At 51.9% G+C, this 56,411-nt stretch carries 57 protein-coding genes, 1 tRNA gene and 3 pseudogenes (2 of these 61 cut by a window edge); 30 read left to right on the top strand and 31 right to left on the bottom strand.

Annotation, left to right across the window (positions count from 1 at the left end; genetic code table 11):
• Together ACESTR_RS10765 and ACESTR_RS10760 are read right to left on the bottom strand one after the other, a co-directional pair.
• On the bottom strand, positions 1-280 hold the 5' end (the start) of the coding sequence (locus ACESTR_RS10765; RefSeq protein WP_195559583.1) for a histidine-type phosphatase. 998 nt of this gene lie to the left of the window's left edge; 280 of the gene's 1,278 nt are visible here — the first part of the coding sequence; the start codon lies at positions 278-280; the stop codon falls past the left edge of the window.
• Positions 281-291: 11 nt separating this feature from the next.
• Entirely contained in the window at positions 292-1,578 is a 1,287-nt protein-coding gene (locus ACESTR_RS10760) for a serine dehydratase subunit alpha family protein (RefSeq protein WP_009598814.1), read from the bottom strand.
• Between the two features lie 74 nt (positions 1,579-1,652).
• On the opposite strand from ACESTR_RS10760, the gene ACESTR_RS10755 reads away from it, so the two are divergent.
• Positions 1,653-2,210 carry an NUDIX hydrolase gene (locus ACESTR_RS10755; protein ID WP_022044195.1) on the top strand — a complete coding sequence of 186 codons (558 nt, stop codon included), beginning with the start codon at positions 1,653-1,655 and terminating at the stop codon, positions 2,208-2,210.
• Here ACESTR_RS10755 and ACESTR_RS10750 read toward each other — a convergent pair whose 3' ends face one another.
• The 3 genes from ACESTR_RS10750 to ACESTR_RS10740 form a co-directional block, all read right to left on the bottom strand.
• Complete coding sequence (locus tag ACESTR_RS10750) at positions 2,211-2,477, bottom strand: acyltransferase family protein (RefSeq protein ID WP_022044196.1); 267 nt, start codon at positions 2,475-2,477, stop codon at positions 2,211-2,213.
• Positions 2,450-3,277: an acyltransferase gene (locus tag ACESTR_RS10745; RefSeq protein ID WP_262894562.1), complete on the bottom strand. Its 828-nt coding sequence runs from the start codon at positions 3,275-3,277 to the stop codon at positions 2,450-2,452. The genes ACESTR_RS10750 and ACESTR_RS10745 overlap by 28 nt, the downstream gene beginning before the upstream one ends.
• A gap of 177 nt (positions 3,278-3,454) precedes the next feature.
• Positions 3,455-4,141, bottom strand: a complete 687-nt coding sequence (locus ACESTR_RS10740) for a nitroreductase family protein (RefSeq protein WP_217729596.1) — start codon at positions 4,139-4,141, stop codon at positions 3,455-3,457.
• Between the two features lie 131 nt (positions 4,142-4,272).
• Between ACESTR_RS10740 and ACESTR_RS10735 the strand changes: the two genes are divergently transcribed.
• Entirely contained in the window at positions 4,273-5,181 is a 909-nt protein-coding gene (locus ACESTR_RS10735) for a 4Fe-4S dicluster domain-containing protein (protein WP_278713849.1), read from the top strand.
• Position 5,182: 1 nt separating this feature from the next.
• Positions 5,183-5,836 carry a GNAT family N-acetyltransferase gene (locus tag ACESTR_RS10730; protein ID WP_373179286.1) on the top strand — a complete coding sequence of 218 codons (654 nt, stop codon included), beginning with the start codon at positions 5,183-5,185 and terminating at the stop codon, positions 5,834-5,836.
• A 176-nt stretch (positions 5,837-6,012) separates the two neighbouring features.
• Here ACESTR_RS10730 and ACESTR_RS10725 read toward each other — a convergent pair whose 3' ends face one another.
• From ACESTR_RS10725 to ACESTR_RS10715, 3 genes are all read right to left on the bottom strand, one after another.
• A complete protein-coding gene (locus ACESTR_RS10725) occupies positions 6,013-7,200 on the bottom strand; it encodes a transglutaminase-like domain-containing protein (RefSeq protein WP_009598907.1) in 1,188 nt (395 codons plus the stop codon).
• Positions 7,197-7,931, bottom strand: coding sequence for a copper homeostasis protein CutC (locus ACESTR_RS10720; RefSeq protein ID WP_217729593.1), 735 nt, complete (start codon positions 7,929-7,931; stop codon positions 7,197-7,199). The genes ACESTR_RS10725 and ACESTR_RS10720 overlap by 4 nt, the downstream gene beginning before the upstream one ends.
• Before the next feature lie 298 nt (positions 7,932-8,229).
• A complete protein-coding gene (locus ACESTR_RS10715; protein WP_014774472.1) occupies positions 8,230-8,667 on the bottom strand; it encodes an Hsp20/alpha crystallin family protein in 438 nt (145 codons plus the stop codon).
• Between the two features lie 221 nt (positions 8,668-8,888).
• On the opposite strand from ACESTR_RS10715, the gene ACESTR_RS10710 reads away from it, so the two are divergent.
• The gene (locus ACESTR_RS10710; protein ID WP_014774473.1) at positions 8,889-9,452 is read left to right on the top strand and encodes a Crp/Fnr family transcriptional regulator; all 564 of its coding nucleotides are present in this window, start codon (positions 8,889-8,891) and stop codon (positions 9,450-9,452) included.
• A gap of 74 nt (positions 9,453-9,526) precedes the next feature.
• Positions 9,527-10,879 carry an MATE family efflux transporter gene (locus tag ACESTR_RS10705; protein ID WP_022044203.1) on the top strand — a complete coding sequence of 451 codons (1,353 nt, stop codon included), beginning with the start codon at positions 9,527-9,529 and terminating at the stop codon, positions 10,877-10,879.
• 54 nt (positions 10,880-10,933) lie between these two features.
• Here ACESTR_RS10705 and def read toward each other — a convergent pair whose 3' ends face one another.
• Complete coding sequence (gene def, locus ACESTR_RS10700) at positions 10,934-11,524, bottom strand: peptide deformylase (protein WP_130063310.1); 591 nt, start codon at positions 11,522-11,524, stop codon at positions 10,934-10,936.
• A gap of 117 nt (positions 11,525-11,641) precedes the next feature.
• Between def and ACESTR_RS10695 the strand changes: the two are divergent.
• Positions 11,642-12,222: pseudogene (locus ACESTR_RS10695) on the top strand (GNAT family N-acetyltransferase).
• 41 nt (positions 12,223-12,263) lie between these two features.
• Here the strand turns inward: ACESTR_RS10695 and ACESTR_RS10690 are convergent.
• The gene (locus tag ACESTR_RS10690) at positions 12,264-12,497 is read right to left on the bottom strand and encodes a helix-turn-helix domain-containing protein (protein WP_022044207.1); all 234 of its coding nucleotides are present in this window, start codon (positions 12,495-12,497) and stop codon (positions 12,264-12,266) included.
• Positions 12,498-13,261: 764 nt separating this feature from the next.
• Positions 13,262-14,302 carry a nucleoid-associated protein gene (locus ACESTR_RS10685; protein WP_373179282.1) on the bottom strand — a complete coding sequence of 347 codons (1,041 nt, stop codon included), beginning with the start codon at positions 14,300-14,302 and terminating at the stop codon, positions 13,262-13,264.
• A 144-nt stretch (positions 14,303-14,446) separates the two neighbouring features.
• Between ACESTR_RS10685 and ACESTR_RS10680 the strand changes: the two genes are divergently transcribed.
• A complete protein-coding gene (locus ACESTR_RS10680; protein WP_302781684.1) occupies positions 14,447-15,388 on the top strand; it encodes an NAD(P)H-dependent flavin oxidoreductase in 942 nt (313 codons plus the stop codon).
• Positions 15,389-15,472: 84 nt separating this feature from the next.
• Here ACESTR_RS10680 and ACESTR_RS10675 read toward each other — a convergent pair whose 3' ends face one another.
• From ACESTR_RS10675 to ACESTR_RS10665, 3 genes are read right to left on the bottom strand one after another with little or no spacing between them, the layout of a single operon-like run.
• Positions 15,473-15,862, bottom strand: a complete 390-nt coding sequence (locus ACESTR_RS10675; protein WP_014774480.1) for a hypothetical protein — start codon at positions 15,860-15,862, stop codon at positions 15,473-15,475.
• A gap of 5 nt (positions 15,863-15,867) precedes the next feature.
• Positions 15,868-16,584, bottom strand: coding sequence for an SDR family NAD(P)-dependent oxidoreductase (locus ACESTR_RS10670; RefSeq protein ID WP_014774481.1), 717 nt, complete (start codon positions 16,582-16,584; stop codon positions 15,868-15,870).
• Between the two features lie 53 nt (positions 16,585-16,637).
• A complete protein-coding gene (locus tag ACESTR_RS10665) occupies positions 16,638-17,198 on the bottom strand; it encodes a Crp/Fnr family transcriptional regulator (RefSeq protein WP_039940680.1) in 561 nt (186 codons plus the stop codon).
• 106 nt (positions 17,199-17,304) lie between these two features.
• Between ACESTR_RS10665 and ACESTR_RS10660 the strand changes: the two genes are divergently transcribed.
• Positions 17,305-17,904, top strand: a complete 600-nt coding sequence (locus ACESTR_RS10660; RefSeq protein WP_333848577.1) for a hypothetical protein — start codon at positions 17,305-17,307, stop codon at positions 17,902-17,904.
• 161 nt (positions 17,905-18,065) lie between these two features.
• Here the strand turns inward: ACESTR_RS10660 and ACESTR_RS10655 are convergent.
• The 12 genes and pseudogenes from ACESTR_RS10655 to ACESTR_RS10600 all read right to left on the bottom strand — a co-directional run.
• Positions 18,066-18,227: pseudogene (locus ACESTR_RS10655) on the bottom strand (MJ0042-type zinc finger domain-containing protein); the annotation flags it as partial.
• Positions 18,228-18,726: 499 nt separating this feature from the next.
• Positions 18,727-19,635: an IS1595-like element ISBbi1 family transposase gene (locus ACESTR_RS10650; RefSeq protein ID WP_005807145.1), complete on the bottom strand. Its 909-nt coding sequence runs from the start codon at positions 19,633-19,635 to the stop codon at positions 18,727-18,729.
• 19 nt (positions 19,636-19,654) lie between these two features.
• A complete protein-coding gene (locus ACESTR_RS10645; protein ID WP_373179278.1) occupies positions 19,655-20,215 on the bottom strand; it encodes a zinc-ribbon domain-containing protein in 561 nt (186 codons plus the stop codon).
• A 179-nt stretch (positions 20,216-20,394) separates the two neighbouring features.
• Positions 20,395-20,467: transfer RNA gene (locus ACESTR_RS10640), tRNA-Phe, on the bottom strand.
• 271 nt (positions 20,468-20,738) lie between these two features.
• Positions 20,739-21,119 carry a hypothetical protein gene (locus ACESTR_RS10635; protein WP_014774484.1) on the bottom strand — a complete coding sequence of 127 codons (381 nt, stop codon included), beginning with the start codon at positions 21,117-21,119 and terminating at the stop codon, positions 20,739-20,741.
• A 205-nt stretch (positions 21,120-21,324) separates the two neighbouring features.
• Positions 21,325-23,532, bottom strand: coding sequence for a hypothetical protein (locus tag ACESTR_RS10630; protein WP_373179276.1), 2,208 nt, complete (start codon positions 23,530-23,532; stop codon positions 21,325-21,327).
• Positions 23,501-24,571: a hypothetical protein gene (locus ACESTR_RS10625; RefSeq protein ID WP_149886147.1), complete on the bottom strand. Its 1,071-nt coding sequence runs from the start codon at positions 24,569-24,571 to the stop codon at positions 23,501-23,503. The genes ACESTR_RS10630 and ACESTR_RS10625 overlap by 32 nt, the downstream gene beginning before the upstream one ends.
• Before the next feature lie 54 nt (positions 24,572-24,625).
• The gene (locus ACESTR_RS10620) at positions 24,626-25,795 is read right to left on the bottom strand and encodes a hypothetical protein (RefSeq protein ID WP_276807328.1); all 1,170 of its coding nucleotides are present in this window, start codon (positions 25,793-25,795) and stop codon (positions 24,626-24,628) included.
• A gap of 50 nt (positions 25,796-25,845) precedes the next feature.
• On the bottom strand, positions 25,846-26,445 hold the full coding sequence (locus ACESTR_RS10615; RefSeq protein ID WP_177606269.1) for an FG-GAP repeat domain-containing protein: 600 nt from the start codon (positions 26,443-26,445) through the stop codon (positions 25,846-25,848).
• A gap of 2 nt (positions 26,446-26,447) precedes the next feature.
• Positions 26,448-27,266 (bottom strand): hypothetical protein, encoded by an 819-nt coding sequence (locus ACESTR_RS10610; RefSeq protein WP_177606270.1) that lies wholly within the window; start codon positions 27,264-27,266, stop codon positions 26,448-26,450.
• A gap of 91 nt (positions 27,267-27,357) precedes the next feature.
• Entirely contained in the window at positions 27,358-28,200 is an 843-nt protein-coding gene (locus ACESTR_RS10605; RefSeq protein WP_256128653.1) for a tetratricopeptide repeat protein, read from the bottom strand.
• Positions 28,197-28,682 (bottom strand): hypothetical protein, encoded by a 486-nt coding sequence (locus ACESTR_RS10600; RefSeq protein WP_373179273.1) that lies wholly within the window; start codon positions 28,680-28,682, stop codon positions 28,197-28,199. Before ACESTR_RS10600 ends, ACESTR_RS10605 begins: the two co-directional genes overlap by 4 nt.
• Before the next feature lie 391 nt (positions 28,683-29,073).
• Here ACESTR_RS10600 and ACESTR_RS10595 point away from each other — a divergent pair, with 391 nt between their 5' ends.
• Positions 29,074-30,309 (top strand): site-specific integrase, encoded by a 1,236-nt coding sequence (locus ACESTR_RS10595; RefSeq protein WP_004291422.1) that lies wholly within the window; start codon positions 29,074-29,076, stop codon positions 30,307-30,309.
• An 11-nt stretch (positions 30,310-30,320) separates the two neighbouring features.
• On the top strand, positions 30,321-30,683 hold the full coding sequence (locus tag ACESTR_RS10590) for a hypothetical protein (protein ID WP_004291423.1): 363 nt from the start codon (positions 30,321-30,323) through the stop codon (positions 30,681-30,683).
• A 77-nt stretch (positions 30,684-30,760) separates the two neighbouring features.
• Here ACESTR_RS10590 and ACESTR_RS10585 read toward each other — a convergent pair whose 3' ends face one another.
• Both ACESTR_RS10585 and ACESTR_RS10580 read right to left on the bottom strand, forming a co-directional pair.
• Positions 30,761-31,066: a helix-turn-helix domain-containing protein gene (locus ACESTR_RS10585; protein WP_004291424.1), complete on the bottom strand. Its 306-nt coding sequence runs from the start codon at positions 31,064-31,066 to the stop codon at positions 30,761-30,763.
• Positions 31,067-31,097: 31 nt separating this feature from the next.
• A complete protein-coding gene (locus ACESTR_RS10580) occupies positions 31,098-31,397 on the bottom strand; it encodes a helix-turn-helix domain-containing protein (RefSeq protein WP_004291426.1) in 300 nt (99 codons plus the stop codon).
• A gap of 201 nt (positions 31,398-31,598) precedes the next feature.
• Here ACESTR_RS10580 and ACESTR_RS10575 point away from each other — a divergent pair, with 201 nt between their 5' ends.
• From ACESTR_RS10575 to ACESTR_RS10525, 11 genes are all read left to right on the top strand, one after another.
• Positions 31,599-31,961 carry a helix-turn-helix domain-containing protein gene (locus ACESTR_RS10575; RefSeq protein ID WP_004304264.1) on the top strand — a complete coding sequence of 121 codons (363 nt, stop codon included), beginning with the start codon at positions 31,599-31,601 and terminating at the stop codon, positions 31,959-31,961.
• 3 nt (positions 31,962-31,964) lie between these two features.
• Positions 31,965-32,315 (top strand): helix-turn-helix domain-containing protein, encoded by a 351-nt coding sequence (locus ACESTR_RS10570; protein ID WP_004291454.1) that lies wholly within the window; start codon positions 31,965-31,967, stop codon positions 32,313-32,315.
• Positions 32,316-32,335: 20 nt separating this feature from the next.
• Positions 32,336-33,907 carry a DUF3945 domain-containing protein gene (locus ACESTR_RS10565; protein ID WP_004291455.1) on the top strand — a complete coding sequence of 524 codons (1,572 nt, stop codon included), beginning with the start codon at positions 32,336-32,338 and terminating at the stop codon, positions 33,905-33,907.
• Positions 33,908-33,967: 60 nt separating this feature from the next.
• Positions 33,968-36,055, top strand: a complete 2,088-nt coding sequence (gene topB / locus ACESTR_RS10560; protein ID WP_004291456.1) for a type IA DNA topoisomerase — start codon at positions 33,968-33,970, stop codon at positions 36,053-36,055.
• 162 nt (positions 36,056-36,217) lie between these two features.
• Positions 36,218-36,670 (top strand): DUF1896 domain-containing protein, encoded by a 453-nt coding sequence (locus tag ACESTR_RS10555; RefSeq protein WP_004304266.1) that lies wholly within the window; start codon positions 36,218-36,220, stop codon positions 36,668-36,670.
• On the top strand, positions 36,660-42,476 hold the full coding sequence (locus tag ACESTR_RS10550) for an N-6 DNA methylase (RefSeq protein WP_004291462.1): 5,817 nt from the start codon (positions 36,660-36,662) through the stop codon (positions 42,474-42,476). Before ACESTR_RS10555 ends, ACESTR_RS10550 begins: the two co-directional genes overlap by 11 nt.
• Before the next feature lie 196 nt (positions 42,477-42,672).
• A complete protein-coding gene (locus tag ACESTR_RS10545) occupies positions 42,673-42,915 on the top strand; it encodes a hypothetical protein (RefSeq protein ID WP_373179271.1) in 243 nt (80 codons plus the stop codon).
• 90 nt (positions 42,916-43,005) lie between these two features.
• A complete protein-coding gene (locus tag ACESTR_RS10540; protein WP_178287092.1) occupies positions 43,006-43,422 on the top strand; it encodes a hypothetical protein in 417 nt (138 codons plus the stop codon).
• A 1-nt stretch (position 43,423) separates the two neighbouring features.
• Positions 43,424-43,756, top strand: coding sequence for a hypothetical protein (locus ACESTR_RS10535; RefSeq protein ID WP_178287094.1), 333 nt, complete (start codon positions 43,424-43,426; stop codon positions 43,754-43,756).
• 245 nt (positions 43,757-44,001) lie between these two features.
• Positions 44,002-44,502 (top strand): hypothetical protein, encoded by a 501-nt coding sequence (locus ACESTR_RS10530; protein WP_177606273.1) that lies wholly within the window; start codon positions 44,002-44,004, stop codon positions 44,500-44,502.
• A 3-nt stretch (positions 44,503-44,505) separates the two neighbouring features.
• Positions 44,506-44,859: a hypothetical protein gene (locus tag ACESTR_RS10525; RefSeq protein WP_373179268.1), complete on the top strand. Its 354-nt coding sequence runs from the start codon at positions 44,506-44,508 to the stop codon at positions 44,857-44,859.
• A gap of 98 nt (positions 44,860-44,957) precedes the next feature.
• On the opposite strand, the gene ACESTR_RS10520 is transcribed toward ACESTR_RS10525, so the two are convergent.
• Entirely contained in the window at positions 44,958-45,170 is a 213-nt protein-coding gene (locus ACESTR_RS10520; RefSeq protein WP_007567577.1) for a hypothetical protein, read from the bottom strand.
• Positions 45,171-45,276: 106 nt separating this feature from the next.
• Here ACESTR_RS10520 and ACESTR_RS10515 point away from each other — a divergent pair, with 106 nt between their 5' ends.
• The 6 genes from ACESTR_RS10515 (at position 45,277) to ACESTR_RS10490 (ending at position 48,402) form a co-directional block, all read left to right on the top strand.
• On the top strand, positions 45,277-45,687 hold the full coding sequence (locus ACESTR_RS10515) for a hypothetical protein (protein WP_004291538.1): 411 nt from the start codon (positions 45,277-45,279) through the stop codon (positions 45,685-45,687).
• 161 nt (positions 45,688-45,848) lie between these two features.
• Entirely contained in the window at positions 45,849-46,064 is a 216-nt protein-coding gene (locus tag ACESTR_RS10510; protein ID WP_004291535.1) for a hypothetical protein, read from the top strand.
• An 11-nt stretch (positions 46,065-46,075) separates the two neighbouring features.
• Positions 46,076-46,297, top strand: a complete 222-nt coding sequence (locus ACESTR_RS10505; RefSeq protein WP_004291534.1) for a hypothetical protein — start codon at positions 46,076-46,078, stop codon at positions 46,295-46,297.
• Positions 46,298-46,310: 13 nt separating this feature from the next.
• Complete coding sequence (locus ACESTR_RS10500) at positions 46,311-46,727, top strand: PcfK-like family protein (RefSeq protein ID WP_004291533.1); 417 nt, start codon at positions 46,311-46,313, stop codon at positions 46,725-46,727.
• Entirely contained in the window at positions 46,724-48,037 is a 1,314-nt protein-coding gene (locus tag ACESTR_RS10495) for a PcfJ domain-containing protein (protein WP_373179266.1), read from the top strand. The genes ACESTR_RS10500 and ACESTR_RS10495 overlap by 4 nt, the downstream gene beginning before the upstream one ends.
• An 11-nt stretch (positions 48,038-48,048) precedes the next feature.
• Entirely contained in the window at positions 48,049-48,402 is a 354-nt protein-coding gene (locus tag ACESTR_RS10490; RefSeq protein WP_373179264.1) for a RhuM protein, read from the top strand.
• Here ACESTR_RS10490 and ACESTR_RS10485 read toward each other — a convergent pair.
• Both ACESTR_RS10485 and tet(Q) read right to left on the bottom strand, forming a co-directional pair.
• A pseudogene (locus tag ACESTR_RS10485) lies at positions 48,324-48,641 on the bottom strand (hypothetical protein); the annotation flags it as partial. The gene ACESTR_RS10490 and the pseudogene ACESTR_RS10485 sit on opposite strands and share 79 nt — an antisense overlap.
• Positions 48,641-50,566 (bottom strand): tetracycline resistance ribosomal protection protein Tet(Q), encoded by a 1,926-nt coding sequence (gene tet(Q) / locus ACESTR_RS10480; protein ID WP_004291466.1) that lies wholly within the window; start codon positions 50,564-50,566, stop codon positions 48,641-48,643. The gene tet(Q) and the pseudogene ACESTR_RS10485, both read right to left, overlap by 1 nt.
• Positions 50,567-51,381: 815 nt before the next feature.
• Between tet(Q) and ACESTR_RS10475 the strand changes: the two genes are divergently transcribed.
• From ACESTR_RS10475 to ACESTR_RS10465, 3 genes are all read left to right on the top strand, one after another.
• Positions 51,382-52,638: a site-specific integrase gene (locus ACESTR_RS10475; RefSeq protein ID WP_014774507.1), complete on the top strand. Its 1,257-nt coding sequence runs from the start codon at positions 51,382-51,384 to the stop codon at positions 52,636-52,638.
• Positions 52,639-52,896: 258 nt separating this feature from the next.
• Positions 52,897-56,196 carry a SusC/RagA family TonB-linked outer membrane protein gene (locus tag ACESTR_RS10470; RefSeq protein WP_217729582.1) on the top strand — a complete coding sequence of 1,100 codons (3,300 nt, stop codon included), beginning with the start codon at positions 52,897-52,899 and terminating at the stop codon, positions 56,194-56,196.
• A 21-nt stretch (positions 56,197-56,217) separates the two neighbouring features.
• Positions 56,218-56,411, top strand: partial view of a RagB/SusD family nutrient uptake outer membrane protein gene (locus ACESTR_RS10465; protein ID WP_014774509.1) — the start only. 1,408 nt of this gene lie beyond the right edge of the window; the window shows 194 of its 1,602 coding nt (coding positions 1-194); the start codon lies at positions 56,218-56,220; the stop codon falls past the right edge of the window.

The following is a 56,411-nucleotide window of genomic DNA, read 5'->3' as shown; positions in this document are numbered from 1 at the left end:
CTTCGGCGGCTTTGCGCAGGATTTTCAGTGGCCCGGCATAGACACTTTCGGAGGCATGCCAGCGGCTGCCGTGACGGCCGTAATGGCTGATGTAGAACGGCGTGTACCCGTCGGGCACCGGAGCCGCCGCAGCGGGCCGGTATTCGTATGAATGGTAGATTCCGCCCGCGCGTTCGGGAACGGCCGCAATCTGTTCGCGGGCTGTCTGGGCGTCCGCTCCCCACAAGCCGAGCAGCAGGAACGCCGCGCAGAACCTCAGTTTCAATGCAAGTCTGTTCATTGGTCGGTATTTTAACATTTATGTGTCATAATTCCCAGCACGAGCCGGTCGGTCTCGTTCATGCCGTCGCGGCCGATGGCCGTCAGGTTGCGGATGCACTTGTCGACGTCCTCCTCGATAATTCCCTCGACGGGCGTCACGCAGTGACCGTCCATCGCCATCATGGCCGAGAGCACGGCAGTCGAGACGCCGCTCGTGAGTTTCATCGAACAACTGGGCTTGGCACCGTCGCAGATCATGCCGGTGAGGTTGGCGATCATGTTCTTGACCGCCGCGGCGACCTGCTCGTAGGCGCCGCCCATCAGGTAGGTGATGCCGCAGCTCGATCCCGTCGCCGCCACGACGCAGCCGCACAAGGCAGACAGACGGCCGAGACTCTGTTTGATATAGATCACCGTGAGGTGGCTCAGCACCAGCGCACGGATCGTATGTTCCTCGTCGGCCGCGGTTTCGTCGGCATAGACCACCACGGGGAGCGTCGCGGCGATGCCCTGATTGCCGCTGCCCGAATTGCTCATCACGGGGATCATAGCCCCGGCCATGCGGGCGTCGCAGGCCGCGGAGGTGTAGGAGAGGATGCGCGAGAAGATGCTGTCGCCCATCACCCGCCGCTCCCGCTCGCAGCGCAGCGTGCGGCCGACGCAGTGCCCGAACTCCCCGGCGAAGGCCCGCTCGGCGGCGGCTTTGTTCACGCGGCGGGTTTCGAGGATGAAGCGCAGTTCATCGAGCGGCGCCGTCATGGCGAAATCCCAGACGCGGCGCAGGGTCAGGGGCACCTCGCCCGCCTCCTCTTCGGCGACGGATGCCGTGCGTTTGTCGAGCAGTACCTCGCCGTCGCGTTCGAGATAGACGAAGGCGGTATGTCCGCCCGCGATCACCGCCACGGCGCGGCGTTCTCCGGCCGAGGCTTCGACCTCGATATAGAGTTTTTCGGCGATATCCTCCTTCAGCGAGATGCAGACGCGCTTTTCGTCGATATAACGGGCGCCCCGCCCGACGGCTTCGGGCGTCACGTCGCGCAGGACCTCCAATCGGTATTCCGAACGGCCGACCAGCGCACCCAGCGCCACGGCGATCGGCAGGCCGATCATTCCCGTGCCGGGAATGCCCACGCCCATCGCATTCTTGAGGATATTGGCGCTCAGGCGCACCTCGATCTTTTCGGGCTGCGTGTCGAGCAGTTCGGCGGCGCGCGCCGTACACAAAGCCACGGCGATCGGTTCGGTACAGCCGATGGCGGGCACAACTTCGCGGTTGATAAGGGCGATGATTTTCGCTCGTTCGTTCGGGGAAAACATATTGGCTCGTTTTTAGAGATCATACAAAGATACGAATTTTTCGCTATTTTTGCGGCATCAAAACAGACGCCGATATGGAAAATCCGAAAAGCCGCGCATGGAAAGTCGTGAAGAGCGAGTACCTCGCCCGCAAACCGTGGTTCACCGTACGCCACGAGCGCATCGAACTGCCCGACGGGCGCAGCATACCCGACTATTACGTCTTCGAGTACCCCGACTGGGTGAACGTGATCGCCATAACCAAAGAGGGTAAATTCGTATTCATCGACCAGTACCGTCACGGGCTGGGCGAAACGAATTACGAAATCCCGGCGGGCGTGGCCGAGCCGGACGATGCGTCGATGCTGGCCGCGGCGCAGCGCGAACTGGCCGAGGAGACCGGTTACGGCGGCGGCGAATGGCGCGAACTGCTGGTCGTGGCCCCGAATCCCGCCACACAGAGCAACCTGACGTACTGCTACTTGGCGACGGGCGTGGAGCGGCTCGGCGCCCAGCATCTCGACGCCACGGAGGATATCCGCGTGCATCTGTTCACGGCCGCCGAGGTGCGCGAACTGCTCACGGGCGGCGGCATCCGGCAGGCGCTGATGGCCGCGCCGCTATGGCGTTACGCCGCGGAATACGGGTTGTAGTTACCCTACGACGTATTTGCTGCCGGGCAGCAGCGAAATCAGCTTTACGACCGCATAGGACGAGACGAAGGTGCAGAGCGCCAGCACGGGGATCTTGATCCCGGCCGAAACGATCAGCGGATCGAGCCAGCCGTGGAAGAAGTTGAGCAGCATGATGTGTATCAGGTAGATGCCGTAGCTGAGTCTCGAAATGTCGGTAACGACGCCCGCAAAGCGGCCCGCCCCCGGCCTGACGTCTTTCAGCAGCAGGAACAGCCCGACCGACATCGCGGCCACGTTGATCGTCCCGAAGCCCCACGAAAGTTCGAGGTCCGCGACGAGCCGCTGCGTCGCCAGCCGTGCGTCGAAAATCCATGCCGTCGCGAAATACCCGCGACGACCAGCAGCGCCACGCCCCACTTATGCCATGCGCGCGGCGCGGCGTGGTAGCGGCGCAGGTAGGCGGCCAGCACCATGTAGCCGAGGAATCCCGAAAAGTAGTAGAGCATCGGCGTGTCGTTCCAGAAACATTCGCCGAGCAGCTCCGGGAAAACGAGGTGCACATAGGGGATGCACAGAGTGAAGGCCCAAAGCGCGAGATAACCCTCCATAGCGCGGCGCGAAGCCGTCTCGATCCACGGCGAGACAACCGGGGCGAACAGGTAGAGTCCCAGCAGCATGTAGACGAACCAGAGGTGTCCGATCTCGACGCCGAAATTGACCGGGATGCGGCAGACGCCGAGCAACGCTCCGGCGGCATCGGTCCGTCCCGTCAGGAACTGGTAGATTGCGTAGAGCACGCACCACACCAGAAACGGCACCACAACGCGCACGAAACGCCGGGCGAAAAAGTCGCGCGTGCGCTCCCGCACCGGAAGCAGGAAAAATCCCGACAACATGACGAATAGCGGCACGGCGGTGCGGCACAACGAGTTGAGCCAGCAGGCCCAGACAGGCTCGCCGCCCGCGGCGACCAAACCGCCGTCGGCAATATAGTAGAATTCTCCGGCGTGCACCTGAAGCACCATGTAACAGGCCAGCACACGCAACAGGTCGAGACCGTGGTTTCGGGATTGAAGTTTCGTCATAAAAGTCAGGCGGTTTTGATTTCGCAAACAAAGGTAACAAAAAAACCGGGAATCCGCAGCCCGACACTCCATCCGGTAAAAAAACTCTTCTCCGGCAAAGACCGGCTGTCCCGGTCCCACGGAGATAAAAAAGGAGCGGTCAAAGCCGCTCCTCCGATTCGGGTTTCGCCGCCCGGCCTATTTGCCGACCGTCTGCGCCAGCGCCATGAAATAGCGCTTAGGGTCGAGACCGAGTGCCTTGAGCAGTTCGGCTTCGGGGGCGCTGCCGCGCGTGATCGACTTCAGCCCGTGACCTGCCGTATAGAGGTTCACATTCTCGGCATATCCGGCGGCATCCTGCCCGCAGAGGTAGCGGACATGTTCGGCCGGAATACTCTTTCCTTCGTAGACCGACATATCGGCGATATAGACCAGATTCAGCGGTGCGGCATAGACGAAATCCTGCGCGCCGGCCAACCTGCGCAGGTCGCCTTCGGCGACGCGCACGAGTTTCCGCGCCTTGGCGTCATAGCTGTAGACACCTTCGGCGAAAAAGGCATAGACGCGGACCGGATAGAGCGCCAGCGCCGAAGGAGCCGTCAGACGGCCGTCGGCAGGACGGTTGACGCCCCCTGCGGCCCACATGACGCCCGAAAGCTCTTCGAGCGAAAGCGCCTCAGGAGCGTATTCACGCCATGAACGGCGGTTTTCAAGCGCTTCGTTTACGGTCATGCCCGCCTTGGAATCGGGTTTGAGAAGGGCGATCTCCGCGCCGTGCTTCACTTCGGTTCTGGTTTCGGGGGCCTTGGTCTCCTCCTTGGCCGGCTGCGCGCCGCCGCATGCCGCGAGCAGCAGAGCCGCACAGGTAATAATCTTCACAGTCATCGTTTCTGAGATTTAGAGGTTTACATGCAAATATAAAAAATATTTTCCAAAATCAGGAATGCAATTCCGCTGCCGGATACCTGCGGACAAACGATTTTTCGTACCTTTGTGCAACACACAACATGGAGCCTATGAATCCGACAGCAGTCTACACCGTCGTCTTTTCACCGACGGGAACTTCGAGAAAAATCGCCGCGGCAGTTGCGCAGGGAGCGGCCCGGCACGACGGAAGCAGCAATGCGGCGGCAAATACGGCGGCCGGAGCGGACGCCGGTACAAATGCCGTCGCAGGCAGCGCGGCAAAGGCGTTCACGACAATCGACCTGACGCATGCGGCCGGAAAATCCGTCACCCTGTCGGCCGATGCGGCGGCGGTATTTGCCGTGCCGGTTTACGGGGGACGCGTGGCGCCTGCGGCATTGGAAAGACTGCGGGAGATTCGCGGCGAGGGAACGCCGGCCGTAGTGCTGGCGGTCTACGGCAACCGGGCTTTCGGAACGGCGGTCGCACAACTGGCGGCGTTCGTCGCCGAGCGGGGATTCGTTCCCGTGGCGGCCGGGGCTTTCGTGGGCGAACACTCGTACAGCACGCCCGGCACGCCGATCGCCGAAGGACGTCCCGATACGCAGGACCTCGCCGAAGCGGCCGCTTTCGGAGCGCGCATCGGCCAAAAGCTTGCGCACGGAGAGACCGGCCCGATCGACGCCGCAAAACTCCGCGAGCCGCATACGCCGCTGTTGTCAAAACTGCGGTTCATCCGTTTCGTGCTGGGGTACCGCAGGCGGCAGAAACGCAATCCGGTCGCACTGCTCCCCGCGGGCGACGCCGCACGGTGCACCCAATGCGGCCGCTGTGTCGCACTCTGTCCCACGCAGGCGATCGCGCGCGGCGACGAACTGCACACCGACCCGGCGCGCTGCATCCGCTGCTGTGCATGCGTCAAAGGCTGCGCGTTCGGCGCACGCACGTTCGAAACGCCTTTCGCTGCCGTTCTGTCGCGCAACTTCGCCCGGCGGAAACCGCCCGTAACGCTTATGTAATATGACAATCGAACGACTGAAAACCCCGTCGGCAGGCAAGCTGAACGCCCTGACCGACCTCTGGGAAGCCTCGGTGCGGGCGACGCACGACTTTCTCGCGCCGGAGGATATTGCGTTTTTCCGGCAAATGGTCCGGCAGGAAGCGCTCCGGGGTGTAGAATTATACGTCATCCGGAAGCCGGACAGCAAAGCGCCTGAAACCGGAACATCCGCAGGACAGGAGAACCGGCACGAGTCCCGGACATCCGGCAAGACAGGAGAATCCCGCCGACCGGAGGGCTTGGACGAGAACGGGATGTTCGGGGGATTCGCCGCGTTCGCAGGTATCGACGGCGATATGCTCGAAATGCTCTTCGTCGCGCCCAAAGCGCGCGGCAAAGGAGTGGGCCGGCAGCTGGTGGAATATCTCGTCCGCGAACGCGGCATAAGGCAGGTCGATGTCAACGAGCAGAACGCGCAGGCGGCGGGATTTTACGCCCGGCTGGGATTCCGCGTCACGGGGCGCGACGCGACCGATCCGTCGGGCAGGCCCTACCCTATCCTCCATCTGTCGCTGGGCGAAACGCCGCAGCGGATCGTGCCGATCCCGAACCTGCAGACCGACCGGGTCGATGTCGATTTCGAATCAGAGCCAACCGGGGACGGAGGAAAATAACCGGAGCCGGCGGGTAGTAACCAGCGGATGCGGGCCTAAACGCAGCAGCCGAAGGAGGCTTACGCGGAAACACCGGGTATAATAACAAGACGGCAGAGCGAAAATCTCTGCCGTCTTGTTGTGTTGGAAACATATCGGTTGGCGCCCGGCCTCGGCACACGCCCCGCTTCCGGCCGCTATTCCATATAGCCGGTAACGGTCAGCGGAGCATCGCCCACTTCGGCGGTCACCTGCGCCGCTTCGCCGCGGGAGTTTTCATAACGGAAGGTATAGGTTCTTCCCTTTTCAAGCAGGAAGCGCAGGGCGTCGTTCATGTCCTGCCGGGGACCCGCCGTACGGCCGCCGCCCATCTGCTCCGAACCGCAGAAAACATCGACGTTGGCCGCCACGCGGGCATCGGAACGCCCGGCATGCGCCGCCTTGTCGTACATCATGAAGGTCACGGTCGCATGCCGCCCCCGCTCGGCGAGGTCATCGGCATAGGCGGCATAGAGGTCGCGGTAACGCTGCGTGACGTTCACGCCGTGGACCTCGCGCGAATCCTCGCTCCACACCATCGGAAACCAGTCGCCCGCGGGCCGGAACGAAACGGCGAAAATGCCGTGCGCCCGGTCGTCGGGCGACGCCTGTCCCGCATCGGCGAAAAACCATGCGTAATCGAGTCTTCCCGGAAAATAATACTCCGTGAAATGCCAGCGGCCGTCGATCCACACCTCGACCCAGCTGTGGTTGCCCCGATCGTCGTGCCATGCGGGAGTTCCGGCGAAGCGCGCGGGAATGCCCGCGGCGCGCAGGGCATCGACCAGCAGGACCGAAAGGCCCGTGCAGGAGGCCATATGCTGACGCATCGACTCGGAGGGACTCTGGTTGGTCTTTTCGCGGGCGGTGTTGTATTCTACGGCGACATCGGCGGCAATATGCCGGTTGATCGAGTCGATGGCGGCGCGGACGTCCGCGGCTCCGGCCGCACGGCGGGCGAAGCGGGCGTAAAAGTCGGGCCGCCAGCTGTCGCGCACCTCGTCCACGACGGCATAGGGAAGCACGTCGTTCAGGAAGACCGAATCGGGCAGCGCGCGCGTCCACGGATACTCGGCGCGTGCGCGGTAGGCATACTCGACATTCTCGCGCAGCAGGTCGAGCCGCATCGTATCGCGGTCGCCCTGCGGCATATAGGCTACAAGGAAAGCCATCCCCGCGCGCCGGTCACGCGGAGTCTCGCGCAGCAGCTGCCGCAGGCTGTCGGCGCGCGGACAGTCGGCCAGCGCAGCGTCGAGCAGGGGTTCGTATTCGGCGGGAACACCGCAGCCGTAACGGCCGCAGGCGCAGAGGGAAAGTCCCAGAAGCAGGAGGAAAATGCGTTTCATCGGTTTAATTCGTTCAGGATTTGTCGGATGGTCCGTTCGTCGGCACAGGGCGAAGCGTACTCCGGCACGCCGGGACAGCCGCCCATCGAAATCTGCGGATTGCGGTATGCCATGCCGCTCGGCCGCATGCCGCGCGCGCTGAAATGGAGGGCATCGACACCCGTCGCGGCCAGTTGCCGCACGTTCGACGGATTCACGCCGCTGCCGGCCATGATCTCGATGCGGCCCGCAGCCCGCACGACGAGCGCGCGGAGGTCGCCGATGCCTTCGGACGCCGTATTACGGCCGCCGGAGGTCAGGATGCGGGTGCATCCGGTGCGGACGACCTCCTCCAGCGCATCGGAAAGGTCGCACGTCATGTCGAACGCCCGGTGGAAGGTGGTCTGCATCGGCCCGGCTTCGGCCACGAGGGCCGCCGTACGCGCCGTATCGACCCGTCCGTCGGGCGTCAGCAAGCCGAAGACCACGCCGTCGGCGCCGCATTCGCGGGCGAAGCGCACCTCTTCGAGCATCTGCCGGAATTCGGCGTCGTCATAGAGGAAATCCCCGCCGCGGGGACGGATCATCACACTGAGCTGCAAGCCTTCGATGCGGCGCACCATACGGATGGCCGCGGCCGAAGGGGTCGTGCCGCCCTCGTAGGGCGAGGCGCAGAGTTCGACGCGCGCGACACCCGCACGGCGGGCGGTCTCGCACGCTTCAATGGAATAGGCACAAAGTTCGGTCGTCATACGGCAAAGATAAAAAAACGGCGACGGAAATGCAAGTCCCGGAGCACCGCAGAACAGTTGCAAAAAAACGGAACGGGACCGTTCATACGTTACGGCAAAAAAACATCGCCCCAGCCGGAGAGCCGACGGTTCGGCCGCACGCCGCAAAGCCGAACGCACGCCGTAAAACCGGACGCACACCGCAAAGCCGGACACCCACTGCAAAGCCGAACGCCGACGGCAAAGCCGGACGCCGACGGCAAAACGAAAGCAGAGCGCCCTTACGGACGCTCTGCTTATCTTCAGGCTGCGCAAGCCCCTATTTAACCTCGATCTGGCGCGTGGCGGCGGCAGTCTCCTCGATCTTCTTCTTGGGAATGTCGATGGTCATCACACCGTTTTCGACCTTGGCCGAAATATTCTCGCGCTCGATATTGTCGGGCAGCAGCAGGCTCTGCTGGAACTGCGTGTAGGAGAATTCGCGGCGCAGGTAGGTGCCTTTGCGCTTGGCGTCCTCCTCCTTGTTCTCGGTCTTCTTCTCCAGCGAGATCACCAGCTCGTTGTCTTCGTTGATGTGGACCTTGAAGTCCTCCTTGGTCATACCCGGAGCGGCGACCTCGACCTTGTATTCGTTTTCACCGTCGATGATGTTGACGGCGGGAGCCGTGGTGCTGCGGCGCTCGGCCAGCCAGTTGTCGCCCAGAATCTCGTTGAAAATTCCCGGCAGCCAGTTCTGATTCGTTCTTGCAGGTGTCATAATTTTGTCCTCCTTGGTTTTATTCGGTTTAACTGTTTTCCTTTTTATCGCCCTCTCTCGGAGCGGTTTCATCCGTAGAGGGTCAAATCCTGTGCCAGCGCCGAATAAATGCAAAAATGTCACGAATTGTCACAAAACCTGCAAATACGACATGACAGACCGGCAGGCCGGGAGCGGACGGCGCATTTCATAAGTACGGGAAAAATACGTAACTTCGCGGCATGGAATTCACCGAAATACTGCGCGGCCGTTACGGGCTTTCGGAGCGGGCTGCCGGAGTGCTGATGCGGCATGCGTCGCAAAGCGTCCACGCCCGCAAGGAGATCATCGTCGAGGAGGGACAGCGCGATCAGGAGATCCGCTTCGTGACGGAAGGTTCGGCGCGCTCCTACGTCATGCGCGAGGACAAGTGCGTGATCCTCTCCTTCGCGTTCGAGGGCGATCCGACCTCATCGACGCTCGGAGCATGGCCCGGCGGCATTTCGGGCCACACGATCGAGACCATGGAGCCGACGACGCTCGTGCGCCTGCCGCGCGAGGAGATCGACCGGCTCTTCGCGGCGGACGCCGAACTGGCCGACTGGGGCCGCCGCATGGCCGAAGAGCAGCTGCGCCGGCACGAGGAGTATTTCGCCGACTTCGCATGGCGCGACAAGAGCGAGCAGTACAAGCGCGTACTGCGCGAATATCCCCAATTATTGCAGCGCATCGCGCTGAAAGACCTCGCGGCCTACCTCTTCCTCACGCCCCAAAGCCTGAGCCGCATCCGGGCCGAAATCAAATGACGAAATTATCATAAGGTAACTTTTCCCCGCGCCGAAAGCCTTACTTTTGCACCACTTCGAAAAAAGTAAGGAATATGCAACGAGACAGTATCGATTTCAGCAGTTCGGACGTCGGAAAACTTTTCCGGCGCTTCCTCTTTCCCACGGTCATGGGCATGGTCTTCTCGGCCGTGTTCGTCATCACCGACGGCATCTTCGTAGGGCGGGGCATAGGCAGCGACGCCCTCGCCTCGGTCAATATCGTCGCGCCGCTCTTCACGCTCGGCACGGGGCTGGGACTGATGTTCGGCATGGGCGGCTCGGTCGTGGCGTCGATCAACCTCGCGCAGGGCAAACGACGCGTGGCGGAGATCAACATCACGCAGTCGCTGGTGCTTCCGGCGCTGCTGATCGCCCTGCTCAGCGCCCTGCTGATCCATTGGCACGAACCGCTGCTCCTGCTGCTGGGCACCCCCGGCGAACTGATGGTCCCGGCGCGCGAATACCTCGTATGGTTCACGCTGTTCCTCGCACCGCTGGCCGTCTTCAACATCCTGATGTTCATCGTGCGGCTCGACGGGGCGCCGGGATTCGCCATGGCCTGCAACATCATGGCGGCGTGCATCAACATCGTACTCGACTACCTCTTCATCTTCGTATTCGAATGGGGGCTGGCGGGCGCCGCCGTCGCCACGGGCATCGGTTACGTCGTCGGTTCGGGCGTGATACTTTGGTACATGTTCCGCCGCAGCCGGACGCTCCGGTTCGTGAAGCTCAAGATAAGCGGCAAAAGCATGCGGCTCACGGTGCGCAATCTCTGGTACATGAGCTATATCGGATTCCCGGCGCTGCTGAGCGAGCTGGCCATTTCGAGCCTGATGATCGTCGGCAACTACACCTTTATCCATTACGTCGGCAAGGACGGCGTGGCGGCGTACAGCATCGCCTGCTACATCTTCCCGATCATCTTCATGGTCTACAACGGCATCATCCAGTCGGCGCAGCCGATCATCAGCTACAACTACGGCGCAGGGCTGATGCGGCGCGGCCGGAAAGCGCTGCGAATGGCGCTCGGCACGGCGGCGCTGTGCGGCGCGGCGGCGTTCGGATTCACGTGGCTATGCAGTCCGTGGATCGTCGGGCTGTTCCTGACGCCCGACGCCCCGGCGTACGCCATCGCCGTGCAGGGACTGCCGTGGTTCGCGGCGGGCTATCCCTTCTTCGGGATCAACGTCGTGACGATCGGCTACTACCAGAGCATCGAACGGGGACGGCTCGCAACGGGACTCACCGTTCTGCGCGGCATCGTGCTGATGACGTTCTGCTTTCTGCTCCTGCCGCGTATAGCGGGCGTGACGGGTATCTGGCTCGCGGTACCCGTCGCGGAAGCGCTCGAAACACTGCTGCTCGTCTATCTGCTGCGCAGCAGACGCTTCGCATTCGCATAAGGGAAAGCGGGAAAACCCTACCGAAGGTTTTCCCGCTTTCTGCGTCGGAATGGACTAATTCCCGCGCTGCATCCTGTCGATGAACAGCACTCCGTCGAGGTGGTCGATTTCGTGCTGGAAAATCACGGCGGTAAAGCCCTCGACGGTATCCGTCACCGGCCGCAGGGTCGTTTCATCCAGATAGCGGAGCACGATGCGGTCAGCTCGCAGAACCGTCCCCGACGTTTCGGGGACGGAGAGACACCCCTCCCTGCCGGCGGTAAGGGCCGCCGAGCGACCGACGATTTCGGGATTGACATAGCATTCGAACGGTTCGCCGGGCTTGTCGAAACGCTGCACGGCGATCAGCCGGCGCGAAACGCCGACCTGCGACGCGGCGATTCCGACACCTTCGTCGGCCGGATCCCGCACGGTGAGCAGCATGCCCTGCTTCAGCAGGCGGAAATACTCCGACCTCAGCTCCTCCGCACCCAGCGGCGCGGCCTTCCGCCGAAGAAACAGCGAATCGGCACGGTCACCGATCCGGCACAAGCGCATGACCGCTCCGCTCTGCGAGGCAATGACTTCACATTCCTTATCAGTGAATCCCTTTTGGACCGCGCAGGCGGCGAGCAGGCAGGCGCAGGCTATAACGAGTCTCTTCATATCGGCATGTTCTGTTTCCGGCAAAAATACGAAAATATATTCACCGTACGGCGGCACGCCCCTTCGGACTGAAAAAAAGTCTTTTCCAATTCCGGCAATTATCCTATATTTGCCGCCATGAACGAAGATCTGAAATACCGGAAGGCCGAGCCTGCCGATGCGGAGCGCATCATGGAGATCATCCGGCAGGCACAGGCCCAGATGCGGGCGCTGGGGAGCCGGCAATGGCAGGACGGCTACCCCGCACGGGCCGATATCGACAACGACATAGCGCGCGGGTACGGGTATGTGTTCGAGAAGTCCAGCACGGCGCAGGAACCCGTAGCTGCAGAAACGCCGCAGAAGTACGACAAAGGGACGGTACCCGGCGGCGTGATCGCATACGGGGGGGGGTGGTTTTCGACGGCGAACCGGCTTACGGGGCAATAGACGGGGCGTGGCTGACCGGGGGCGACTACGTCGTCCTGCACCGGCTGGCGGTGGCCGACGGAGAGAAGGGCCGCGGCGTGGCGGCGGAGTTCATGCGCCGCACCGAAGCGCTGGCCCGCGGACGGGGCGTCGGCAGTTTCAGGGTGGACACCAATTTCGACAACCGCTACATGCTGCGGATGCTCGAAAGGCTGAGATTCGCCTACTGCGGCAAAATCATCTATGAAAGCGGTGAAAGGCTGGCTTTCGAGAAGCCCTTTGAAGCGTAAGCGAAAGAACCGGTCTTGAGACCGGTTCTTTCTGTGTGAAGTCAGGGATGCGTCGCAATGTTCCGGAACAAATCCGCTGGAGAAATCTTATAATAGTCACATAAATCGGCGATCGTAGTCAGCGAAATACTGTGCCGCCCGCTTTCGATCCGTGCGATATTCAGATCGGTATCGAAGCGTACGTTCTCCTGAGTCAGCTTGCGTTCCAACCGGGCCGCTCTCAGCCCGGCAACAACCTGCCCAATAAAAAAGTCATTTCGCCGCTGCTTTTTCATAGCGCAAATTACCGGAATAATAGCCTGATTTTTTACCACACACTTGTAGCTTACAAAAGAAGTGCCCCGTTTCGAAGCTCAATCGCGGGCAGGCCGGGAACTCACACCCGTTCGCACCACAATCGCGCCGTTTCGGAATGTCAGGATAAAAAGAATCCGCCCGCCAAGACGGCGTCACATCCCAAAACGATCGGTGTGACGGTAAAAAGATTCCCGTCGCAAGCTACAATTATCACAACCCCCAGCGGCCATAATACAGATTCTTCGGAAAACATCCGGTTCCGCATGGCCGGTACCGTCCGTGCGTGCAGTCACAACACGCGCGGATAATAAATCCATATTACAAAAAATAATGGAATAAAACAAGTAAAACGGGGCAAAATCAGCGCAGCGGCGGGTTTCCGGTGCGGTTTCGGATCGGGAAAAAGAATTTTTCCGGGACAATACGGAGAGGGACGGCCTATCGGCGAGCGGAAAAACGGCGGACGGGGGGGGGTAGCAGACGGCTGATGAAAAAAGTATAATACGGGACGCGGGAGGGAAACGGGAGAAACGGGAGAAACGGGAGAAACGGGAGAAACGGGAGAAACGGGAGAAATCGCTGCGAATTTCGCCGGAAACACCGGGAGACACCGGAGACACCAGCCACTCAGGGAACAGCCGCCCCGCGCAACACCGAAAAACGCCGGCAAAAGGTCCTGACACAAAAAAGCGGCCCGCAGCGATGCGGGCCGCCGATCGACCGAGGAGAACCGAAGGCGCCGCTACTCCTCCTCTTCGTAATAGACCTTGTAGAACTTGCCCTTCTCGTCCTCGCCCTGTTCGAGCAGACTGCGGTTGCCGTGGACGTAGATGTGGAAGTTGCGGTCGAGCTTGATGACGCTCTTGTAGGAACGGGCCTGTTTTTTGACCGCCGATTCGGAGATGGCGAATTCGTCCTCGATGCGGATGTCGCGGTCCTGCTCGTACTCCTGCTTGTAGCGCGAGAAGCTCTCCATGACTTCGGGCTGGCGGATCACCTTCTCCGAAAAGTCGTCCAGCGAAAAGCTGTCCTGCTCCTTGAAGTATTTCATCGTCTCGTTGAGCATCTCGGCCTGATCGGCTTTCGACACCTCGAATTCGTTCGGGAGATGCTTGGTCACGTACTTCTTGCACATGGCCATCGCGTTGTGGGTATTGTGGTAGTTGTCCTGACGCTGGCGCACGTGCAGGAAATCGTCGATCCAGTAGCGGGCTTCGGCGCGGTTGGTGTTGTCCACGACGCAGACCGCGAAACCCGCTTCGCGCTCGGTATTGAAAACGACGCACCCCTTGTCCAGCTTATTGACGTTGATCCCCTGATGCGCGGCGATATGCAGCCCCGACGCCTGCTCCTCGACGTCGAGAAACGTGTCGCGCGTCTCAGACTTGAACAGCCCGACGGCATCGACCGTCTCGCCCCCGAAGCGGCAGTCGGTGAAGTAGACGACATAGAACTCCCCGCTCTTGATCTGGGGGTGCATGCCGGTTTCGTAGAGATGTCTGGCAAGGCTGACCGAGTGGTCGTAAAACGATTCGGGGTCGTCGAAGATCCTGCAGGTGAAATTCCAGACCTCGTTGCAGGTCAGGTCGGTGTCGTGGTAGAGGTTGAAATACTCCTCGGACTTGAAACCGCCCATGAAATAGGCCAGCAGCGTCTGCATCAGGGCCGCGTCGGAGAGCTGGTCGGAGAGCGACGGCGAGACCATCAGCGGCTCGTCTTTTGCTTTGTTGCCCACGATATGCACGGCCAGCGCGCCGATCCGGGATTCTTCGGTATAGAGCATTTTCGGTATTGTTTGCGTAAAACGGAAGGCAAAGATGGGGATTTTTCCGGGACCGGGCAAGCAAAAAACCGGGTATTTAGCAGAAACGCCCTGCCGGACTCCCGATAATTTGGCTACTTTTGCAACGACTAAACTTCCGTAAGCATGGAAAACAGAATAACCACACTCTTCGGCATTCGCTACCCGATCATCGCGGGCGGCATGATCTGGTGCAGCGGCTGGCGGCTGGCGGCGGCCGTAAGCGACGCGGGCGGACTGGGCCTGATCGGCGCAGGCTCGATGACGCCCGACCTGCTGCGCGAACACATCCGCAAATGCCGCGCGGCGACCGGCAAACCGTTCGGCGTGAACGTCCCACTGATGTACCGCTACGCGGAGCAGATCATGCAGGTCGTCATGGAGGAGCGGGTCCCGGCGGTATTCACCTCGGCGGGAAGCCCGAAGACATGGACCGGGCAACTGCATGCCGCAGGCTGCAAGGTCGCACACGTGGTGTCGAGCACGAAATTCGCCCTGAAAAGTCAGGAAGCGGGTGTCGATGCGGTCGTCGCCGAGGGATTCGAAGCGGGCGGGCACAACGGCCGCGAGGAGACGGCGACGATGGCGCTGGTTCCGCAGGTGCGAGCAGCGATTACGATTCCGCTGATCGCGGCGGGCGGCATCGCCACGGGCCGGGGCATGCTGGCGGCGTTCGCGCTGGGAGCCGAGGGCATTCAGATGGGCACCCGCTTCGCGCTGTCCGAAGAGAGTTCGGCCAGCGACGCCTTCAAACGGCTCTGCATCGGGCTGGAAGAAGGCGGCACGATGCTGGCGCTGAAGAAGATCGGGCCGACGCGCCTGATCCGCAACGACTTCTACACGGCAGTCGAAACCGCCGAAAACCGGGGCGCCTCGGCCGAAGAACTGAAGGAGCTGCTGGGCCGCGGGCGTTCAAAGCGGGGCATTTTCGAGGGCGACCTCGCAGACGGGGAGCTGGAGATCGGACAGATCGCGTCGCTGATCCGCGATCTGCCGCCGGCAGGCGAAATCGTCCGGCAGATCATCGACGAATACAACGCCGGCGTGAAATCGCTCACGACTCTATAGCGGCCCTTCGGGGATAGGCGGGCCGGCGAAAAGCAGCCGTCCCAACCGGGACAGTCTGCCGAAGAGACGCCGGGCCTACCGCCGCTACATGCCGAGCAGGACCAGCAGGGCGACCGTCAGAAACAGCGCCCAATGGCAGAGGCGCAGGTAACGGGTCTTCGCCGCGCGTTCATAGCCCAGCGACACCAGCCAAAGCAGGAACCAGCCGCCGTAAGTCAGCAGCAGGAAGAGTTCCAGCTGGAAATTGCGGGGAATGACTCCGAAGCCGAGCAGCAGCAGGAATACCGCTCCGAGGGCCAGATCCGCCGTAATCATCTGGACGCCGCACCGTCCCATCAGCCACGCTTCGTAGGCTTTGTCCGCGGCGGCGTTCCGGCCGGGACAGGCTGCCGTATAGAAGCGGTTCCCCGAAACGACATGGACGAAAAACGCCGCGATAAGCAGCGTCCCCGCCGCAATAAACCATCCGTTCATACACATTACATTTTGAGGTAGATTCCGTCGGGCATATGCCGGAGCAGCCACGCCGCAATGCGCCAGCGGCGGGTGACGACCGCAACCCGTCTGCGGCGGCGGACCGCCCGCACGATCTGCCGGACGGCTTTTTCGACCGGCATCACCCAGAACAGACCGTCACCCTTGGCCATCGCCGTATCGACGAAGCCCGGACGGACGTCGGTGATGTAAAGCGGGAGTCTGGATTTCGCGGCGCGCTGCCGCAGTCCCTCGGCGTAGTTGATCTGATAGGCTTTCGAGGCGTTGTAGGCCGGAGCCGCTCCCCCGCCGCGCAGTCCGCCGACCGACGAGACGACGACCAGATGTCCGCCGCCCTGCCGCTCGAAACGGTTGTAGGCCCAGTCCGCGGCCGCCGTCCAGCCCAGCACGTTGGTAAGGATGGCCGTCTCTTCCAGCGCGAAATCCAGCGAGGGATTCAGATCGCCCGTTCCGGCGCAGACCACGCATAAATCCATGCCGCCCAGTTCTTGGGCCAGATGCTCCAGCGCCGCAACGGTCTCGGCGGGACGCGTCACGTCGGCGACGGCAAAGCGGTATGCAGCAGGATCGGCCTGCGCGATCTCCTTCAACAGATTTTCCCGGCGGCCGACCAGCCCCACGGCATATCCCTGCGCCGCAAAGCACTCCGCAAGGCCGCGGCCGATGCCGGAAGTGGCACCGATGACAATAGCTCGTTTCATATGCGCAAAGATAGGACGCGGAAAGCGGAAAACACTTGATCCGAATCAAGAAATCACCGCACCCGGCGGCGAATGCGGCTCAGCGTTTCGGGACGCACGCCGAGAAACGAGGCCAGCTCCCGGAGCGGGACCAGTTCGAGCAGGCCGGGACAGCGCGCCAGCAGCGATTCGTAACGCTCCTGCGGAGTCGAGACGTACGATTGCAGCAGCCGTTCGTAAATCTCGGCCAGCATATGCTCGGCGACGGTGCGGCCCAAGCGCTCGTGTGCAGCGTCGGTCCGGTAGAATTTTTCGAGCCGTTCGCCCGTCAGCGTCAGCACTCGGCTGTCGCACATCGCTTCGATACTCACCCACGCGGGGGCGTCGTTGCGCATCGAGATATAGTCGCCGACGAACTCCCCGGCGAAAGCGTACCCGACGACATGCCGCTCGCCCGCTTCCGTGGCGTGCACATAGCGGAAAGCGCCCTCCTCGACCAATCCGCTACGGCGGTTGCGGACCTGCTGGAACGAAAAACAGCCGTCCTTGGGGACGAAGAGGCTTTCACCCTCCCTGCGGAACAGCTCGGCAAGCGGCGCGAATTCGGCGGCCGATATGTAACGGTTGAAATCCATCGTCGGCAAAGATAAGTTTTTTTGCGGATTTTGCCGATCCGGACGAATTCGCTACCTTTGCCGCCGCGAACGGTGAAATCACCGGCTCGTCAAAACGCAACGCAAGATGAAAAAGCAAAAGATCACCCAGCAGGATTACCTCAAGGCCCACCGCAAGGCGAGCCGCGAAGAGGAAATCGCACGGCACGGCCGTCCGGCAAGGTTCCGGGCCGTGCACAAGTCGAAAAAAGCATACGATCGCAAACGCGAAAAGGCAGGTCTGAGAAACCTGCCTTTTTCATTTCATATTAAAATATATTCCCACTCCAGTCCCCCGGCATGCTTACGCTTTGGAAGATTGGTGCAACATATGCAAACAGACGATGGACTCACATTGTACTTTTCAGCGGCTTCTCTTAATGTATTGAATATCTCTCCGGTCGTAATGCACCTTATCTTCCGATTCCTTTGTCGTATTGCCTGCTTCGATTTGCAAACTTTACAACCGCCGCCCTTCAATAAACTCCCCGGCCATGCGTGCCAAATCCTATTACATTCGGCACATTGCACCAATATAGGTTTATTTCTACCAACAAACGTTCCAATGATTTTAATTGCAGGTGACAAATTTGCGATCTCCGCAACAAATTCATCCGGAGTTCTCCGGCCCCTGCCCGAACATTTCGGACATCCCGTTCTTTGTCTTGGAGATGTTGCAGTAAGATGATAAGGTTGAGTAGACCATACATATCCGCATACTTTACATTTTACAACAACCTTTTCCTTCGTGTTGATATATTCCGTCAGTGGAATCAGATCGGGCTGCAATACGCGTAATCTTGCCACAAACTGGTCATGTGTAAGTTGTAAAACGCCGGCACACTTAGGGCATCCGACACCCAAACGCAAAGAAGCCGGTATTGCGTTCCATGTATGGTTACAGGTTTTACATTGAACTTTAATCCTGTCATTAGCCTTCGTATATTCGCCGACGACCCTGATTTTATAATTGATTCCGAAGAGTTCTTCTTTGAATTCTTCCGTAGTCATTCGTCTTGAATCCATTTTGGCTCTCTTTCTAATTTTTACCCATTCATCTGTATCAAGAATTGAATCCAAGCCAAATTCCGAAAAGAGTCTTTTTGTCATATCGATCAGTTTATTTCTATTGCTGACATGAGCAAGGTCACAATCAGTCACAAAGCAATTATCAAAAGGAAGAGTCTCATTATCATAATGATCATATATGGTTACAAGCTTGATTCCTTTTTCATTACATATCCGATGTTTCTTCCTATCCCTTGCCACCAGATTTTTATGCCAATACCACGAACCGGGTTCTATAGCCGCTTTCAATTCAGGTATGTATATGTCTAACTCAGCCCCTATTGCGGTTTTATCTCTAGACAGGACCTTGGATTCCCCAAGAACACGAACAAAAGAATGATATATGAACTGCTCTAAAAAAGAGGTACATGCTCTGTGACAATTCGGACAGCCCCGGCTATGCAGAACATCATGAGGTGTTATTTCATATCTGATTATCCGTTTATGCACCTGTTATATTCGCAATTACTAGTCTGTCAAAGAGTTTGTCTCCAAAATACCGTCTGTTTAATTTGTAAATAAACTCGTTGAGATACAACTGTAAGTATTTCCTTTTGATTTTATGGTAGTTGCCCAGCAATGTCCGTTTTGCATTACTGATTGCGATATGCACCCATTTGAGTGTTTCCTTGGTGGTTTTGGCGTCTGATTTCTCGGTGACGTGCAATTCCACCAGATCGGAGATGTCAACGTAAGAAGTGCTTTTGTCCGAAAATACGATGGCATCATCCTCCATGCAGTCCCTGACCACGCCGTTGATTCCTTCACTTTGATGGCTATCCAGTACCCTGGCCTTGAAATAACGCACATGCTTCTCCTTTTTGCCCGTTTCGATATCTTCCAACGGGGTGCTTTCGGCCATCACCGCAACGTTCTGCTTTCCCTCGGCTCCCCGGCCACGTGTACCCTTGCCTCGCTCGATTTCCTTACTGGCCACCGAAAAGTAACCCTCATCCAGTTCTATCATCCCTTCCAGTGTATACCTTGCATCCCGGTTGCCCATCGCCCTGCGGAGTTTGTGTACCATCGCCCATACCGGTTCGTAACGCTTCAATCCTAATTGCTTCTGGAGTTCGTTGGTGGAGAATCCCTTTTTTGTGCAACTCATCAGGAACATCGTTTTGTACCACACCAGAAACGGCAGCTTGGAGCTCTCCATGATCGTACCGCTGCGCAACGAGGTGCGGAAACGGCAACCTTTGCATTCATAACTCCATTTACCCTGTAACCAATAATGGGAAGTGCCCCCGCATCGCTTGCAGACAACCCCTTCCTTATCACGCTGCTCCTTGAAATGCAAACGACAATCTTCCTCCGAACCGAAATGAGCCGTAAAACTGAATATGTTCATAATCCCTGCTTTTTGAGCGCTAATATACTAAAAATATTAGGTGTGTTTGCGGAGAATCAGTTTCATATTCATATCCACAAGCCTTACAGCGTAGTGGCATACGTGTACGATTGTTACGATACTCCACGCCTTTCCTGACGACAAGATTCGGATCGATTTCATGAAGACGCTCTAAAAACAGTTCCATTGTCAGACGCTGGGATGCTCCTCGACGAGAGAGTGCACACGCCGGACATCCCCTGCCACTAAGGATATGCGCAGGAGTGACATTCCACTCATGTCCGCATTTCAAACATCTGAATTTGGCTTTTTCGAGCGCTTTTACATACCTACCGATCAGCACGACGTCGTCTCTTTGAGATTGCAATTCCTCAACAAACTCGGCATGGGTTTTCTGCTTGACTCTCGCACACTTGGGGCATCCATGCCCTTTTAACAGACTATATGGAATCGGAGTCCACTCCCAACCACAGATGTCACATTTTACAGCGATTTTAGAGTTGTTTCTTTCATATGTTCCCAGCACAGTAATTTTAGAATTTTGTGCGTTCAATTTGTCTATGAAATCTGTTGTTTTCATTTCTTGGCAAAACGAATTTAATAAAAAAATCGTTCACTTTCGAGAGTTTGTTTATTACTTCGACCACCAAGCAGCCAAGACAAAAAGGTGGGAAAATTTGAAGATGCAAACAATTTGCAGACAAAATCAGACACTGAAAAGCGCAAATAGCCTTAATGGCTATTTGCGCTTTAATAATGTGGTACCACCAGGAATCGAACCGGGGACACAAGGATTTTCAGTCCTTTGCTCTACCAACTGAGCTATGGCACCATCCTGTTGAGTTATAAAACTCGTTTACAAATGATTACGAAACTCGATCTTTTTCTCTGACACCCGACCTTTTCAGTTCGGTTTACAACGTGGTTTACACAGTCGTTTTTGCAAAGAACGATACCCATTTCGGTTTCATTGCGAGTGCAAAGGTAAGCAAATTTCTCAAACTTGCAAAAGTTTCCTCGAAAATTTACAACTTTTCTGCCCTCAAACAATCATACAACCGCGATTAGAACCGCTTTCTATCCAACATCAACCTTTTCGCAAGTCATTTCAAAACCATCCAGAACCGTTCGGGCAAGTAGATATTCTTCACCTCTCCTGCCTGTTCAAACAGCGGGGCAATCTCGGATGGACTAAACCCTGCTATCCCGCAACCGATTTCCGTCACCAAAAATTTCAGTTGTGGATGTTGCTTTGCAAACTCGATAAACTCGTCCACATAGGGCTGGATTGTTTCCACTCCGCCCTGCATGGTCGGTATGGCATAACTCTGCCCCTGCAATCCGACACCCTGTCCCCAGACAGCCCCGAATCTCTGATATGCCAACCGTGCAGCACCCCCGCCGTGCATACCTGCGAGGTTGCTACCGAACACGAAGATTTCGTCGGGTTGGAGTTTAGTGATGTAATTGGGTGATTTTTGCATGGCTGTTTATTTACTCAAATGTCGAAATTATTTGGTAAGATTGCAAATTCCACTAAAGAAAAAAATCCCCGACCGTATGGCCGAGGATTAGCATTGTGGTTCTTCATATTTTGGTGACGTAATTTCAAAAAATTCATTTTATATACCCCTTGAAAAATGTGTCACTTAATCTTTACCGATTTTTCAACGTCTTATCTTTTCTTGACTATCGTTCTGCATAGTCCCGCAATAAATCGCAATGTCGTCGTAGATAATCTGCCCGTCGCGTTGCGGAATATTCTTTCATAACAATCCAATGGCGGCTCAATATCCATTGTGCATCTGCGGCTACTTCCCGATCGGTTATCATATCAAACGCATCTGACAAAAGCCGCTTTTGTCGTGCTTCAGCCCGTTTCCATGCAGGGCGTTTCGTCCAATCTATATCATAATCCAGCCAATAAATCATGTCGCCTTTGTAATATTGCGTCAAAGCCCAGCAACGATTAATAGAATTTTCTAATCCTATGATATATCGTATTTGTAACAATGCTTTTCGATTCGGATCCACCGTCTGTTTGATGGATTGCTCCAAAGAGTACATTTCACGGGCAAAATTGTATTTATAATCCGAATTATCTGGCAGTTTTTCCCGTCCATGTGAAAATGGGTCCCACTTCATAAATCCGTCTTTGTATGTATTCAAGGAGTATTGAAACGCTGCCGAAACCTTACCGAAGTATTTTATCGCATCTGCATAGCGCATTTCTCGCAAACATTGTGTTCCGATTATCTCATTGAAATAATCCGTATCGGTATAGCTTCGCTGGTTTATAAAACGATCGAATGCCGTTTGTGGTTTTTGCAACCGTTCGGTATAAGCGATCAGATGATTTACTCCGACCGTATCTATCAATGCAAATAAATTATTCCTGTAATCAAGCACGTTATCCCATTGTGTTCCCTTACGGTATTCAGATAATGAAACGCATTTTTCTTCCCAGCGGTTTTTCACCTCAAAAACAGCAGTTTGTTTATTTACGATATTGAGCAGATTGTTATCCGCCATGTTCGCCAACTGAATAGCACGGGTATAATTTCCTTGTTCGATATATCGCGGAGCAATGACTGAAAACACAATTTTTCGCAACATATCGTTCCAATAATAGTAGCTGCGATTATATTTAATATCAAACCCCTCGCATGTCGCCTTTCTGACACGATCGTCGATATTTGTTTTTATCTTGTTATCGAGCCATCGAAGCTGGCGAAGCAACTTTTCTTCATACTTTGCATTGTAAATGCTGGATTTAGCATTCAGATAGATGCGCAAAACCATGATGGATTCCTTTATATAGTCATTACCTTGTACAGCTTCGGCTTTACTCAACAGATTCGATGCGGTTTGCGTATCTCCGTCCAGATCGGTAAGGTAAGCGGCTGTGTAGTACCACATGGCTCGATTGGATGCTTTACCCTCTTGGGCTACTTTTCTTGCCAAGTCCCGTAACCGCATGACTTCATCCCAACTTTTGGATTTATAAGAATGAAGATCATCTTCTATCGCCCTTATTCTATTCTGCAAAATTTCAGTAATTTGCGGAGAATTAGGGTCGCAATTGCAAAGCAGTTCCAACAATCCGATTTCGTTCATCGGTTTTCCTTGCTTCTTGGCGCAGAAGAGCAACGATTCAATATCTCCGCACTCGGCGTATAGGCGCGTCGCCCGCTCTATTTCTCCAATCCGATAGTAAGTCCCCGCGATATAAGGACGAATCATTTGCTTAATCAATCCGTCAGGCAAAAGCGGCTGTACTTCATTCCAATAGTTGATGCAACGATCGTATTGTGATGAAGCGAACAAAGCGCGAATCGCCTGTATTGCGTAACGATCCCGCAATCTGTACTCGTTATAAGCCATTGCACGACGAGCGACGTCAGACAAGGTAACGCTTACTTGATCCTTGTCGGTCGGATAATACCACGGATTGTTCTGCTCCATGCGGATTTCTTCGCAGAGTTTCATTATAGACAGAAGTTCCGCGATCTTCCGATCCTTATGTGTTACGATCCATTCAACGAATCGGTTTTGCATCAGCGTATCTTGGGCTGGTTGTTCGATAAGGTTCGTAATTCGTTCGATCTCCTTGCTGGTGTAGCGGTAAACAGCTTGGTAAATATCATCCAATGGAATTGCAGTAGAAGTCAGTTCTTGCCACAATTCGCAATTTTGCGTTATTTTACTTTTAGTCTGTTTAGGTCGCCATCGCCCATATTCGTCCAGATCATAAGATTTGCTGTAATCATAGACACGATAGGTACGGTATTCGGCTGGTTTATAAATCGTCCCACCTCCCGAATAAGCCTTATTTACAGAAAAAGCCGCAAGGAGTAAAACCATGCTACAAAAGGTCGTATAGAGTTTCGATTTCATCGGTCGTGTAGTTTGAAATGCAGGTTGAATCCAAATGATAAAGCAAGACTGAATAGCTGTCGTCTTTCAATTGTTTTTCGGCAAGTCGTTTTACTTTGAGCACCTCATCATATCGGGAACTCTCCAATCGGATTATGTCCCCTTTCTGTAATTCGTGGGATTCCAGATAATGATTTTTCAGCACCTTGTAGGTTCCGTCGCTTTGGCGTCGATAATAAGTCTGGTCGGAATAGTCCGTCGTCCGTAAGATCGCTTTGAAACGATTATCTCTGAACCAGATTCCCCAAGCGAAGGCAGGATAGGCGAAATCAAGATGTAACCGATAGTTGGCATTCGTCAGATAGGGGGCTACATCGGAATAGTCCAAAATCGAGTTTTTGGTTTCTGCATTGCGCAACGCACCCGTATTGTAGAGCATCAGCACGCCCCGATCGACAGGTGGGCAATCGCCCCGCAGTTGGTGCAATCGGATCGTGGAACTTAATTCGATTCCTTTGCCATGCAATGAATCTTTGGCTATGCGGCACAACTCGAAATAGCTGTTTTGCGTTGTTGCAGTCCAATCGTAATCGAATTGCACCTCGTTGATGTTACCGATCTTATGACGGGTTGCCATTGCCAAAATGCGTGTTACGATGCGGTTCGCCAAATCAGCCGTTTTCACGTTGGTTTGGCGTAATACCTCCAATGTGATATAGACGGTAGGGACAATCTCCATATCGGCGGGAGGAACCTGCCGAAAAACGGTCGTAGCAATTGGTACTGGGTACAATTCTCCCTCCAGCCAATGATTGTCCAAAGCCACGTCGAAAAAACGAAGATAGAGCCGTTTTACATTGTGCTTACGCAGAAACGCCAGCTCCGAATTAATCGGATTGAACGTCGTTTTCCAATGATATATAGAGTTGTATTCACCGTGCGGTACAATTCTTTTGATAGTGGTAGAATCCACCGTATTGCATTGTTCCTGCGGATGGGTTTGTCGGTTACCGCAACCGACCATAACCAACACGGCCAATATTAGTAAGTAATTCTTCATATTCTGGTGACATAATTTCAAAAAATTCATTTTATATAGCCCTTGAAAAATATGTCACTTGATTAACAAAGCATCATATCGTGTTTGATAATCATAGCTAAACAGTTCTTCATCAGAGCAATCCTTTTTTAATATACAATCCAACTCAAAACTGCTACATATTCCATATCCCCAATATCTGCTCTTTATTTGAATCAATTTTCGTCGCTTGAGATTATTCGTACAATTATCATAAACTTTTTTGAGCGGCATCGGTAATTGTGCTGATACTTTTCTACGTTCAGCCATCCATTTATCCCAAAAGCGCATATCATTTTTTAAGGCACATTGCTTTTCTTCCACGCTATATTCCTCATAACCTGAATTAATCACATCAAAGAAATCCGAATATGCTCTATGTACCATTTTATCTGGAATCACCCTATGTCGTTCTGTCGGCTGATAATTGGAATCACCCAAAGTAAAATAATAATCCAATAATGAAATCAATCTCTGCTCGTAGCTTTCAATGAAGAACTCGCCATACGCCAGTGGTGCTCCTGACCCACCATGTTTCCCGACAACTAATTTATCGCATATATCATGTAAGGCTTCTTCATATTCTTTCCATGCACAATGTTCTGCAATTAAAATATCCTTAAACTCATTGCTACAATCCAACAGTCGATTGTTGTATATTTCTACCTTACATTCATGTAATTTGGTCGCCAACCATGCTTGTATATTAGCATCCCATTGTGAGCCGAGCGAGTATGATAATAATGAATCAATTTGTTCCGAAAATCTTTGGAAATTTTCTGTTTCCGTTGTAGAAGAATTAAGAGGGTAATATTCATTAATACGCCAAAGAATCATATCTAAATCATCTTGATAAGGCGTTGTTTTATTCGTAAACCATAAAGTAGCAAAATCATTTACCGCCGTGATATGGGGTATATCTCGGAACCATTCGATTCTATCATAGAAACCGTAACGTTCAGTACGATGCAAACTATCGAATCGTCGTTGATATTCAGCTATCTTGTCTTTTGATGGCTTGCCAAATAAATAAGGGATAGAATCAGCATCTCTCCACTTAAACTTAAAATGGATGGTATCATAATATGTCTTGATTGTAAGTTCCGTTGAATCTTCTCCAACCTGCTCAATCTGCCTTACCTGTCTATCGCCACAACCAAGCATTATTAAGCCAACAACAAGTATTAGTATACAGTTCTTTATCATCTGTGACACAATTATAAAATGTTCATTTTATATAGCCCTTGAAAAATATGTCACTTAATCTTTACCGATTTTTCAACCCCTTTGTGCCACTCTGTTTCATCGTCCCATTCAATCGTTTGAACGATTACATACCCTGTCTTATTAGGGGCGATCCTTACTAAATCGGGCGCATCGCCATTTATAGGGTCAAAAAAGGCATCATGTGTATATACACTCACTATTTCTTTCCACACTCCCTTACGAAGTGAATATACCTTATAGAAAACAAAGCGGCTAACAGCTCTCTCAATAAAGCCAATTTCATCCGTACCATCACCATTCAAATCACCCTCGTTGGTTAAGCGCTCAATCTGAAATTCAGTTTCTATGGCAGGAATTGTTGGATTACTGAATGTTATATTATTGAGCTTCCCATCATCTACTTCATCAAGGCTGTAATATTCAGCAGGGTTTGATTCGCTGTAAGCATATTCGATCTTTCCATCACCGTTAAAATCCCCTTGTATAGTATCTCGTTCATAACTATCTCCTATAATCGAATCGGTTTGTTCAGTTTGCCTTATTCTATTTTCTACAACTATATTCGCTGGATTCCTATTCCCACACCCAACAATCAGCAGGACGAATATGGGGAGTAAGTAGGGTTTCATAATTAGTTAATCAATGTTGTGTCATATAATGGATTATGCGCCTGTTCAACTTCTTCCAGTTTGTGATATTCATCTAAGAATTGGGCATGCATTATATTTATAATTTCAAAATAGGAAGAAAAGTTTACTCTTAATTCATCCACGTAGTGAATAAGACTCTCGGCAGAAAATGATATGAATAATTGTGACGATTTTCCTGATTGTTCCAATACCTCTATTTTCCCAACTATGGTATTACTCATAACCTTGGTGGCGGCAAGAAGAGCAATCTTATAATAGCCTTGGAATGGCCTTTGTAAAAGCAGTGAGAATTTGGGAGCCTCGTGCATAATACGATAGATTATACTTTCTGACTTAAAGTATATATCCCCGTTTTCCTTGTAGGGATAGAAACCTTCGATTTTAATGATTTGTTCGATGGCAGATGACGTCAGTTCGCCAAATATCTTCTTTTTTCGTTTATACTTAAGGTAATAATAATCCAGACAGATTAATGCTACCAACATGAACCCTACTGCCAAGATTACGATTGATGACTTTGCCTCATCACCAACAAGCGTACTTATCAAGCAAAACAAGTAAGTTACAACAACAGCAATACATTCACCGAACGATAATCCGTTGTCAGAAGGTTCTTTCATTCTAGCAATAATTCGTCTGGCGCGAGTTTTTACTTGTTGTTTCTCGCTCGGTTCGTATAAGTGGCATTTATCGTCAAAATCTGCATATTCATTGGTAAGGCCACACAAAATTCCTCGCTCTATGTCCTTTTGGCAATGTTTGCAGGTTTCGCATATTTTTACTCGTTCTTCTCGTGTCATCGGATTGAGTGTTATAGATTGATAATTAATTAATGTAAAGTATTTATGAAGATTGTAATTAATATTGGCCTTTAAAATTATTTCATCGATGCTATAAGTTTTTCCTAATCTTCTTTTGCAACTCCTTATCTTTATATCCGTTCTTCTTGGCTCGTTTCAGCCAGAATTTAGCTTGTTTCCAATCTTGTAAATCGACATAATGCTGGGCTAATTTTTCTTGTGCAACCCAATCGTCTTGCTCTGCGGCTTTATGCCACCAGATTACAGCAGAATCAATATGTGGCTTTTCACATCCGAGTAAATCGGGACGGTAGGCATAACAACACGCTAATTCCGTTTGGGAATGAACATAGCCCGATTCTGCGGATTCAATCAGATTCTTAATGTCGAAATTCAATTTATAACCAGATTGGACATAACTCAAAAATTGATAGTACTGTTTGACAGCAATTCTACTCTCCTTTGGAATAGGTTGCACATTCCTGCGTTCATAGCCTCTAATTTCGTGATAGAGTGTTTCATCTTCAAAGTCATTCTTTTCAGCGCGTTTGAGCCAGTATTTAGCTTGTTTCCACTCTTTCATTCTTACATGGAATATCGCCAATTCCTTTTGTGCAACATAATCTTCTTGTTCAGCCGCTTTGAGCCACCATATAACAGCAGAATCAATGTCTGCCCCCTTTCGTTTAATCAAGTCGGGACGATAGGCATAGCAACCCCCTAATTGGCTCTGTGATTCTGCATAACCTGCTTCTGCCGACTTAAACAGACTTTCGACTGCGGTATCTTTATCTCCATCACCGAAAAGCATCCAATGAAAGAATTGGTAGTATTGCTTATCAGCCAATTTCTCGGCCTCTGAAAATGGTCTTTCGGGTTGGCTTTGGCAACAGACGAACAAAATGCCCATCAGTATAAGTAAGTAGTTTTTCATCGTTCGTTTTCTTCTTTGCAAAACAATCCTTTGATTTTGCGCCATATGTTAGATTGCCAACAATTACCGTATTCTGTTTCTGCATAACCCAATGTGCGGACTTGATAGCTTTTCCCGTTGGAATGTATTATTTGCAGATTTGAGTGGTACACTTTTGTACTTTCTATACGAATAGAATCACCATTATCAGCCACCCACCAAGAATTATCTTTCGGAAAATATTGGATAGTCCGCATTACAACTGAATCCGTCCATATCTTATCATCGGGATTTGTAACGCTTAATAAATGACAACTCCATTCTTCTCCGTTTTGTATTAAGTAACAGTTTTCATTACCGTATATTCTGGCTTCCATTATTTCATCACCAAAAATATTAGGCATGGCAATCGTGAAATCAAACAATAGTACAACAATCAGTAAGCCTATTTTGCTACCTCTGTCTAATTTTGCATTTTTCTGTTTTACAAAGAATATTGGCAAAATTGAAGATATTAATACGCTAAACCATCCAAAATGAAAGAGTATTTCCAGATATATATGGCGCAAAGTTACTACAAAAAAGTGAAATGCGGAAAGATATAGTGATAGAATTGAGTTACAAGGGTTTTGGTTGAAGTGGCGATAATCCGTGAAGCCATTACAATCCCTGCCGAAGCCAAATCCTGACGCCGCTACGTTACTTGTTCGTAACCATGCCCGAAAATGCGACAAACGGGTACGAATAGCGAAACAAGGCTCTAAGGAATAGTGAGTTATCCATAACTCATGCGAAAAATCAGGTTACGGAAAAAGATTGCGCCGTTCCTCCCCGTTTTGCGTACCAACACCGGACTCTTCACCAACTAATTTTGAAACCCAAAAATTAAGGACAATGAAGAGTACATTTTCAGTAATCTACTACCTCAAGCGTCAGGTAGTGAAAAAGGACGGGACAGTTCCCGTCATGGGACGCATCACGGTGGACGGCAGCCAGACACAGTTCAGCTGCAAACTGACTGTCGATCCGAAACTGTGGGACACCAAAGGTGGACGTGTCACGGGCAGAAGCACGGCGGCACTCGAAACGAACCGTATGCTTGACAAGATGCGGGTACGCATCAACAGGCATTATCAGGAAATCATGGAGCGTGACAACTTCGTCACGGCGGAGAAGGTGAAGAACGCCTTTCTCGGACTGGAACACCGCTACCACACGCTGATGCAGGTGTTCCGCCAGCACAACGAGGACTACGAGAAGCAGGTGGAGGCAGGCATGAAAGCCAAAGGCACGCTGCTGAAGTACCGCACCGTTTACAAGCACATGCAAGAGTTCCTCGACATCCGCTACCATGTGAAGGACATCGCCCTAAAAGAGCTTACCCCGGCTTTCATCTCCGACTTCGAGATGTTCCTGCGCACGGACAAGCACTGCTGCACCAATACCGTGTGGCTGTACGTCTGCCCGTTACGGACGATGGTATTCATCGCCATCAACAACGAGTGGCTGACGCGCGACCCGTTCCGCGAGTATGAAATCAAGAAGGAGGAAACAACACGCAGTTTCCTGACCAAAGATGAGATCCGCCTGCTGATGGAGGGGAAACTGAAAAACGCCAAACAGGAATTGTACCGCGACCTCTACCTGTTCTGCGCCTTCACGGGGCTGTCGTTCGCGGATATGCGCAACCTTACGGAAGAGAATATCCGCACCTACTTCGACGAACACGAGTGGATAAACATCAACCGCCAGAAAACGGGCGTGGTGTCCAACATCCGCCTGCTCGACATCGCCAACCGCATAATCGGCAAATACCGGGGACTGTGCGGGGACGGCAGGATATTTCCCGTTCCGCATTATAACACGTGCCTTGCCGGTATCCGTGCCGTCGCCAAGCGTTGCGGCATCACCAAGCATATCACGTGGCATCAGAGCCGCCACACGGCAGCCACGACGATATTCCTCTCCAACGGTGTTCCCATCGAAACGGTCAGCTCCATGCTCGGACACAAGAGCATAAAGACGACGCAGATTTACGCAAAGATAACCAAAGAGAAGCTCAATCAGGACATGGAGAACCTTGCCGCAAGATTGAACGGCGTCGAGGAATTTGCAGGTTGCACCATCTAAAAAGAAAAGCCATGAAACGTGACACAATCATCATCGAGGACAAGGCAGTCAGCGTAACCGGTAACGACGTGTGGATGACCGCCACCGAAATAGCCGGATTGTTCCATACGACCGTCCCGGCAGTGAACGCCGCCATCAGAGCCGTCCGCAAGTCGGACGTGCTGAACGACTACGAGGTGTGCCGCTACATGCAGCTTGAAAACGGGCTGCACGCGGACGTGTACGCCCTTGAAATCATCATCCCGGTCGCTTTCAGGGTGAATACCTACAACACCCACCTGTTCCGCACATGGCTGGTGGGAAAGGCACTCTCACAAGAGAAACGGCAGACATACGTGATGTTCATACAGAACGGAAAAGCCGGGTATTGCTGATTGCACATACCCCATAAGACAAGTAAACGGGTAGCACCACAAAAGGTGTCACCCGTTTACTTTTTCATGAAACCGCCTCACTCCAGCGGCTTGCGGTAGTTCGCTTCCAGTACCCCGCGCAGCCCCGTTTCCGGGTAAAGCACCTTCCCTCCCAAAAGTATGAAGGGCAACACGCGGTTGTTGCGGTATTCCTGCAAGGTGCGCCGGCTCACACGGAGCAGTTCCGACACCTCGCCGTCCGTCAGGTAACGTTCCCCGTCCAGCGGAGGACGGTAGCTTTCCAGAAATGCGGACAGCCATTTCGAGCCTTTGCGCATATCCTGCACCACAGAGGCTATCGGCTCGTCTTCCATCGTAAAAACATCGTTGTTCTCGTTCATCATAACTTCGGATTCAGTGGGTGAATAAATCAAATCATCTGCCGTGCGGATAGAGCGTGCCGACAAGCGGTATCAGCCGCTTCACCTCCTCTGGCTTGTAATAGAACCTGCGGTTTATCTGCGAGTAGCCGATAAGCCGCCTGTCACGCAGCGTCTGCAACGTGCGCGGGCTTATTCTCAACTGCCCGCAGACCTCCTCGCCCGTGAGCCATCTTTCCATGCGCCCCGTGTCGCTTTTGCGCCTCAGGGCGGCGACCTTCTCCGAGAGTGCGCCGAATGCCGCCACCATCATCTCGAAAGTCTTTTTCTCGATAGATACTATTTCCATATTCATGTCATTTAGAGTTTGCCGCAAAGGTAACGAAACGGCATACAAGACGTATCGTTTTCCGCTGAAAGGCTGCCTGTTGCGCCGTTTGACCGGGTTACGGAGCCATCTTCCGCAAAAATCTTACGTGAGTCACGTAGTGAGTTGTTAAAGCCCCTTTTGTTTATTGCCGAATTTTGTCGCAGAAACAAAAAGAAAGGACTGAACATGAAAGTGATAACAATGGAAAGTTCCGCCTACAAGGAGATGATGGCGCAGATTGCGAACATCGCAGGGTACATCCGCGAGGCAAGGGACGAGAAGAAACGGAAGCGGGAAACCGAAGACAAGCTGCTTGACACGGCACAGGCGGCGAAGATGCTCAACGTGAGCAAGCGCACCATGCAGCGTATGCGCACCGACCACCGTATCGAGTATGTGGTGGTACGCGGAAGCTGCCGCTACCGCCTTTCCGAGATACTGCGGCTATTGGAGGACAACACAGTAAGGAACGAGGAAGGGACAATAGACACCCTGTTCCACAACCACACGCTGCGCACGGGCGGCAAACCAAAAGGAAGGAGGACATAGGTCATGGAACTGCTCACACGAAACAACTTCGAGGGCTGGATGCAGAAGCTGATGGAACGGCTCGACCGTCAGGACGAACTGCTGCTGGCGATGAAGGCTGAGGGGAAACAGCCCACTATCACGGAAAGCATCCGCCTTTTCGACAATCAGGATTTGTGCATGTTGCTCCAGATAAGCAAACGCACCCTCCAACGCTACCGCAGCGTAGGCGCATTGCCCTACAAGACGCTGGGCAAGAAGACCTATTACAGCGAGGAGGACGTGCTGACATTCCTTTCCAACCATATCAAGGACTTCAAAAAGGAAGATATAGCCTTCTACAAGGCTCGTATCCATAATTTCTTTCATAAATAACCCATTAAAACATTTTTCAGATGGCAAAGAAAAAAGACGAAAAGGACGTGCTGGTAGTCCGTGACGAGAAGACAGGCGAGATCAGCGTGGTAGCCGGGCTGAACGCGGACGGCACACCCAAGCGCACCCCCGCAAAAGCGGAGAACGCGCAGAGTTTCCTGCAATTCGACCGACATGGCGACGTGCTGGACAACTTCTTCAAGAACTTCTTCCGGCAGTGCAAGGAACCCAGCCGCTTCGGTTTCTACCGCATTGCGGCAGACCAAGCTGAAAATCTCTTAGAGGTGATGAAGCAACTGCTGAAAGACCCCGAAGCGAACAAGGAGCTGCTCGCCCCTCACAAGGTGGACACCTCCGACTATGAGAAGAAGGTGCAGGAAGAGATGGCAGCACAACAGACAGAGAAACAAGAACCTCAAAAACAGGAGAACATGGAACAACGGAAAGAACAGCAACAGGACAAATCCGAACAGATGCAGGGCAAACGTGGCTACCAGCCCATCGACGAGAGTAAAATCAACTGGCAGGAGCTGGAGGACAGATGGGGCGTAAAGCGGGACAACCTTGAAAAGTCCGGCGACCTTACGAAGATGCTCAACTATGGCAAGTCCGACTTGGTAAAGGTCAAACCGACCTTCGGCGGCGAATCATTCGAGCTGGACGCCCGCCTCTCCTTCAAGAAGGACGGTGAGGGAAACATCAGCCTCGTGCCGCACTTCATCCGCAAGGAGCAGAAGCTGGATGAGTACAAGGAACACAAATTCTCCGACAATGACCGGAAGAACCTCCGCGAAACGGGCAATCTCGGTAGGGTCGTGGACATTGTGGACAGGGAAACGGGCGAGATCATCCCCTCCTACATCAGCATCGACCGCAAGACGAATGAAATCACGGACATTCCGGCAAGCAGGGTGCGCATCCCGGAGCGCATCGGCAAGACGGAAATCACCACGCAGGAGCGGGACATGCTCCGCGCCGGACTGCCCGTACGCGACAAGCTCATCGAGCGCAACGACGGCAGAAAGTTCGTCACCACCCTGCAAGTGAACGTGGAGCAGCGCGGCGTGGAGTTCGTGCCGGGAACCGGCAAGTCGCCCCGTACCGCACAGACACAGGAAACCAAAGGCGACACATCGAAAAGTCAGGCGCAGGGCGGGGAAAATGCCGCACAGACCAAGAAGGAGCAACGCCGCAACACGTGGACGAACGAGGACGGCAGCATCCGCCCCATCAGCAAATGGAGCGGCGTGAGCTTCACCGACCAGCAGAAAGCCGACTATGTGGCGGGTAAAGCCGTGAAGCTGGAGAACGTGACCGACAAGCAGGGCTTCCATGCCACGATGTATATCAAGTTCAACCCGGAGAAGGGACGCCCGTACCGCTACGACACGAACCCTGACAATGCACAGCAGGTTGCTCCGTCCAACGAGAGCCGCACGCAGGTGGCGGTGAACAACGATGGCAAGACCAACGAGGCTACAAAGAATCTGAGAGAGCCGTTGCAGAAAGGTCAGACCAACCCGAAGGACGCCCGCCAGCAACAGCAGCAGGAGAAGCCGCAGAAGAAAACGGGCAAGGGCATGAAAATGTAATCCCGTGTCCGCCACTGAATCCAAAATAAAATCCAAAGTATCAACAAAAAAGAAGAAGACATGAAGACAATCATTGCAGAAAAGCCCTCCGTGGCACGTGAAATCGCCCGCATCGTGGGCGCGACAAAGAGAGAGGAAGGATATTTCGAGGGAGGCGGTTATGCCGTGACATGGGCATTCGGACACCTCGTTCAGCTTGCCATGCCCGACGGCTACGGCGTGCGCGGATTTGTCCGTGACAACCTCCCGATTATTCCCGACACATTCACGCTCGTCCCCCGTCAGGTCAGGACGGAGAAAGGTTACAAGCCCGACAGCGGCGTGGTGTCGCAGATAAAAGTCATCAAAAGACTGTTCGACACAAGCGAACATATCATCGTGGCGACCGATGCCGGACGCGAGGGAGAGCTTATCTTCCGCTACCTCTACCACTATACGGGTTGCACCACTCCTTTCGTGCGCCTGTGGATCAGCTCTCTCACCGACAAAGCTATCCGCGAGGGACTGCGGAAACTCGAAGACGGCAGCAAATACGACAACCTCTACCTCGCCGCCAAAGCGCGGAGCGAATCCGACTGGCTCGTGGGCATCAACGGCACACAGGCGTTATCCATCGCCGCCGGACACGGCACGTATTCCGTGGGGCGGGTGCAGACACCAACGTTGGCTATGGTATGTGAACGCTACTGGGAGAACCGCCGCTTTACGTCCGAAGCATTCTGGCAGCTCCATATCGCAACGGACGGTTGCGACGGCGAAGTCGTGAAATTCTCATCCTCCGAGAAATGGAAAGAGAAAGAACCGGCGATGGAACTATATAATAAGGTAAAGGCGGCAGGTTGCGCCACTGTCACGAAAGCCGAGCGCAAGGAGAAGACGGAGGAAACTCCCTTGCTCTACGACCTGACCACGCTCCAGAAAGAAGCCAACGCCAAGCACGGCTTCACGGCGGAACAGACGCTTGAAATCGCGCAGAAACTCTACGAAAAGAAGTTGATAACCTATCCGAGAACGGGAAGCCGCTACATCCCCGAAGACGTGTTTGCCGAAATTCCCAAACTGCTCGCTTTCATCGGCACACAGCCCGAATGGAAAGACAAGGTGCGGGCAAAAGCCGCCCCGACACGCCGCAGCGTGGACGACGGCAAGGTGACAGACCACCATGCCCTGCTCGTCACGGGTGAGAAACCGCTCTTCCTCTCCAAAGAGGACAATACCATCTATCAGATGATTGCCGGGCGCATGGTCGAGGCATTCTCTGAGAAATGCGTCAAGGATGTGACCACTGTCACGGCGGAATGTGCCGGAGTGGAGTTTACCGTAAAAGGCAGCGTCGTGAAGCAAACCGGATGGCGTGCCGTCTATGGCGAGGAAAAAGAGGAAATTACCATCCCCGGCTGGCAGGAAGGCGACACGCTGACACCGAAAGGCTCGTCCATTACCGAAGGAAAGACCAAACCCAAGCCGCTGCATACCGAAGCCACCCTGCTCTCGGCAATGGAAACGGCGGGCAAGGAAATTGAGGACGACGCACTGCGGCAGGCGATGAAGGACTGTGGCATCGGTACTCCCGCCACACGCGCCTCCATCATCGAAACGCTTTTCAAGCGCGGTTACATGGAACGCTGCAAGAAGTCGCTTGTTCCCACCGAAAAAGGACTTGCCCTCAATTCCGTCGTCAAGACGATGCGCATCGCCGATGTTGCCATGACGGGCGAATGGGAAAAGGAGCTGGCGCGTATCGAGCGCGGGGAACTGTCCGACGACACCTTCCGCAAGGAGATAGAGGCGTACACACGTGAGATAACCTCCGAACTGATCTCGTGCGACAAGCTCTTCGGCAGCCGTGACTCCGGCTGCGCGTGTCCCAAGTGTGGCACGGGCAGGATGCGGTTCTACGGCAAGGTGGTACGCTGCGACAACACGGAGTGCGGACTGCCCGTGTTCCGGCTGAAAGCGGGACGCACCCTGTCCGACGATGAAATCAAAGACCTGCTCACCGAAGGGCATACCAAGCTGCTCAAAGGGTTCAAGAGCAAACAGGGCAAGAGTTTCGATGCTGTTGTCGCCTTTGACGGGGAATATAACACGACTTTTGTGTTCCCGGAGGCTAAAAAGGACAAGAAATTTTCAGGACGGAAGAAATAGTATTAACTTTGCCACTTGTTCAGAGTAATGAATTGTTCTTCGATACCGGATTACACTCATACTTTGGATTTAGTGGTGGCACTCGGAGGGATACCGAGTGCCTTTTTCTTCCTTTTTCCAACCGATTATCCCGTTAATTATCAATCCGCTAAATCCAAAGTAATGAACAACAAGAAGAAAAACGAGGGTCAGACCGACTTTTCCTATTACGGTCTGTACCTGCTGGACTATCTCCGCACGAACAAGTTTGAACAGGCTGACGACACCGCTTTCATACGGGAACGGGCCGACCGTGCCGCCGAAACGTATGAGAGGGCACGGCTTGAAGGCTATCCCGCCGATGGTGCGCAGGAACTGGCGATGGACACGCTGCTGCGCGGGCTGCATTATTCCCGTTACGCCATCCTCCGCGAAGTCGTGGAAAACGAGTTTGCCGATGAAGTGCCGGAAGAGAAGCGTGAAGCCTTTGTCCTGAAACTGCTGCCGCTTGTCGGCAACGTGTTCTCCGTCTATGACCTCTCGGATGACAATTTCGCCCTGTCTTCCGATTACGACCTGCTCTACACGGAGCTGACGGGAGCAACCGTCCTTTACTTAGACGAATATGGCGTTTAACCGCAAACAGAAACTGCGGGACAACATCGAGGCGATACGGACGGCATTCATCCTTGACAGGGAAAATAGGACAGCGACAACCGAAGAGCGTGCCATACTTCAAAGGTACTGCGGTTTCGGCGGTCTGAAATGTATCCTCAACCCTGCAAAGGAACTGACGGATGCCGTCCGGTGGGCGAAATCCGACCTCGAACTGTTCGCCCCGACGGTGGAGCTGCACAGGCTTATCCGTGAGAACAGCAAGGACGAAACAGAGTACAAGCGGTTTGTGGATTCGCTGAAAGCGTCCGTGCTGACCGCTTTCTACACCCCCAAAGAGATAACCGACACCATCGCGGACGTGCTGGCAGATTACAGCGTCCGCCCCGCCCGTATGCTCGAACCGTCGGCAGGTGTCGGCGTGTTCGTGGATTCCATGCTGCGGCACAGCCCCAATGCGGATGTGATGGCTTTCGAGAAGGATCTGCTCACGGGTACAATCTTGAGGCATCTCTATCCCGACCAGAAAATGCGCACCTGCGGTTTTGAGAAAATCGAAAGACCGTTCAACAATTATTTCGACTTGGCGGTGTCCAACATTCCGTTCGGTGACATTGCCGTGTTCGACGCGGAGTTTCAGCGGAGCGACTCTTTCGGCAGACGCTCCGCCCAGAAAACCATCCACAACTATTTCTTTCTCAAAGGACTGGATGCCGTGCGTGACGGCGGTATCGTGGCGTTCATCACCTCGCAAGGGGTATTGAATAGCACCAAGACCTCCGTGCGTAACGAGCTGTTCAGTCAGGCCAATCTGGTATCCGCGATACGCCTGCCCAACAACCTGTTCACGGACAACGCGGGCACGGAGGTGGGCAGTGACCTGATTGTCCTGCAAAAGAACCTCAGCAAGAAGGAAATGTCGCAGGACGAGCGGCTGATGACCGTGATACAGACGGACACGAAAACCGCCCTGACCGACAACGCCTATTTCATCCACCACCCGGAACGCATCGTGCATACGATGGCGAAACTTGACACAGACCCCTACGGGAAGCCCGCTATGGTTTATCTGCACGAGGGCAAGGCAGCAGGCATCGCCGGGGATTTGCGCCGTATGCTCGACGAGGATTTCCATTACAGGCTTGCCATGCGCTTGTATTCGGGTTCAATCCGGCAGGCAGGAACGGAAGAAAAAGTTGCCGTTCAAAATAAAGTAGAGCGTCCTGCCATAAAATTGGAAACAGTATCCTCGGCGCAGACGGTGGAAACTCCGACAGAAAAGCCGCAACCCGCAGATGAAAAGCCGGAGATAGAACCGCGCCCGCAATATTCCGCAGGCGTGCAGCTCACCCTGCTTGACCTCTGGGGGATGACGGAAGAGGTCAGCCAACCGAAAACCTCCAAAAAGAAAAAGACGGTGAAAAAGGCAGTTACGGCAAAGTCCACTCCGCCCAAACCGAAAGTCACGGTTACACCGACAGCTCCAACTGCAAAACCCGCAATGGAGAATAAGGAGGTGAAAGCGGAGAACACCGCCAAGCCTGCCGACCCGGACGACATCTATGCCACACTGGACTGGGATACCAATCCTCCCATCAACGGTTTCTATGAAATGATGATGGGTTTGACGCCGGAGCGTAGGAAAGAACTTCGGGAACTGGCAAGGCAGCATAACGAGAAACAAGTGGCGGAAAAGACGGAAGTGAAAGCCGTGCCGGAAACTTCCCGTGAGCAGCCACGACAGGAGGAAACACAGCCGGAGGCAGTCGCCGCACCTGCCGTTACAGATACCCCATCGGAAGCGGTGGGGACTTTCCTTTTCCCCGACATCGAAGCGGAAAAGCCGAAGGAGGAAGTCGTGGACCTTTCTCCGCGTGCCTACCACCGCACGCCGGAGATGCACCTGCGCGAAGGGTCGCTGGTGGCTGACCGGGGGCGTCATAACATCGGCTACCTGAAAGACATCACGCCATACGGGGCGACATTCCAGCCGCTCGACCTGAAAGGATACCAGAAGGAAAAGGCGTTGTTGTATGTGTCGCTGCGTGACGCCTACGAGCGTCTGTACCGTTATGAATCGCTCCGGCGCGAGGCAAATGTTCCGTGGCGAGAGCATCTGAATACCTGTTACGATGAGTTTGTCATGCGCTACGGCAACCTCAACGCCAAGCAGAACGTGAAGTTAGTGATGATGGATGCGGGCGGGCGCGACATCCTTTCGCTGGAACGGATGGAAAACGGAAAGTTCGTCAAGGCGGACATCTTCGAGCATCCTGTTTCCTTCGCGGTGGAGAGCCATGCCAACGTAGGCTCTCCCGAAGAAGCCCTGTCTGCGTCGCTCAACAAATATGGTACGGTCAATCTCGACTATATGCGGGAGATAACCGACAGCACGGCGGAGGATTTGCTCACTGCCCTGCAAGGGCGCATCTACTACAATCCGCTCGTGACCGGTTACGAAATCAAAGACCGTTTCATCGCCGGAAATGTCATAGAGAAAGCGGAACGCATAGAGGCATGGATGGGTGACAATCCCGAAAATGAGCGTATGCCGGAGGTGAAGCAGGCGTTGGAGGCTCTGAAAGATGCCGAGCCGCAGCGCATCGCCTTCGAGGATCTGGACTTCAATTTCGGGGAACGCTGGATTCCGACGGGTGTCTATGCCGCCTACATGAGCCGGCTGTTCGACACGGAGGTGAAAATCGCCTATTCCGCAAGCATGGACGAGTTTTCGGTGGTGTGCGGCTACCGCACCATGAAAATCACGGACGAGTTTCTGGTGAAGGGGTATTACCGGAACTATGACGGTATGCACCTCCTAAAACACGCCCTGCACAACACCTGCCCTGACATGATGAAGTCCATCGGCAAGGACGAGCATGGCAACGACATCAAGATGCGCGACAGCGAGGGAATACAACTCGCCAACGCCAAGATTGACGAGATACGAAACGGCTTCTCCGAATGGCTCGAAGAGCAGTCGCCGCAGTTCAAGGAGCGGCTTGTGACGATGTATAACCGCAAGTTCAACTGTTTCGTGCGCCCGCGCTACGACGGCTCCCATCAGACCTTTCCCGACCTCAACCTGAAAGGGCTGGCAAGCCGGGGTATCAAGAGCGTCTATCCCTCACAGATGGATTGCGTCTGGATGTTGAAACAGAACGGCGGCGGAATTTGCGACCACGAGGTGGGAACCGGTAAGACGCTGATAATGTGCATCGCCGCGCATGAGATGAAGCGTCTGAATTTGGCACACAAGCCGATGATTATCGGGCTGAAAGCCAACGTTGCGGAGATTGCAGCCACCTATCAGGCGGCATATCCCAACGCACGTATTCTGTACGCTTCGGAGAAGGACTTTTCGACCGCCAACCGTGTGCGCTTCTTCAATAATATAAAGAACAACGACTACGATTGCGTCATCATGTCGCACGACCAGTTCGGCAAGATACCGCAGTCGCCGGAATTGCAGCAGCGCATCCTGCAAGCAGAGCTTGACACGGTGGAGGAAAACCTCGAAGTGCTACGGCAGCAGGGAAAGAACGTGTCGCGGGCGATGCTGAAAGGATTGGAGAAGCGCAAGCACAACCTTGAAGCGAAGCTGGAGAAGGTGGAACACGCCATAAAGTCACGCACGGACGACGTGGTGGATTTCAAGCAGATGGGCATCGACCACATCTTCATAGATGAGAGCCACCAGTTCAAGAATCTGACTTTCAACACGCGCCACGACCGTGTGGCGGGATTGGGAAACAGCGAGGGAAGCCAGAAGGCACTTAACATGCTCTTTGCCATACGCACCATACAGGAGCGCACAGGAAAAGACTTGGGTGCGACCTTCCTCTCCGGCACGACTATCAGCAACTCACTGACTGAATTGTACCTGCTGTTCAAGTACCTGCGCCCGAAGGAGCTGGAACGGCAGGACATAAGGTGTTTCGACGCTTGGGCGGCGATATTTGCCAAGAAGACGACGGATTTTGAATTTAACGTGACGAACAATGTGGTCCAGAAGGAGCGTTTCCGCTACTTCATCAAAGTGCCGGAGCTTGCCGCCTTCTATAATGAAATCACGGACTACCGCACGGCGGAGGATGTGGGCGTTGACCGTCCTGCCAAGAACGAGATACTGCACCATATACCGCCCACGCCGGAACAGGAGGACTTCATACAGAAACTGATGCAGTTCGCCAAGACGGGCGATGCCACCTTGTTGGGCAGGCTGCCGCTTTCGGAAACGGAAGAAAAGGCGAAGATGCTCATCGCCACGGACTATGCCCGGAAAATGGCACTCGACATGCGCATGATAGACCCGAATTACGAAGATCATCCCGACAACAAAGCGAGTCACTGTGCCAAGATGATCGCGGAGTATTATCAAAAATACGACGCCCAGAAAGGCACGCAGTTCGTTTTCTCTGATTTGGGGACATACCAGCCGGGCGACGGGTGGAACGTCTATTCGGAAATCAAGCGCAAACTGACGGAGGACTACGGTATACCGCCAAGCGAGGTGCGCTTCATTCAGGAGTGCAAGACCGACAAGGCGCGGAAGGCGGTGATAGACGCCATGAACGCCGGGACGGTGCGTGTGCTGTTCGGCTCTACCTCTATGCTCGGAACGGGTGTGAACGCCCAGAAACGGTGTGTGGCTATCCATCATCTCGATACGCCGTGGCGACCGTCCGACTTGCAACAGCGTGACGGACGCGGAGTTAGGGCAGGTAATGAGATTGCCAAACATTTCGCCGGGAACAACGTGGATGTAATCATCTACGCGGTGGAGAAGTCACTGGACAGCTACAAGTTCAACCTCCTGCACTGCAAGCAGACTTTCATAAGCCAGCTCAAAAGCGGTGCGATGGGTGCGCGTACCATCGACGAGGGGGCAATGGACGAAAAATCGGGCATGAATTTCTCGGAATACATGGCGTTGCTCTCCGGCAATACCGACCTGTTGGACAAGGCGAAACTGGAAAAGCGGATCGCATCGCTCGAAGGGGAACGCAAGTCGTTCAACAAGGGCAAGCGTGATTCGGAGTTCAAGCTGGAGTCAAAGACCGGCGAGTTGCGCAACAACACGGCTTTCATAGATGCCATGACGGAGGACTGGAACCGCTTCCTGTCGGTGGTGCAGACCGACAAGGAGGGCAACCGCCTTAATATAATAAAGGTGGACGGAGTGGATTCCGCCGATGAGAAGGTCATCGGAAAGCGTTTGCAGGAGATAGCCAAGAATGCCACGACCGGAGGGTTGTACACGCAGGTCGGTGAACTTTACGGTTTTCCGATAAAGGTGGTGAGCGAAAGGATACTCAAAGAGGGATTGGAGTTCACCGACAACCGCTTCGTGGTCGAGGGGAACTACAAGTACACCTACAACAACGGGCATCTGGCGATGGCTGACCCGTTGGCCGCCGCCCGCAACTTCCTCAACGCGATGGAGAGGATACCCTCCATCATCGACCAGTACAAGGCGAAGAACGAGGTGCTGGAGATGGAGATACCGCAGTTACAGGAGATAGCGGGTAAGGTGTGGAAGAAGGAGGACGAGCTGAAGCAGTTGAAGTCCGAACTTGCCGCCCTTGACCGAAAAATTCAGCTGGAGCTTGCGCCACCCACGCCCGAAGTCGCAGAAAAGGAGAATGAAGGGCAACAGCTCAAGCCGGAAGCGGAAGATGTGAGGAACAGGCAGGCGCAATATCCCGAAAATGCACCGCCGCAGATACGCAGTCCGGCGGATAGTATCGTTGCCAACCATGTCATAATCGGGCGTCCGGGACTGTATGCCAAGGAGGAAACCCGGTCCAAAGGATTGAAAATATAACCTAAGGAATTTTATCTGAAGTATTAATAAGGGCTATCCCAAAAGGTCTAAAAGTAAATTTTATCCTTTCTGCAAGTATCTATAGGATGGCAACTGCATTTTTTTCTTTTTGGGCAGCCCTTATTAAAATTTATTCTTATTTTAATAAGTCGAAAAACATTTTGAATGACGAATTAATTCAGCCGTATAAATAATTATGATGTACGAATGTCGCAATAGATTAGGCGAAAGAATAGGACACGCCTATACAAAACAACAGGCGGAAGAAATGATTCGCCATGCAAATTGGTTGTTAGACCAAAAAAGAGGAACTCCCGAATATGAACAAAGAGTTGCAAGAGCGCAAAAAGCAAAAGAAAAAGAAATGAATGCTACGGGCGTTGGCATCATTGCAGGTGTTATTTTCTTTATTATCTGTATAATAATGGCTCTTTCTTAATACAATCTTTACTATGAAACAATTATCGTTTTTCCTTGTATTACTTGCTTAGTTCGGCTCTTTTAGCTCAAATATAGAAAACATATAAATATGAATACATTAGTTGTTCCAAACACTTTCTCTGAAAGTGGCCGTTGTGCATTAGTAATTGTACTTGATAATCTTTTTGGTATTGTGAAGCCATATATTACGCATCCGAACCAAGCAGCAGGGAATCGCATACAAAAGGAATATTTCGATTTCATGAATTATCTTGGCATTTCTCAACAAACGGTTGACCGTATTTCACAAACGGAGTGGCAAGTATATGCGATTAATGGAGGCATTGACTGCCGCAATATTCTAAAAGACGAACTTCATACAAACAGCGAAAAATCGTTTGTTTATAGCTCTATTCAAAAATGGATGCGACTAATTAATGACTATGCATCTAATGACCCTGTTTTTGTGGCAACAGCCAAAAGCATTGCAGATAGAGATATATTAGATTCGATAATAAATTTGTGATATGGGCTTATTTGGACGCTCTAACGCAGATAAAATCGCGGATAATATTCGGGAACAAGCAAAATTTATTCTGTTGCAATTTAATGGAATCGACGAGGTTTTTTGTCGAGATGGAGGGGCGACACCTTACAATGCCCAAGAATTAGCCTTATATATGCAACGGATAGAACGCACGCATAATGCCATTCAACAAGAATTGGATAAGTTATCGGCCATACAACAAAGTCGAGTGGTCTTGCCTTGGGTCAATGGGAAATTATATGATTTATACACATGGAATTTATCATATCAAATGGTTATAAATAAGATAGTTCAAGAAATGAATAAATTATAAAATTATGCCAACATTATTAGGGATTTTCATAATCATTATTCTATTTGTAATCTGGAAATTTATCCGAGAAATGATTAAAGAAAATCGAGATAAGCATTATTAAAAACATTGCCAAAGAATCAGTATTGAAACTTTGGCAATGTTTGTCCCTGCTCTTTCGATAGTGACATAATTTTTAAGGGGTATATAAAAGAGATTTTTGCAAAATGCGTCACAGCTATATTATACACATAACATTATCACCTATGAACCGCTATCTACTAACCGTCGCTTTCATCTTATCGGCTCTATTCACCAATGGACAGACAATAAGCCATGATAACGTCCAGCAAATCCTATCGGACATATTGACGGCTCAAAAAGCCCTGCAAGGAGCTGTAATTCTCTCTGATATGAAAGGAAATGACATTGCATCGGCAGATTGCAGAATGACAAAACGAGGGCCGAAAGCCTGCAAACAAGATTTTATGAATATCGCTGCGGAGAAAAGTAAACAATTCTCCTATGACGATTGCCGAACCGATTATGTTGGGTTGGAAAGTTTGGATATAGCCGCTAAAGGTGCAACAGTCAGAGCCAATAGAAAACGGCATTATTGGGGCAGTCTGACGGCATACTATCCTGCCGAGAATCCGCAATACAGAATCTTCGTAATCATGGAGCAAAATATATATAATGGCACTTACTATGGTGTTCCGCTTTGTGCTCCTGTTGTTGCAAGAATAATTAAATCCCTCAATAACTAATCCATGACCCTCAATCCCACGCTTAAAAGCATACTTGTAAGAACTGCCTACATCGTAGGGAGTTTGACAATCTATTATATTGCCTATAATTATTGCCTTGATTATCTGGATTTTCATTATTGGAGTGATGGAGGACTGATAGACGGGCATCCAACATTACGATATACTTTACTAATGATGGCTGCGGCTATTCTTATCTGGGTGAATATCCGCAAACTGTCACGTCCCAATATACGGCTCTATTTTAGTGCATTTCTATTAGGGCTTGGACTATTGATTGGAGCATGGAAAGTCGGTGCATTTTATCTCTACTCCGAACATGTACTTTTGCGCCATGAAGTTACGAAAAGAGTGTAATTTATTGGAAATGAGCGTAGGTTAATTGCTCTTGATAGTAATAGGTTACGATTTAGTTAGTTATCTACTGCATTATCCTTCTGCGCGTTGCGTAACCTTCAAAGAACTCTTCGTATGCAAAAGTAGCTATTTAATTCGAGATTTTGATATAAACTCCCGTTTTTTATCCCCTCATTCATAAGAATTTTCCGTAAAAGCGGTATTGTCCGTCGGCACACCATTGCCCAAAACGAGTTTGGAACAAACGTGTGCCGACTACCGCATAGCTGGAGAAAAGGGCATTGCCTCACGCCTAAACGATGTTTAGACAGATGAAGCAATGCCCCTTTCTTTTGCGCCTATGCCAAGAGGTGCTTTTACGGGTTTTCAAATGATTTTTCTTTTTTCGCTGTCTCTTTTGCCGGAAGCGGAAAGTGAATGCAGAGTGTGTCAGCCTGCCCCATGAATGAAACAGGCGCCCACACACAGCCGGACAAACCGGGAAGAATGATTGTTGCCACCCGGCTGAACAAGTTCCGTCGGATCGGAAACAATCATACTTCCTTTGTTGTGGTTTGCCCTTTTCACGCTTCCGGTGATGTCTTTTTCCTTTTGGTGATTCTTTTTTTTACGGATTTTCCCCTGAAGTTTTTTTCTACACAATCTGCCTCTGTTTTCGTTTACCTCCATTTTGCGCCTTTCAGTAAGCCGCATCAGTCAGTCATTTTCGTTCTGGGCGCAAAGGTAATTCCGGGATTGGACGGGAAAGCAAGGTCAAGCCTCCTGTTTTCGGTAAAAATCTCCAGCCCTGCGGGTAGTATTTTGACCGAAAAACCTTGCATTCCCTAATCCCTACCTTTTCAAGCACCCGAAACGAAAACGACCGATGCGACAGAAAGACGCATAAAAAAAATGTCGGATAAACGAGAGGCAGATAAGATAGTTTGAAACTCAACTCCCTCAGCTCTTGAATCCGCATTAAAAACAAAAAAATCAAAAACAGCGAAGATATGACGGCAACGGCAAATTTCAGACAAATGGCGCAACACATCGGGTTGGCGATATGCGGCTTGATGATGCGCACCGCCTTCGGGGTGTTCGGCATCCTTTGGGGCATCATCAGAGAGATTGTAAACGGAGTGTTCCGAGTGGCGATAGGTGTAATCGTGGCTATCCTTTCCACCATTGCCTTCTTTGGCTTCATCCTTTGGTTATTCACCCTTTAACCCTTACCGACATGGCAAAAAGAAACAGCAAGACGGCAGCGCAGCAGTGCAGATATTACGAGGTGGACAACATCTTCGTGTATATGGTGGAAACGTACATCAACGGCAATTTTGAAACTTTCCGAAGATTGTACCACGAACTGAACAAGGACGCACGGAGGGATTTCATGGACTTCCTTCTCAGCGAGGTAGAGCCGACCTATTGGAGAGAGATACTGAAACAGATAATCTAAAAATGACAGCGATATGAAAGGAACAGACCATTTCAAGAGAACGATATATATGTACTTGGAACAGCGTGCGGAGGAAGATGCGCTATTTGCAAAGAAGTACCGCAACCCTGCCAAGAACATGGACGAGTGCGTGACCCACATTCTGAACTATGTGCAGAAAAGCGGTTGCAACGGTTTCACGGACGGAGAGATATTCGGGCAAGCCATCCACTACTATGAGGAAAACGAGATAGAGGTGGGCAAACCGATGGACTGCCAAGTGGTTGTGAACCACGTTGTGAAACTCACGGCAGAGGAAAAGGCGGAGGCACGTCAGAACGCTGTCCGCAAATACCAAGAGGAGGAACTCCGCAAGTTGCAGAACCGCCACAGACCGTCAGCGAGAAAAGAAAACCAACCCCAACCCTCATTATTTGATTTAGGCTTATGAAACCGAAGACCAAGATACAGAAAGAGGTGGCAAGACTTTCCGCCAACCTTCGCCCCATATCAGCGACACAAATAGATTGGGCATACCGCCACTGCGTTGAGCATATCGGCTACCGCACCAAGAAAGGGAACATCACCTGTTCCGACTGCGGTCACGAGTGGCACAGCGACAGCGGACTATGCGACACCCTTGAAGGCTGCACCTGCCCCAAATGCCATGCCGAACTCAAAGTGCAGGACACACGCAGACGCATCTACAAGGAAACGCAGAATTTCAGCGTGATAACCACCTGCAAAGGGTATCAGGTAATCCGCGTGGCGCAGGTCAGATGCGAGAGCAGGAAAGGCGAACCGATGCGTTTCTACTGCCACGAGGTCGTGCAGCGTTGGATTTCACCCGACGGCAAGGTTACGGACATGGCGTTGCTCCGTGGCTTCCTTTTCTGCTATTGCGATGTGTGGGCATTAGGCAGCGATATGGAGGTAAGACCGCACAACAGCCTATACGATGATGTGGTGGCAAGAAGCTGTGCATATCCAAAGATGAGGATATTGCCCCAACTCAGACGTAACGGCTTCAAGGGCGATTTCCACGGCATCTCCCCCGTGCGTCTTTTCAAAGCCTTGCTTTCAGACCCAAGAATTGAAACCCTTATGAAAGGCGGTGAGATTGAGGTCATGAAACACTTTCTTTTCAATACCCGTACTGCCGATGAATGTTGGGCATCATATCTGATTGCCAAGCGTCACAAGTATCAGATAGACAACCTCTCAATGTGGTGCGACTATCTGCGTATGCTCAAAAAACTCGGTCAAGACCTCCGTAACCCGAAGAACATCTGTCCCGAAGATTTCATGGCGGCACACGACAACGCAACCCGAAAAATTGAAGCCATACACGAGAAGGAAAGAGCCGCAGAGCAACGCCGTTGGGAGATTGAAAGGCGTGAGCGTGAGCAACAGCGACAACTCCAACGAAAGAAAGATGCGGAGGATTTCATCGCCAACAAATCCAAATTCTTCGGCTTGGTAATCACGGACGAGGAAATAATCGTCAAGGTGCTTGAAAGCATAGACGAGTATTACAACGAGGGCAAGACGCAGGGCATCTGCGTGTTTGGCAGTGGATACTACAAGAAAGCCGACACCCTCATACTATCGGCAAGGATTGGCGATGAGATTATTGAAACCGTAGAGGTGGACTTGCGAACCCTCGAAGTGGTGCAGTGCCACGGCAAGCACAACCAGGACATGGAGAACCTTGCCGCAAGATTGAACGGCGTCGAGGAATTTGCAGGTTGCACCATCTAAAAAGAAAAGCCATGAAACGTGACACAATCATCATCGAGGACAAGGCAGTCAGCGTAACCGGTAACGACGTGTGGATGACCGCCACCGAAATAGCCGGATTGTTCCATACGACCGTCCCGGCAGTGAACGCCGCCATCAGAGCCGTCCGCAAGTCGGACGTGCTGAACGACTACGAGGTGTGCCGCTACATGCAGCTTGAAAACGGGCTGCACGCGGACGTGTACGCCCTTGAAATCATCATCCCGGTCGCTTTCAGGGTGAATACCTACAACACCCACCTGTTCCGCACATGGCTGGTGGGAAAGGCACTCTCACAAGAGAAACGGCAGAGCATACTGTCCATTGCCATACGCCGTGCATGGTAATGCTCGATATCTTTATCGTTCCATTCCAGTATTGTTTCACCCAATAGAGAAAATTTTATCATTTGAATATTGATATTGTTTATTTCTTTTCGGAGCTCGTCTATTTTTTTATTGCCAAGTTCTAATGCTTCTATCTCCTGCCATTCATAGAGGCTATTATATGCCATACATCCGATAAGAATGGAGATAAGTATATATCCCAACCGTATTGCCTTATAGAAATTTCCTGACCGCTCCATTATTTTAATGACATTGATTTTTGGAACATGAATAAAAGTTTATCTTTTTCGTTCATGCGGATATTATCAGAATAACCGTCTTTTGTTATTTGATACCCACATGGCTTAACCATAAAAATGCCTAAGCCCTTAGTGTACGAACTTACTTCTGAGGCATAGTCTTTACTTGTATTTAATGGAACTTTCCCTTTAATATGACACCACTCATTATTACAACTGATGTCTTCAATCTCAGACATCAGTTTTTGCAAATCTGTAATAGCTTTGGAACTCGCTACTTGGGGTATCTGCAACTCAAAACAGAGCATCGGTTCGAGAATGTCCACACCTGACTGTTGCAAAGCCAGCCTGAAGACATAAGGGGTCAGCTGTCTGAAATCAGCAGGTGTACTTACCGGGCTATAATACTCGGCTTGAGTAAAAGTTACTTTCAGATCTGTCACTTCCCATCCATGTAAACCAGATTGGCAAGACATACGAATCCCTTCAAAAACGGCATTTTGAAAAGAATGGTTCAGATAACCATAGGAGATGTCACTTTCGATTTGCAACCCTGCCCCTAACGGTAAGGGTTCAAGAGTCAGCCCTATTGTGGCCCAGTAAGGGTTGGGTGGTACTTCGATCTGAATAATCTTATTGACCTTTTTTATAGGTCGTTCTTTGTAGATAGTCTTGATCTCATCAAAATGGACCTTTACGGAAAATCGTTCTTCCAGCAATGTCTGTATGATTTCCTTTTGGGTCAAACCATATAACGAGATTTCCAATTCATCACTATATGAGTTTATGGAAAAGGACAAAGACGGGTCTTCAATCCACAATGTATTCAGAGCGGATATCACCTTGCTTCTCTCTTCGGGCTTATTTGGCCGGACGGAGGATTTGAGAGCGGGATGCTGATGAGATAATCCTTGAATCAAACAAGGTTTAGCACCTAAATAATCTCCGATTCGAAAATCTTCTATATCTTCTACAATCGCGATATCATTGGCACCCACTTCATCAACATTTATCTCTCTGCCCTGATAAATAGTCTTTAGATTTTTAATCTTGATGAATTTTTCCGAATCGTTGATTCTTACAACGTCTCGAAGTCTCAGACTTCCGTCAATTATTTTAAGAAAACTTCTTTTATGCCCTTTGGGGTCATGCTCTATCTTATAGAGATAAGCTGAAAGTCTGTTTGAGACTGATGCCGGAGGAAGTATAAAAGAAGAAATGGCGTCCAACAACTCATTGATACCGATATTGAACATTGCTGATCCATGTAGCACCGGATAGACTTTGGCTTTTGCCACAAGAGCGATTATCGTATTCCAATAATCAGCCGGTGAAATTTCGCTATCCGCCAAATATCGTTCTAATATATCGTCGTCATGGTTGCATACAAATTCTTTGTATTCTTCCTTTATATATGTTTGGGAGCAAACCGGATAAACCGATCCATCGACAACAGTTTGCATAAACAGGACATCTTGCGACAGATTTGTTTTTATATCCATATACAAACGCTCCAAATTCACACCGGCACGGTCAATCTTATTGATAAATATAATTGTCGGGATTTGCAGCTTTTGTAAAGTACTGAACAGCAACTTTGTCTGCGCTTGTATGCCTTCCTTTGCGGATAAGATGAGGACTGCTCCATCAAGCATTTTGAATGTCCGCTCCACTTCCGCAATAAAATCCATGTGTCCCGGAGTGTCAATGATATTGCATTTCACTCCATTCCAGATAATAGATGTCGTAGAAGCCCGGACAGTAATTCCTCTACGTTTCTCTATATCCATAGAGTCCGTTATGGTGTCACCATTATCCACACGGCCGCACTTTTCCGTTGCTCCACTGGCAAACAGCAGATTCTCGGTTACGGAAGTTTTTCCTGCATCAATGTGAGCAAGAATTCCTAAATTTATAATATTCATTTGGATTAAGCAATAATATACTACAGTAGATGCATTGTCGAAACGCACCTTTTAATACCTCCTCGTAGCATATGAGAACTACAGGATTACTAACTCGTATTAATATGTATATTATTACTGCCGCATAACGATTACAAAATTACACAAAAAAATATATCTAACAAAAGTGGGAGGATTTTTTAACTTTTTACCATAGACATTTTATTAGGGAAGCGTAGGTTCAACTGGCAAGTACAAATAAGTAGAAATGTTTGAACAACACCGTTTTAGGAAGTTGAAAAATCAAGTTTCTCTCTCGGTATAGCGTTTATTTTGGCCAATATCTTCTTTAGTTTAGCATTTGTGTATTTCCCATTCGTGTTCTATTTAGCTCCTTATTATGAGTATGTAGCAAGTTACTTATCAAATTCAGCCTCTTTGAGGGTCAAATATGGTTTTGCAAATGGTGACTGACAAGACATAAACAAGGTCAGCAGGAATTTTTTACATAAATGGACATGAATGTATATAACCTAAAATAAAAAGTCAACTGCCCGCGTTAGTATAATGTAAATTGTTCATAATCAATACGCGAGGCCCGTCTCCGGCCAAATCTGCCAATTGCAGTCTAATTAATTGATAACCAAACGTCTGTCTCACAACAGGACGTTGTATCGGTTGCACATCTGTTACTACAGCGTAACCCTTCCGAATACGACAACAAGGGGAAAATAAGCTATTTAGACTCAATCCTGCGTCATATGGTTGTTACTTAATCATTACCTTTAAAGCGGTTTGTGTATTGTATAGGTTAATGAAAAAGGTTGTTAAAAACAATGAGAAACACGTTCAAGGTTCTATTCTACATCAAGAAGAATGCGCCTCTGCGGAACGGTTGGGCCCCGATCATGGGACGCATCACGATCAACGGACAGCGGACGCAATTTTCCACACGGCTCTCGGTCACTCCCGCCAGTTGGGACACCGCACAGGGGCGGGTCTGCGGACGGAGCAACATGGCCGTCCAAATCAACGAAAAGCTGGCCAATATCCGATTTCACATCGAGAGATGCTACAACAAGCTCTTTTACGAGCAGGCCTTCGTTACTCCGGTGATGGTCAAAGAGATGTATTTCGGCGGCAATCACAAGCAGGAGACCGTGGTCGCCTTCTTCAAGCAGCACAACGACGAATTCAAACGCATGGTCGGCGTCAGCCGCAGCATGACCACATATTATAAATATAGGTGTGTATGCCGGCATCTGGCGGATTTCGTCTGGGACAAGTACAACCGGAAGGATTTAATGTTCAAGGAACTCAACCGCGAATTCCTTACGGGCTTTCATTCCTACATAGCGCAGGAGTGCGCCCATAAGAAAAATACCACGTGGATCTACATGATCGCCCTCAAACACATCCTGATGCTGGCCCGCAGCAAAGGCTATATGAACAAGGATCTGTTTGCAAATTACAAATTACAAAGCGAATTCGTAACGCGCAATTACCTCTCCATGAGCGAGATCAACAAACTGATGCAGTACGAGGGCGACACTCCCACCTTACAACTTATCCGGGATGCCTTTCTGTTCAGCTGTTTCACCGGCTTGTCTTATATCGACATGAAGGACCTTACGCTGGAAAATATCCAGCAGGTGAATAAACAGTTGTGGATCAGTACGACGCGCCGCAAAACGGGTTCCGAAGTAAACGTCCGGCTGTTCGAAGTGCCTTACAACATTCTGCTCAAGCACAGGCCGATGACCCGGACCAAGCGAATCTTCGACCTTCCGAGCAACGGCTGGTGCAATGCCTGTCTCGACAAAATCATGTCCGAAATAGGCATTATGAAACAGATTACATTCCATTCGGCCCGCCATACCTTCGCCACGACGATCACCCTGTCGCAGGGCGTAGCTATCGAGACGATCAGCAAGCTGCTGGGACATAGAAACATACGAACTACGCAGATTTATGCCACCATTACGCACTCGCAGCTCGACGGCGAAATGGAACGTCTGTCGAAGCGAATCAACTCCCTTTACCGCAATTTGCTTCCTCCGGATGCACCCGAAGCCGGCACAAAGCTCATCTAAGCGCCGTCATCCGCCCCTTGCGCCCCTTCCCGGAGGGAAAATCACCGGAAATCACCGAAAAGACCGAAAACCGGCGGTTACAATCTGTAACCAGCCCGACACTTTGCCGGGAAAACTGTAAGTGGCGGACGTTAATCCGCAGAATATGTGTAATAGTAGTAAATTATTTTAAAAATTTATTTGTATATGAATCGCCAAACGTTTATCTTTGCTAGTGAACTTTTTTATTTTAAAAAATTAACTAATAGATTAACGCTTATGGTAAAAAAAATCCTACTATCGTTAATTGGAGTACTTGTGTTTGCAGCGGGGGCATTCGCCCAAGCCAAACAAGTGCGCGGTAGTGTCGTTGATGAAAACGGAGCGGCCGTGATCGGCGCTTCGGTTATCGTCAAAGGTACGACCATCGGTGTATCCACCGATCAGCAGGGATTTTTCGTTATGAACAATGTTCCGGCGAAATCCGAGGAACTGCAAATCTCCTATTTGGGGTATGTTACGCAGGATGTGAAGATCCGTCCGAACATGCAGATTACCCTTGTTCCTGACGAGCAGACTATCGAGTCCGTCGTGGTTACGGGTATGACCAAGACCGACAAACGACTCTTTACGGGTGCGGCGGACCGCCTTTCTGCCGACGATGTGAAACTTTCGGGTATGGCCGATATCAGCCGCGGTCTGGAAGGCCGTTCGGCCGGTGTCTCGGTGCAGAACGTATCGGGTACGTTCGGTACCGCTCCCAAGATCCGCGTCCGCGGTGCGACGTCGATCTTCGGCAGCTCGAAGCCCCTCTGGGTTGTGGACGGCGTCATTATGGAGGATGTGATCGACATCGACGCCGACGCACTCTCTTCGGGTGACGCCACGACGCTGATCAGCTCCGCCATCGCAGGTCTCAACGCCGACGACATCGAGAGCTTCAGCATTCTGAAAGACGGTTCCGCAACTTCCATATACGGTGCGCGCGCTATGGCCGGCGTGATCGTCGTTACGACCAAGAAAGGCCGCGCAGGCGAAAGCCGCATCAGCTATACCGGCGACTATACGTTCCGCATGACGCCGCGCTATGCCGATTTCAACATCATGAATTCTCAGGATCAGATGTCGGTATATCAGGAAATGGCCGCTAAGGGCTGGCTCAACAACTCGACTATCGCAAACGCCTCTTCGAGCGGTGTTTACGGCAAAATGTGGGAGCTGGTAAATACGGGCAAACTCGAAAATACGGAGGCTGCGCGCAACCGCTACCTGCGTAAGGCCGAGTACCGCAACACGGACTGGTTCAAGGAGCTTTTCCGGAGTACGTTGATGCACACGCACTCGATCAGCCTCAGCTCCGGTACCGAGAAGTCGCAGTACTACGCTTCGATGAGCGCCATGTTCGATCCGGGATGGACCAAGGCCAGCGAGGTGGAGCGTTATACGGCGAACCTCAATGCTACCTATAATATCTTCGACAATCTGACGCTGAACCTGATTTCGAGCGGTTCTTACCGTAAGCAAACGGCTCCGGGTACGCTGGCCGCGACGACCGACGTGGTATTCGGCGAGGTGAAGCGCGATTTCGACATCAACCCCTACTCTTATGCCATGAATTCGTCCCGGACGCTCGATCCCGATGAATTCTACACGCGCAACTACGCTCCGTTCAACATTCTCGACGAACTTGGGAAGAACTACATCGATCTCAACGTCGTGGATACGAAGTTCCAAGCAGAACTGCGTTACAAACCCGTCACGGGTCTCGAACTGAGCGCACTGGCCGCCATCAAATATTCGGCTACGACGCAGGAGCACAACATTACGGACTATTCGAATCAGGCCCGCGCCTACCGTGCAATGGCTACTACGGTGATCCGTGACAACAACCCGTTCCTGTATACCGATCCCGACAATGCGTATGCAGTGCCTATTTCGATCCTGCCCAAGGGCGGTATCTACAAGCGCCGCGACAACAACATGCTGTCGTACGACTTCCGTTTTGCCGCTTCGTACAATACGGAGATCAACAACCAGCACATCATCAACCTCTACGGAGGTATGGAGGTCAACCAGAGCGACCGTCACGAATCTTGGTTCAACGGCTGGGGTATGCAGTACTCGATGGGCCTGATCCCCTTCTACGCCTATGAGGTATTCAAGAAAGGCAAGGAGGAGAACACCGACTACTTCGGTCTGGCCGACACCCATTACCGCAACGTCGCTTTCTTCTTCAACGGCACCTATTCGTGGAAAGGCCGCTACACCCTCAACGGAACCTTCCGTTACGAAGGAACGAACCGCATGGGTAAGAGCCGCAGCGCCCGCTGGCTGCCGACATGGAACGTCGCCGGTGCATGGAACGTACACGAAGAGAATTTCTTCGAGGCGCTGCGTCCCGCACTGTCGCACTTGTCGCTGAAGGCTTCCTACTCGCTGACCGCAGACCGCGGCCCCAGCTTCGTGACCAACTCGCGCGTCGTCATTACGAGCAATACCCCGTGGCGTCCTTCGGCCGGTGTTACCGAGTCGGGTCTGACGATTTACGACTTGGAGAACAGCGAGCTGACTTACGAGAAGAAGAACGAGGTGAACGTCGGTATCGACATGGGCTTCCTGAACAACCGCATCAGCCTCGCAGCCGACTGGTACAAGCGTGACAACCACGACCTGATCGGTGTGATCAACACGCAGGGTATCGGCGGTCAGGTGATGAAATACGGTAACGTCGCCGGTCTGAAATCTTCGGGTGTCGAGCTGACTCTTTCGACCCGCAACATCGAAACCAAGAATTTCAGCTGGTCTACGGACTTCATCTATTCGCACCTGAAAGAGGAGGTGACCGACCTGATGTCGTACAAGCGTGCCATCGACCTCGTATCGGGCACCGGTTTCGGTATGGAAGGCTATCCTTCGCGTTCGATCTTCTCGTTCGACTTCCAAGGCCTGAACGACGAGGGTATCCCGCAGTTCATCAACGAGAAAGGCCAGCTCACGACCACCTCGATCAACTTCCAAGAGCGTAACAACCTCGGACATCTGAAGTATTCGGGTACGGCCGATCCGACGGATTTCGGTAGCTTCGGCAACATGTTCCGTCTCTATGGCTTCAAGCTCAATGTCTTCATCACCTACTCGTTCGGCAACGTGATCCGTCTGGATCCGGTCTTCTCCGAATCCTACAGCGACCTGCTCTCCATGCCGCGCGAGTTCCGCAACCGCTGGATGCGTCCGGGCGATGAGAACCATACGGATATTCCGGTTATCGCCAACAAGCGTCAGGTCAAGAAGGACAACTACCTTTCGCGCGCTTACAATGCCTACAACTATTCGACGGCACGTATCGCCAAGGGCGACTTCATCCGCATGAAGGAGATTTCGCTGACCTACGACTTCCCGAAGCGCTGGATCAAGAAACTCCGTTTCTCGAACATGTCGCTTAAACTTCAGGCTACGAACCTCTTCCTGATCTATGCCGACAAGAAGCTCAACGGTCAGGATCCTGAATTCTTCAATACCGGCGGTGTTGCGGTTCCGGTGCCCAAGCAATTTACGCTGACGCTGAAAATCGGTTTATAACAGACGCTAAAGATGAAAAATATGAATACGAAAAAAATAACCACGCTAATCGTACTCGCGGCTGCCCTCGTGGCGCTTCCCGCTTGTAACGACTTTCTGGATGAGATGCCGGACAACCGAACCGAACTCGATTCGAGCGACAAGATCACCAGTCTGCTGGTTTCGGCATATTCCGAACATACCTACCCCGTAACCTGCGAATACGCATCGGACAA

The organism is Alistipes sp. DJF_B185 (genome assembly GCF_964250025.1).
In the GTDB taxonomy this organism is placed as follows: domain Bacteria; phylum Bacteroidota; class Bacteroidia; order Bacteroidales; family Rikenellaceae; genus Alistipes; species Alistipes finegoldii.
This window is presented reverse-complemented; position numbering and strand designations above follow the sequence as displayed.

Excerpts from the sequence above, each read along its gene's own strand:
- ACESTR_RS10630 (WP_373179276.1), bottom strand. The coding sequence starts at position 23,532 with ATGAAATCGAAACTCTATACGACCTTTTGTAGCATGGTTTTACTCCTT.
- ACESTR_RS10525 (WP_373179268.1), top strand. The coding sequence starts at position 44,506 with ATGACCCTCAATCCCACGCTTAAAAGCATACTTGTAAGAACTGCCTAC.
- ACESTR_RS10580 (WP_004291426.1), bottom strand. The coding sequence starts at position 31,397 with ATGAATATGGAAATAGTATCTATCGAGAAAAAGACTTTCGAGATGATG.
- ACESTR_RS10570 (WP_004291454.1), top strand. The coding sequence starts at position 31,965 with ATGGAACTGCTCACACGAAACAACTTCGAGGGCTGGATGCAGAAGCTG.
- ACESTR_RS10735 (WP_278713849.1), top strand. The coding sequence starts at position 4,273 with ATGAATCCGACAGCAGTCTACACCGTCGTCTTTTCACCGACGGGAACT.
- ACESTR_RS10495 (WP_373179266.1), top strand. The coding sequence starts at position 46,724 with ATGAAACCGAAGACCAAGATACAGAAAGAGGTGGCAAGACTTTCCGCC.
- ACESTR_RS10550 (WP_004291462.1), top strand. The coding sequence starts at position 36,660 with ATGGCGTTTAACCGCAAACAGAAACTGCGGGACAACATCGAGGCGATA.
- ACESTR_RS10500 (WP_004291533.1), top strand. The coding sequence starts at position 46,311 with ATGAAAGGAACAGACCATTTCAAGAGAACGATATATATGTACTTGGAA.
- ACESTR_RS10760 (WP_009598814.1), bottom strand. The coding sequence starts at position 1,578 with ATGTTTTCCCCGAACGAACGAGCGAAAATCATCGCCCTTATCAACCGC.
- ACESTR_RS10545 (WP_373179271.1), top strand. The coding sequence starts at position 42,673 with ATGATGTACGAATGTCGCAATAGATTAGGCGAAAGAATAGGACACGCC.
- ACESTR_RS10490 (WP_373179264.1), top strand. The coding sequence starts at position 48,049 with ATGAAACGTGACACAATCATCATCGAGGACAAGGCAGTCAGCGTAACC.
- ACESTR_RS10710 (WP_014774473.1), top strand. The coding sequence starts at position 8,889 with ATGGAATTCACCGAAATACTGCGCGGCCGTTACGGGCTTTCGGAGCGG.
- ACESTR_RS10565 (WP_004291455.1), top strand. The coding sequence starts at position 32,336 with ATGGCAAAGAAAAAAGACGAAAAGGACGTGCTGGTAGTCCGTGACGAG.
- ACESTR_RS10730 (WP_373179286.1), top strand. The coding sequence starts at position 5,183 with ATGACAATCGAACGACTGAAAACCCCGTCGGCAGGCAAGCTGAACGCC.
- ACESTR_RS10665 (WP_039940680.1), bottom strand. The coding sequence starts at position 17,198 with ATGGATTTCAACCGTTACATATCGGCCGCCGAATTCGCGCCGCTTGCC.
- ACESTR_RS10690 (WP_022044207.1), bottom strand. The coding sequence starts at position 12,497 with ATGAAAAAGCAGCGGCGAAATGACTTTTTTATTGGGCAGGTTGTTGCC.
- ACESTR_RS10605 (WP_256128653.1), bottom strand. The coding sequence starts at position 28,200 with ATGAAAAACTACTTACTTATACTGATGGGCATTTTGTTCGTCTGTTGC.
- ACESTR_RS10725 (WP_009598907.1), bottom strand. The coding sequence starts at position 7,200 with ATGAAACGCATTTTCCTCCTGCTTCTGGGACTTTCCCTCTGCGCCTGC.
- ACESTR_RS10610 (WP_177606270.1), bottom strand. The coding sequence starts at position 27,266 with ATGACACGAGAAGAACGAGTAAAAATATGCGAAACCTGCAAACATTGC.
- ACESTR_RS10635 (WP_014774484.1), bottom strand. The coding sequence starts at position 21,119 with ATGCAAAAATCACCCAATTACATCACTAAACTCCAACCCGACGAAATC.
- ACESTR_RS10645 (WP_373179278.1), bottom strand. The coding sequence starts at position 20,215 with ATGAAAACAACAGATTTCATAGACAAATTGAACGCACAAAATTCTAAA.
- topB (WP_004291456.1), top strand. The coding sequence starts at position 33,968 with ATGAAGACAATCATTGCAGAAAAGCCCTCCGTGGCACGTGAAATCGCC.
- ACESTR_RS10595 (WP_004291422.1), top strand. The coding sequence starts at position 29,074 with ATGAAGAGTACATTTTCAGTAATCTACTACCTCAAGCGTCAGGTAGTG.
- ACESTR_RS10660 (WP_333848577.1), top strand. The coding sequence starts at position 17,305 with ATGAAAAAGCAAAAGATCACCCAGCAGGATTACCTCAAGGCCCACCGC.
- ACESTR_RS10720 (WP_217729593.1), bottom strand. The coding sequence starts at position 7,931 with ATGACGACCGAACTTTGTGCCTATTCCATTGAAGCGTGCGAGACCGCC.
- ACESTR_RS10670 (WP_014774481.1), bottom strand. The coding sequence starts at position 16,584 with ATGAAACGAGCTATTGTCATCGGTGCCACTTCCGGCATCGGCCGCGGC.
- ACESTR_RS10625 (WP_149886147.1), bottom strand. The coding sequence starts at position 24,571 with ATGAAGAATTACTTACTAATATTGGCCGTGTTGGTTATGGTCGGTTGC.
- ACESTR_RS10740 (WP_217729596.1), bottom strand. The coding sequence starts at position 4,141 with ATGACTGTGAAGATTATTACCTGTGCGGCTCTGCTGCTCGCGGCATGC.
- ACESTR_RS10505 (WP_004291534.1), top strand. The coding sequence starts at position 46,076 with ATGGCAAAAAGAAACAGCAAGACGGCAGCGCAGCAGTGCAGATATTAC.
- ACESTR_RS10530 (WP_177606273.1), top strand. The coding sequence starts at position 44,002 with ATGAACCGCTATCTACTAACCGTCGCTTTCATCTTATCGGCTCTATTC.
- ACESTR_RS10650 (WP_005807145.1), bottom strand. The coding sequence starts at position 19,635 with ATGAACATATTCAGTTTTACGGCTCATTTCGGTTCGGAGGAAGATTGT.
- ACESTR_RS10680 (WP_302781684.1), top strand. The coding sequence starts at position 14,447 with ATGGAAAACAGAATAACCACACTCTTCGGCATTCGCTACCCGATCATC.
- ACESTR_RS10750 (WP_022044196.1), bottom strand. The coding sequence starts at position 2,477 with ATGTCGGTCGGGCTGTTCCTGCTGCTGAAAGACGTCAGGCCGGGGGCG.
- ACESTR_RS10470 (WP_217729582.1), top strand. The coding sequence starts at position 52,897 with ATGGTAAAAAAAATCCTACTATCGTTAATTGGAGTACTTGTGTTTGCA.
- ACESTR_RS10715 (WP_014774472.1), bottom strand. The coding sequence starts at position 8,667 with ATGACACCTGCAAGAACGAATCAGAACTGGCTGCCGGGAATTTTCAAC.
- ACESTR_RS10615 (WP_177606269.1), bottom strand. The coding sequence starts at position 26,445 with ATGAAACCCTACTTACTCCCCATATTCGTCCTGCTGATTGTTGGGTGT.
- ACESTR_RS10620 (WP_276807328.1), bottom strand. The coding sequence starts at position 25,795 with ATGATAAAGAACTGTATACTAATACTTGTTGTTGGCTTAATAATGCTT.
- ACESTR_RS10745 (WP_262894562.1), bottom strand. The coding sequence starts at position 3,277 with ATGACGAAACTTCAATCCCGAAACCACGGTCTCGACCTGTTGCGTGTG.
- ACESTR_RS10540 (WP_178287092.1), top strand. The coding sequence starts at position 43,006 with ATGAATACATTAGTTGTTCCAAACACTTTCTCTGAAAGTGGCCGTTGT.
- ACESTR_RS10590 (WP_004291423.1), top strand. The coding sequence starts at position 30,321 with ATGAAACGTGACACAATCATCATCGAGGACAAGGCAGTCAGCGTAACC.
- ACESTR_RS10575 (WP_004304264.1), top strand. The coding sequence starts at position 31,599 with ATGAAAGTGATAACAATGGAAAGTTCCGCCTACAAGGAGATGATGGCG.
- ACESTR_RS10555 (WP_004304266.1), top strand. The coding sequence starts at position 36,218 with ATGAACAACAAGAAGAAAAACGAGGGTCAGACCGACTTTTCCTATTAC.
- def (WP_130063310.1), bottom strand. The coding sequence starts at position 11,524 with ATGAAGAGACTCGTTATAGCCTGCGCCTGCCTGCTCGCCGCCTGCGCG.
- ACESTR_RS10675 (WP_014774480.1), bottom strand. The coding sequence starts at position 15,862 with ATGAACGGATGGTTTATTGCGGCGGGGACGCTGCTTATCGCGGCGTTT.
- ACESTR_RS10755 (WP_022044195.1), top strand. The coding sequence starts at position 1,653 with ATGGAAAATCCGAAAAGCCGCGCATGGAAAGTCGTGAAGAGCGAGTAC.
- ACESTR_RS10705 (WP_022044203.1), top strand. The coding sequence starts at position 9,527 with ATGCAACGAGACAGTATCGATTTCAGCAGTTCGGACGTCGGAAAACTT.
- ACESTR_RS10535 (WP_178287094.1), top strand. The coding sequence starts at position 43,424 with ATGGGCTTATTTGGACGCTCTAACGCAGATAAAATCGCGGATAATATT.
- ACESTR_RS10515 (WP_004291538.1), top strand. The coding sequence starts at position 45,277 with ATGCAGAGTGTGTCAGCCTGCCCCATGAATGAAACAGGCGCCCACACA.
- ACESTR_RS10685 (WP_373179282.1), bottom strand. The coding sequence starts at position 14,302 with ATGCTCTATACCGAAGAATCCCGGATCGGCGCGCTGGCCGTGCATATC.
- ACESTR_RS10585 (WP_004291424.1), bottom strand. The coding sequence starts at position 31,066 with ATGATGAACGAGAACAACGATGTTTTTACGATGGAAGACGAGCCGATA.
- ACESTR_RS10510 (WP_004291535.1), top strand. The coding sequence starts at position 45,849 with ATGACGGCAACGGCAAATTTCAGACAAATGGCGCAACACATCGGGTTG.
- ACESTR_RS10475 (WP_014774507.1), top strand. The coding sequence starts at position 51,382 with ATGAGAAACACGTTCAAGGTTCTATTCTACATCAAGAAGAATGCGCCT.